37 protein-coding genes are annotated in these 44,850 nt (G+C 35.3%); 19 read left to right on the top strand and 18 right to left on the bottom strand.

Annotated features, from left to right (window positions below):
• Positions 1-99 precede the first annotated feature (99 nt).
• A complete protein-coding gene (locus NK356_RS17370; protein ID WP_253317570.1) occupies positions 100-2,067 on the bottom strand; it encodes a T9SS type A sorting domain-containing protein in 1,968 nt (655 codons plus the stop codon).
• Positions 2,068-2,265: 198 nt separating this feature from the next.
• On the opposite strand from NK356_RS17370, the gene dusB reads away from it, so the two are divergent.
• Positions 2,266-3,261 (top strand): tRNA dihydrouridine synthase DusB, encoded by a 996-nt coding sequence (dusB, locus tag NK356_RS17365; RefSeq protein ID WP_034694897.1) that lies wholly within the window; start codon positions 2,266-2,268, stop codon positions 3,259-3,261.
• A 51-nt stretch (positions 3,262-3,312) separates the two neighbouring features.
• Here dusB and deoC read toward each other — a convergent pair whose 3' ends face one another.
• The 5 genes from deoC to NK356_RS17340 all read right to left on the bottom strand — a co-directional run bounded on the left by deoC (position 3,313) and on the right by NK356_RS17340 (position 7,806).
• Positions 3,313-4,056 (bottom strand): deoxyribose-phosphate aldolase, encoded by a 744-nt coding sequence (gene deoC / locus NK356_RS17360; protein WP_034694896.1) that lies wholly within the window; start codon positions 4,054-4,056, stop codon positions 3,313-3,315.
• 4 nt (positions 4,057-4,060) lie between these two features.
• A complete protein-coding gene (locus NK356_RS17355) occupies positions 4,061-4,531 on the bottom strand; it encodes an Lrp/AsnC ligand binding domain-containing protein (protein WP_002976659.1) in 471 nt (156 codons plus the stop codon).
• Positions 4,532-4,558: 27 nt separating this feature from the next.
• Positions 4,559-5,494 carry an endonuclease/exonuclease/phosphatase family protein gene (locus NK356_RS17350; protein ID WP_034694894.1) on the bottom strand — a complete coding sequence of 312 codons (936 nt, stop codon included), beginning with the start codon at positions 5,492-5,494 and terminating at the stop codon, positions 4,559-4,561.
• 381 nt (positions 5,495-5,875) lie between these two features.
• Positions 5,876-6,547, bottom strand: a complete 672-nt coding sequence (trmD, locus tag NK356_RS17345) for a tRNA (guanosine(37)-N1)-methyltransferase TrmD (protein WP_034694892.1) — start codon at positions 6,545-6,547, stop codon at positions 5,876-5,878.
• Positions 6,544-7,806, bottom strand: coding sequence for an NAD(P)/FAD-dependent oxidoreductase (locus NK356_RS17340; protein ID WP_034694890.1), 1,263 nt, complete (start codon positions 7,804-7,806; stop codon positions 6,544-6,546). The genes trmD and NK356_RS17340 overlap by 4 nt, the downstream gene beginning before the upstream one ends.
• A gap of 66 nt (positions 7,807-7,872) precedes the next feature.
• Here NK356_RS17340 and NK356_RS17335 point away from each other — a divergent pair, with 66 nt between their 5' ends.
• Positions 7,873-8,736 (top strand): glycoside hydrolase family 25 protein, encoded by an 864-nt coding sequence (locus NK356_RS17335; protein ID WP_034694888.1) that lies wholly within the window; start codon positions 7,873-7,875, stop codon positions 8,734-8,736.
• A gap of 120 nt (positions 8,737-8,856) precedes the next feature.
• Here the strand turns inward: NK356_RS17335 and NK356_RS17330 are convergent, their stop codons facing one another.
• Positions 8,857-10,512 (bottom strand): alpha/beta fold hydrolase, encoded by a 1,656-nt coding sequence (locus NK356_RS17330; RefSeq protein WP_253317569.1) that lies wholly within the window; start codon positions 10,510-10,512, stop codon positions 8,857-8,859.
• 104 nt (positions 10,513-10,616) lie between these two features.
• Positions 10,617-11,129, bottom strand: coding sequence for a 5'-nucleotidase (locus tag NK356_RS17325; protein ID WP_034694886.1), 513 nt, complete (start codon positions 11,127-11,129; stop codon positions 10,617-10,619).
• A 218-nt stretch (positions 11,130-11,347) separates the two neighbouring features.
• Here NK356_RS17325 and NK356_RS17320 point away from each other — a divergent pair, with 218 nt between their 5' ends.
• Positions 11,348-13,240, top strand: coding sequence for an ABC-F family ATP-binding cassette domain-containing protein (locus NK356_RS17320; protein WP_034694884.1), 1,893 nt, complete (start codon positions 11,348-11,350; stop codon positions 13,238-13,240).
• A gap of 152 nt (positions 13,241-13,392) precedes the next feature.
• Here the strand turns inward: NK356_RS17320 and NK356_RS17315 are convergent, their stop codons facing one another.
• Positions 13,393-14,448 carry a Gfo/Idh/MocA family oxidoreductase gene (locus NK356_RS17315; RefSeq protein WP_253317571.1) on the bottom strand — a complete coding sequence of 352 codons (1,056 nt, stop codon included), beginning with the start codon at positions 14,446-14,448 and terminating at the stop codon, positions 13,393-13,395.
• A 181-nt stretch (positions 14,449-14,629) separates the two neighbouring features.
• On the opposite strand from NK356_RS17315, the gene NK356_RS17310 reads away from it, so the two are divergent.
• The 3 genes from NK356_RS17310 to NK356_RS17300 all read left to right on the top strand — a co-directional run bounded on the left by NK356_RS17310 (position 14,630) and on the right by NK356_RS17300 (position 18,338).
• The gene (locus NK356_RS17310) at positions 14,630-16,867 is read left to right on the top strand and encodes a TonB-dependent siderophore receptor (protein ID WP_253317568.1); all 2,238 of its coding nucleotides are present in this window, start codon (positions 14,630-14,632) and stop codon (positions 16,865-16,867) included.
• A 94-nt stretch (positions 16,868-16,961) separates the two neighbouring features.
• A complete protein-coding gene (locus tag NK356_RS17305) occupies positions 16,962-17,477 on the top strand; it encodes a hypothetical protein (RefSeq protein WP_253317567.1) in 516 nt (171 codons plus the stop codon).
• 270 nt (positions 17,478-17,747) lie between these two features.
• Entirely contained in the window at positions 17,748-18,338 is a 591-nt protein-coding gene (locus NK356_RS17300) for an outer membrane beta-barrel protein (RefSeq protein ID WP_047435061.1), read from the top strand.
• A 98-nt stretch (positions 18,339-18,436) separates the two neighbouring features.
• On the opposite strand, the gene NK356_RS17295 is transcribed toward NK356_RS17300, so the two are convergent.
• On the bottom strand, positions 18,437-19,072 hold the full coding sequence (locus NK356_RS17295; RefSeq protein WP_034694877.1) for a peroxiredoxin: 636 nt from the start codon (positions 19,070-19,072) through the stop codon (positions 18,437-18,439).
• A 94-nt stretch (positions 19,073-19,166) separates the two neighbouring features.
• Here NK356_RS17295 and NK356_RS17290 point away from each other — a divergent pair, with 94 nt between their 5' ends.
• Complete coding sequence (locus NK356_RS17290; protein WP_253317566.1) at positions 19,167-20,054, top strand: mechanosensitive ion channel family protein; 888 nt, start codon at positions 19,167-19,169, stop codon at positions 20,052-20,054.
• Positions 20,055-20,260: 206 nt separating this feature from the next.
• Here NK356_RS17290 and sucC read toward each other — a convergent pair whose 3' ends face one another.
• Positions 20,261-21,451: an ADP-forming succinate--CoA ligase subunit beta gene (gene sucC, locus NK356_RS17285; protein ID WP_034694875.1), complete on the bottom strand. Its 1,191-nt coding sequence runs from the start codon at positions 21,449-21,451 to the stop codon at positions 20,261-20,263.
• A gap of 457 nt (positions 21,452-21,908) precedes the next feature.
• On the opposite strand from sucC, the gene NK356_RS17280 reads away from it, so the two are divergent.
• Genes NK356_RS17280 through NK356_RS17270 form a run of 3 tightly spaced genes read left to right on the top strand, consistent with a single transcriptional unit; the run spans position 21,909 to position 26,284 of the window.
• Positions 21,909-23,582, top strand: coding sequence for a peptidase domain-containing ABC transporter (locus tag NK356_RS17280; protein ID WP_253317565.1), 1,674 nt, complete (start codon positions 21,909-21,911; stop codon positions 23,580-23,582).
• A 1-nt stretch (position 23,583) separates the two neighbouring features.
• Positions 23,584-24,897 carry an HlyD family secretion protein gene (locus tag NK356_RS17275; protein WP_253317564.1) on the top strand — a complete coding sequence of 438 codons (1,314 nt, stop codon included), beginning with the start codon at positions 23,584-23,586 and terminating at the stop codon, positions 24,895-24,897.
• Entirely contained in the window at positions 24,881-26,284 is a 1,404-nt protein-coding gene (locus NK356_RS17270) for a TolC family protein (protein WP_253317563.1), read from the top strand. The genes NK356_RS17275 and NK356_RS17270 overlap by 17 nt, the downstream gene beginning before the upstream one ends.
• An 89-nt stretch (positions 26,285-26,373) precedes the next feature.
• On the opposite strand, the gene NK356_RS17265 is transcribed toward NK356_RS17270, so the two are convergent.
• The 4 genes from NK356_RS17265 to NK356_RS17250 form a co-directional block, all read right to left on the bottom strand.
• Positions 26,374-27,651: a chloride channel protein gene (locus NK356_RS17265; protein ID WP_253317562.1), complete on the bottom strand. Its 1,278-nt coding sequence runs from the start codon at positions 27,649-27,651 to the stop codon at positions 26,374-26,376.
• A 2-nt stretch (positions 27,652-27,653) separates the two neighbouring features.
• Positions 27,654-28,040: a DUF423 domain-containing protein gene (locus NK356_RS17260; protein WP_034694871.1), complete on the bottom strand. Its 387-nt coding sequence runs from the start codon at positions 28,038-28,040 to the stop codon at positions 27,654-27,656.
• Position 28,041: 1 nt separating this feature from the next.
• Entirely contained in the window at positions 28,042-29,112 is a 1,071-nt protein-coding gene (locus tag NK356_RS17255; protein WP_253317561.1) for a hypothetical protein, read from the bottom strand.
• A gap of 166 nt (positions 29,113-29,278) precedes the next feature.
• Complete coding sequence (locus NK356_RS17250) at positions 29,279-30,607, bottom strand: hydroxymethylglutaryl-CoA reductase, degradative (RefSeq protein WP_034694869.1); 1,329 nt, start codon at positions 30,605-30,607, stop codon at positions 29,279-29,281.
• A gap of 156 nt (positions 30,608-30,763) precedes the next feature.
• On the opposite strand from NK356_RS17250, the gene NK356_RS17245 reads away from it, so the two are divergent.
• Together NK356_RS17245 and NK356_RS17240 are read left to right on the top strand one after the other, a co-directional pair.
• Positions 30,764-32,023 (top strand): putative DNA modification/repair radical SAM protein, encoded by a 1,260-nt coding sequence (locus NK356_RS17245; protein WP_034694868.1) that lies wholly within the window; start codon positions 30,764-30,766, stop codon positions 32,021-32,023.
• A gap of 428 nt (positions 32,024-32,451) precedes the next feature.
• Positions 32,452-33,210, top strand: coding sequence for a TIGR03915 family putative DNA repair protein (locus NK356_RS17240; RefSeq protein ID WP_253317560.1), 759 nt, complete (start codon positions 32,452-32,454; stop codon positions 33,208-33,210).
• Between the two features lie 423 nt (positions 33,211-33,633).
• Here NK356_RS17240 and NK356_RS17235 read toward each other — a convergent pair whose 3' ends face one another.
• Entirely contained in the window at positions 33,634-34,434 is an 801-nt protein-coding gene (locus NK356_RS17235) for a DNA alkylation repair protein (RefSeq protein WP_253317559.1), read from the bottom strand.
• 94 nt (positions 34,435-34,528) lie between these two features.
• Here NK356_RS17235 and NK356_RS17230 point away from each other — a divergent pair, with 94 nt between their 5' ends.
• The 5 genes from NK356_RS17230 to NK356_RS17210 all read left to right on the top strand — a co-directional run bounded on the left by NK356_RS17230 (position 34,529) and on the right by NK356_RS17210 (position 38,641).
• Positions 34,529-34,879 carry a helix-turn-helix domain-containing protein gene (locus tag NK356_RS17230; RefSeq protein WP_253317558.1) on the top strand — a complete coding sequence of 117 codons (351 nt, stop codon included), beginning with the start codon at positions 34,529-34,531 and terminating at the stop codon, positions 34,877-34,879.
• 62 nt (positions 34,880-34,941) lie between these two features.
• Positions 34,942-35,820 (top strand): DUF4846 domain-containing protein, encoded by an 879-nt coding sequence (locus NK356_RS17225; protein ID WP_034694862.1) that lies wholly within the window; start codon positions 34,942-34,944, stop codon positions 35,818-35,820.
• Between the two features lie 83 nt (positions 35,821-35,903).
• A complete protein-coding gene (gene pfkA / locus NK356_RS17220; protein WP_034694860.1) occupies positions 35,904-36,890 on the top strand; it encodes a 6-phosphofructokinase in 987 nt (328 codons plus the stop codon).
• 32 nt (positions 36,891-36,922) lie between these two features.
• The gene (gene gap / locus NK356_RS17215; RefSeq protein ID WP_034694859.1) at positions 36,923-37,927 is read left to right on the top strand and encodes a type I glyceraldehyde-3-phosphate dehydrogenase; all 1,005 of its coding nucleotides are present in this window, start codon (positions 36,923-36,925) and stop codon (positions 37,925-37,927) included.
• Between the two features lie 87 nt (positions 37,928-38,014).
• The gene (locus tag NK356_RS17210) at positions 38,015-38,641 is read left to right on the top strand and encodes a hypothetical protein (RefSeq protein ID WP_034694856.1); all 627 of its coding nucleotides are present in this window, start codon (positions 38,015-38,017) and stop codon (positions 38,639-38,641) included.
• 123 nt (positions 38,642-38,764) lie between these two features.
• Here NK356_RS17210 and NK356_RS17205 read toward each other — a convergent pair whose 3' ends face one another.
• Positions 38,765-39,589, bottom strand: a complete 825-nt coding sequence (locus tag NK356_RS17205; RefSeq protein WP_253317557.1) for a hypothetical protein — start codon at positions 39,587-39,589, stop codon at positions 38,765-38,767.
• Positions 39,590-39,820: 231 nt separating this feature from the next.
• On the opposite strand from NK356_RS17205, the gene NK356_RS17200 reads away from it, so the two are divergent.
• Both NK356_RS17200 and recA read left to right on the top strand, forming a co-directional pair.
• Positions 39,821-41,011: an oxygenase MpaB family protein gene (locus NK356_RS17200; RefSeq protein ID WP_253317556.1), complete on the top strand. Its 1,191-nt coding sequence runs from the start codon at positions 39,821-39,823 to the stop codon at positions 41,009-41,011.
• 478 nt (positions 41,012-41,489) lie between these two features.
• The gene (gene recA / locus NK356_RS17195; protein WP_034694853.1) at positions 41,490-42,491 is read left to right on the top strand and encodes a recombinase RecA; all 1,002 of its coding nucleotides are present in this window, start codon (positions 41,490-41,492) and stop codon (positions 42,489-42,491) included.
• A gap of 264 nt (positions 42,492-42,755) precedes the next feature.
• On the opposite strand, the gene NK356_RS17190 is transcribed toward recA, so the two are convergent.
• Positions 42,756-44,177: a hypothetical protein gene (locus tag NK356_RS17190; RefSeq protein WP_253317555.1), complete on the bottom strand. Its 1,422-nt coding sequence runs from the start codon at positions 44,175-44,177 to the stop codon at positions 42,756-42,758.
• Positions 44,178-44,850: the final 673 nt, after the last annotated feature.

The raw sequence follows: 44,850 nt of genomic DNA, 5'->3' as shown, positions 1-44,850 counted from the left end.
AAAAAAACAAATCAAAATATATAAAAATTATTTACTTTTTAACAAGAAAAACCGCCTCAGTTGTGAGACGGCTTCTTCTTTTGGTTATTAGTTTAACAGTTATTTTTTAATGATTTTCAAGGACTGTGATCCTTTTTCTGTATTTACTTTTACAATATAAACACCTGCTGCGGCACGTCTCATGTCTACAGAACCTTTTTCAGCGTTAATTGTTTCGCTAAGAATTCTCTGGCCTGAAACATTGTATACTTCCACATCTCTGATCTTTGTATCATTATTGATATAAAGGAAATCTGTAACAGGGTTTGGATAAGCACTCACTGTATTCTTTTTCGCAGCTTCATTCACCGCTAACACAGCGACTGTAAATTCAAAGCTTCCAAGATCCGGTGTTAAAGCATTTCTTATATTACCATCTGCATCCAGAGTTACTTCAACAACCGGAGTTCCTTTGTTGTCAAGAGCCGCATTTCCTGTGGTAGATAAATGGAAATCGGTTGCTGATACAAATACTGGTAAAACATTCAGAGAGTTTACATTTCCTCCGAATCCTGCCTGGATATCTGCAAGTGTAGCTTTTGCCAATCCTCCGATATAGCCAAGATTAGTTCCTGAAGAATAGAAATTATTAAAGTTAATGGAAGAGAAAACACCACTTGCTGCTCCTGCATAAATAGTATATCTGTCTCCTGCCTGAGTCTGGGTATTCACAAAAAGATTATTTCTTACATCAATCCCTCCTAAACCAGTTACTCCACTTGTGATATTTAAAGCTGACGGTCTTCCTGCAACAGTCTGGCTTACGTTCATTACAACGGTATTATAGTAAAGTTTATATCCACCTCCTGCTCCAATAACAATTCCGTTTCCATTATCATTTACACCTCCGGTGGTTGCATATCCATAACCGGCTACCCCACTCACTACATTATTGGCAACTAAGGTATTGGAGGTAAGACCTGTTGCTGCCAGATAAATCCCCTGTGCCCCATATCCTGAAACATTGGTGTTTTTTATCCCGTTAATTTTATTATTATCTATAGTTACTCCGGAGGTTGCTGCTGCTGCATAAATCCCTGCAAACACAGTTCCTGTTCCACTGGAGTTAAAATTGGAAATTGTATTCCCTCTTACAATAATATTGGCTGTTGCAGAGGCTCCCGTATTACCAGCGGTTACGGTTACACCGGCAGCTCCTCCGGTAGAAGTTCCGGTATATCCAAGATTGGTAATGGTATTGGAAATAATGGAAGAGTTAACTGTGGCAGTGGCAAACCAAACTCCTCTCTTGATCTCAGCTATAGTCGTTTCGAAATTACCAATCGTATTATTGCTTACCGTTACTCCATCTGCTCCCTGCACATAAATTCCACCAAGGCGGATAGCATCAGTTCCTGTAGCACTTAAATCATTTCCTGTTACCAGAGTATTCGCGCCATTACCTGCAGCTGTAGCGGCAAATAAATACATTCCCATATACGCTTTCTTCACTGCATTATTCTGGATGGTGACATTATTAAAGAAACCTCCCGTAGGTGTTGCGGCACCATCATACATGACAAAAGCAGAAGAGGTATTGATACCATTTACAATATTCAGGTTTTTAACCATAATATTAGTATTTGCAGCGGCAGCAGAAGCCGCTATAAAAGTAAGTACCTGCGGTGCTGTAGTAGAAGTGTTGGTAAGAGTAAGATCTCTTGTCGTTCCTGAAGCGGCATTGCTTCCATCCAGGGTAATGTTACTACCCAGTATTCTTACTAAGGGTGCACTGGCAATATCACCGGAAATAGCAGCTGTAACTCCTATTGCGGGTTTTATAGCAACAGAAGTATAGCTTGTCGCTCCGCCACTGGCATTCAGACTTGCGGTGGCTGTTTCTGTTGTGTTTGCTGTGATACTGATTGTAATTGCTCCCTGATGTGTTCCCGCATTAATAGCATCGAATGCTCCTTTTAATGTGGTATAAGTTCCTGTAGCTGTTCCTGCCGTGGCAGAAATATTCACTTGTGAATAAAAATTTGATGAAACCAAAATTGCCATCAAACAAAATAGAATTTTTCTCATGACATTAATTTTTATTGTATTAAATATAAAAAATAATTATTAATAAAATTCAATAAATATTGACAATCAATTAAATATATTAAACAAAAACTAAACATAATATCATAAAATCCCTTAAATAACACAATACAAACAAAACAAGATACCACATTTTAATTTAAAAAAATTTGTTTTTTCAGAATTTCGTAAATTTGCACCATGATAAAAATAGGCAACATAGAACTGCCGGAATTTCCACTTTTGCTGGCTCCGATGGAAGACGTAAGTGATCCTCCGTTCAGACGTTTGTGTAAAATGCATGGTGCAGATTTAATGTATTCGGAATTTATTTCTTCCGAAGGGTTGATTCGTGACGCTATCAAGAGTCGTAAAAAGCTGGATATTTTCGATTATGAAAGGCCCGTTGGGATACAGATTTTTGGTGGTGACGAAGAAGCTATGGCTATGTCTGCAAGAATTGTTGAAACGGTAAATCCGGATCTGGTAGATATTAATTTTGGATGTCCTGTAAAAAAAGTTGTCTGCAAAGGAGCAGGAGCTGGTGTTTTGAAAGATATTGACCTTATGGTACGTCTTACAAAAGCTGTTGTAAGTTCTACTCATCTTCCTGTTACGGTAAAAACCCGTCTGGGATGGGACAGCACCAGTATTAATATTGATGAAGTAGCAGAGCGTCTGCAGGAAACAGGAATTAAAGCTCTTACGATACATGCAAGAACCCGTGCTCAAATGTATAAGGGTGAAGCAGACTGGGAGCATATTTCAAGAATTAAACAAAATCCTAATATTGAAATTCCAATTTTTGGAAATGGTGATATAGATTCTGCTGAAAAAGCATTAGAGTATAAACAAAAGTATGCATGTGACGGTATTATGATCGGACGTGCTGCTATTGGATATCCATGGATCTTTAATGAAATCAAACATTTCTTTAAAACAGGAGAGCATTTACCTGAACCGACAATTTCAGACCGATTACTGGCTGTTCGTCAACATGCTGAGTGGAGTGCAGAATGGAAAGGAGAAAGATTAGGATTGGTTGAAATGAGACAACATTACAGCAACTATTTCCGAGGAATTCCTCATTTCAAGGAGTTCAGAAAAAAATTCCTGGAAGTGTTCACTATGGAAGAAATGAACAGCTTGATTAAAGAAACCCAACAGTTCTACGAAGAGTATCAGGCACAACTATAAAAATAAAAACCATCAGCAAGCTGATGGTTTTTTTATATTGAGAATTTAATATTAATATCCTTCTGATGAAGATTCGTTTTTAATTAATCCCAAAGCTGAAGAGGTTCCAATTCTTTTAACTCCCATTTTGATCATTTTTTCAGCATCTTCGGGAGTTCTTACTCCACCTGCTGCTTTTACAGGAAGTTTCCCAGCATTGCTGAGCATAATTGTTATTCCTTCAAAGGTTGCTCCGTTAGGTTTTCCTTCAGCAGTCTGATAAAATCCTGTAGATGACTTGACAAAAATTTTCGACAACTCATTTTCAGAAAAATTTTCTTCTGCCCAGGTAGAAATCTTTTTCGTAAGATCTGCAATTTGTTCATCAGTTAATGCTGCAATTTCAATAATCCATTTTGCAACTTTATGATGCTCAAGAGATAATTGGGTACATTTTACAAATTCTTCTCTTACCAGTTCTATATTCCCCTGTAGATAAGCAGTATAATTAATCACAAAATCTAATTCATCTGCACCGTCTTCTATTGCTTTTGAAGCTTCTGCAAGTTTTTCATCAATAGAGTACGTTCCTTCGTGGAAACCTATTACAGTTCCTACTACAACATTTGAATTTCTTTCCTGAATAAATTTTTTAATCTCAGATACATAATCCGGTCGAATCATCACGGCAAAAATACCATTGTCTATTGCTTCCTGAGCAAGTTCTTTATCTTTTTGAAGTGTTTCTTCGTGGGAAATACCTGACTGTTCTGGAGTTTTCAGGTAAGTTGAATCCAAATATTGGGCTATGTTCATATTGTTATACTTTCAATTGTCTGTAAATACCTTGTTCTAAAGATATAAAAGTTTCTGTTCTTGTTACTCCCTTCAGCTTTTGAAGCTTACTAAGGATTTGCATTAAATGATCATTGTCTTTACAAAGCACTTTCAGGAAAATAGTATAATTTCCTGTAGTATAGTGGGCTTCCACTACTTCGTTGATATCATGCAAAGACTTTACCACTTCCGGATAATGGCTTGGCTGATCCAGAAATACACCGATGTAGGAAATCACTTTGTATCCAATTTTCTTAGGGTTAAGAAATGATATTGAATTTTCAATAACTCCTGCATGTTCGAGTTTTTTGATTCTTTGATGCACTGCAGTGGTGGAAATTCCAACATTTTTTGAAATGTGGGCTAAAGAAGTTTTAGCATTATCCATCAACATGTAGATGATTTCTTTGTCAATAGAATCTAAATGGTAGCTTGTGTTGCTCGAATTTTTCATTTTCTACTTTTTTATTATTTATGTTTTTTAATGTAAATTTTTAAATTTTACAAAAACCGGAAAGTGATCGCTATATCCACCTAAATACCGGGTACCGGCATAAGTTCGGAAAGGCCGTCCTTCAAAATTTCTGGTTCTGCTGCGGATTTTTTCAGAATTAAATATATGGGCATCCTGAAAAGCCAGCGTCTTATTATCAAGCAAAGATCTTGACATAATGATCTGATCATACAGCAATCCAGATTTATAATGAAAAGTAGAATAATTTCTTGTAGAAAACAATTGTTGAAAAGGGTTCATTAAAACCTTCTCATGGTCATTGTCATAGAGAATCTGTACTAAATTTTCATCATCCGGGTTTTCGTTAAAATCACCACACAATATAACATGCTCTTTATCAGCATTTATAATTTTCATAATCCGTTCCCGTACTTCATTCAATATAAAGGCTCTTTTAGGTTTATTGATATCTTTTTCGCGCTTAGAGGGAAGATGGGCGATAAAGACATTAATAATTTCCCCTTTATATTTAATTTTTGAAAAAAGTACGTCTCGGGTTGTGTCGTAATTTTCTGTGTTTTTATTTACTATTTCAAAAAAGAAAGTAATGGTTTCCGAATCTATTACCTCTACTTTATTTTTATCATATAACATGGCTACATCCACTTTTCGTTCGTCCATAGAATTGTAATGTACAATTCCATATTCCGAATTAAAGGGCTCCATTTCTACAAGATCTTCCAAAACTTTCCTTCCGGAAACTTCAGATAATCCTATTACAAATGGTAATACTTCATTCTCCTCCTTCATCAACTGAAATACATGAGAGATTTTGAAAAGCTTATTTCTATATCTCTTTTCATCCCAATTCCTTAATCCTGACCGAGTAGGATCTAATTTGTGGACAGGTTTCGGATCAGGTAAAAATAAATTTTCAACATTATAAAAAGAGAACAGCTCCATCTACACTAATTTCTATACTTTTAATTTATTATGTCCTTTTTACTTTAAGATGTAAATTTATTATTTTTTTTCAAATTTTTGTGATTTACGTCTAAAACAGTAAATCAATTTCCAATAAAAAACAATTCAAATATAGTAAAAAATACTAATGAAATAAGTCATTATGAATTAATTTTTCAACCATCCCGCAGTTTCGATATATTAATCAAAATTGAGACAATAAACAAAATATGGAATAATAGAAATAAATTTTCAATTTAAAATCAGAAACATTAATATTTTTCACACTTATTAAAATTACAACAAATATTATTCCATTTATCTATAATAAATGGAATTAAATATTGAAGCAAAAATTAGATCATTTCTGAAAATTTTCGTCTACAGTAAATCGGGGCGTTTTTCCTTTGTAATTCTTACGGCTTCATCATGACGCCATTCTTCAATTTTTCCGAAATTCCCACTCAACAGGATTTTAGGAACATCCAGCCCTTTATAACTTTCAGGTCTGGTATAGATAGGTGGTGAAAGAAGATCATCCTGAAAACTGTCTGTTAAGGCGCTTTGTTCATCATTCAAAACTCCGGGAAGCAATCTGATAATTGAGTCTGCCAAAACACAGGCAGCCAGTTCTCCTCCTGTAAGAACGTAATCTCCAATTGAAATTTCTTTGGTGATATGAAGATCTCTTACCCTTTGATCTATTCCTTTGTAATGTCCGCAAAGAAAAATTAAATTCTCTTTGATAGACAATGAATTGGCTATTTTTTGGTTTAAAGTTACCCCATCCGGAGTCAGATAGATCACTTCATCATAATTTCTTTGAGATTTAAGCTCCGATATACATTTATCCAATGGCTCAACCATCATTACCATTCCTGCTCCGCCTCCGTAAGGCTCATCATCAATTTGTCTGTGCTTATTGATTGCCCAGTCTCTCAAATGGTGAAAATGTACTTCTACCAGTCCTTTATCCATTGCTCTTTTCAAAATAGAAGTTTGGAACGGACTCTCCATCAATTCCGGAAGTACGCTTATTATGTCAATTCTCATTGTAATGTTCCGTTTTTCTTAGTAGGTATAATAATTAATCTTAAAGAAGAATCTTTGTTGATATAACTCCACATCCAGTTGAAGAATATGGCCAGTTTATTTCGAACGCTCAAAATTAGCATTAAATGGAGAAACATCCAGAAATACCACGCCAGAAATCCCTGAAATTTTATAAACGGCAGATCTACAACCGCTCTGTGCTTCCCAATAGTCGCTAATGAGCCTTTGTCATCATACTCGTATTCCTTCCACTCTTCCTGAGTTTTCTTTAATAGATTTTTACCTAAATTTTTTGCCTGATTAATGGCTACGTTGGCTACCTGAGGATGTCCCTGTGGATATTTAGGAGTTTCCATATAGGCAATATCCCCGATAGCATAAATATTATCGTACCCTTGTATTTTATTATATCGGTCTACAATATATCTGTTTCTTACTAATTTTTCTTCCGGAAAACCTCCTACAACATTTCCTGTAACTCCAGCTGCCCAGATCACATTATTGGATGGAATTTCTTTTCCGCTTTTCAAATGAACTTTATCTCCGTCATAATCCGTTACCACTTCCCCACTCATAAAAGAGACTCCTAAGTCTTTAAGATATTTCTCAGATTTATCCTGTGCTTCGCTACTCATTACAGCCAATGGCTTCTCGGTAGAACTTACCAGAATAATCTTCAGATGATCAAAATTCATATAAGGATAATCTCTTGGAAGGATGTCTTTTTTCATTTCAGCAAAAGCTCCTGCCAGTTCTACTCCGGTAGGACCGCTTCCAACGATAACAATATTCCAGTTTCCGTCATCGCTTCGGCTTTTTTCAATAATCAGTTTTTCAAAGGTCATCAAAACATGATTTCTGATACTGATGGCTTCCTGGGTATTTTTCATTCCGAAAGCTTTTCCTTCCAATTCTTTGTTTCCGAAAAAATTAGTTTTACAGCCCGTTGCAATGATGAGTTTATCATAGGTAAATTCTGCTTCGTCTGTAATGACTTTATTGTTGGCAGGATCTATTTCTTTGACTTCCGTCATACGGAACTGTGTGTTTCTGGACTGCTGAAAAATCTTTCTGAAGGGAAAGGAAATGTTGGAAGGTTCTATCCTCCCTGAGGCTACCTGATAAAAAAGCGGCTGAAACATATGGTGGTTCATCCGATCCAGAACAATGACCTTTTTGTTCTTGTTATTCAATGTTTTTGCAAGCTGCAGCCCCGCAAATCCTCCTCCAATAATGATGATTTTTTCGCGTGTTTCCATAATACACAAATTTACTGATTTTATTTTAGCATTTAGCAGTGAAAAAAGTTAGTTTTGCAAAACTTTATGACACCAAAAAAGTACACCAAAAAAACTGCCAAACAAGTCCATAAATCAAGACGGAAGAAGTATTTTTTCCGAAGATGGGTGATATTGGCTATTTTAATGATAGCATTAGTAGGAACAGGACTTTATTTAAGACAGTCTATCAGTTATTACTATGCATTGTACTTTAATAAATTTAAACATAAAAAGCTTCATAACAGTGAAAAGGAAGCCTCAAGAATCCAAAGAATATTAGCCAGCAACCTTGATAAAACCTATGGTTTTGATGTTTCTCATTATCAGAACCGGGAAGATATCAAATGGGATAGTCTCAGCATCGGAAATAAAACAATTCCTTTAGAATTTGTTGTCATGCGTGCAACGATGGGAAACCGAAGTGCCGATAAACATTTTGACGAATTCTGGGAAAGTGCTAAAAAGCATGATCTTATCCGTGGCGCCTACCATTTTTACAGAGCCGATGAAGATCCTGTAATCCAGGCCAATAATTTTTTAGAGAATGTAAAACTTGAAAGCGGAGATCTTCCCCCTATTCTTGATATTGAAAAAATCCCAAAGCGTAAAACCAATAAAAAACTGATTGAAGATCTGAAAGTATGGTGTAAAATTGTAGAAGAGGCGTATGGTGAAAAGCCGATTATCTATACCTACTATCATTATTATAAAGATTTTCTGAAAGGCGAGTTTGAAGGTTACCCTTTATGGCTGGCCAATTACAATGATGTTCCGTCTCCTTCACCAGATGATGAGTGGGATTTCTGGCAGTTTACAGAAAACGGAATTGTTCATGGTATCAACGCTAAAGTGGATCTTGATATTTACAATGGTAATTCGTGGTCGTTAAAAAGATTGACACTGGATTAGAAGAAAGAAAATGAAAGCAGAAAAATAGGAGTTGATAAAATTTCAATGAGCCAATTTTTAAAATAAGCTACTGATATCACTTCCATCTTCCATCCTCCATCTCCCCGCTTCCAGCCTTTATTAATTACTTTTCCCTAAAAAATTCAGAATATCTGTATTGAGTTGATCTGCGTTTTCAAAAGGAATCATATGGGTGGCATTGCTGTAGATTTTAAGTTCGGCATTGGGTATTTCTTTAGCAATAAGTTCGGTATGCTCCTGTTTAATAACATCTTTATCACCGGCAATAACCAATACTTTACTTCCAATTTTATTTAAATCTTTCTTCTCAATGCGCGGCTGTGTCAGCATAATTTTCAAAAGCCTTTGTTCATTAAACTTTTCCGGATCCTTCAGTTCTTTCATCACCAGCATTTTATTTTCAAAATGATCAGTAAGCCTGTCATCCACTCCATCAGGAAATGCGTTGGCTCCAATTGCAATCAGCTTATTCAGTTTTTCAGGATATTTCAGGGCAAATTCCAGTCCGGTATTTCCGCCATCACTCCAGCCTGCGATATTTACTTTATTAAGCTTTAACTGATCTGTAACTGCTTTTACATCATCAGCAAACATTTTATAAGTAAAATCCTTTTTAGAAGAATCTATACTTTTTCCTTGTCCTCTTGTATCTATAGCAATTACTTTATACTGCTTTGATAAAACAGGAATCTGCTGATAAAAATCTTTAATACTTCCGGAATTGCCATGAAGCAGAATCAATGGTTCTCCTTCACCATACACTTCATAATAAAGGTTGGTATCCTGAAGTTTCAGATAATTTCCCACCGTTTTATTTTGACCATACGCTGTTTGTTCCGATTCCTGAATATATTTTGATACATCAGGCATCAGTGCTTCTGCGCTATCATCTGCAAAACCGTTTTCATCATCCATATTTTTGTCTCCGTTTTTATCCATTTTTACATCGATATTAATGGCAGGTGCTGCAAGAGTCACTTTTGTCCAGTCTCCATAAAATTTCCTTATAAATCCTGTTTTGAACAATGCTGCACTTATATTGACTCTCCCTTCAAATTCTTTTAAAAACTGAATTCCTATAAAAAATTTTCCATGAACCCAGATATTACGGTCATTAACATCCAATGTATAAGTTCCGTCTTTAATCATATCGCTGGTAAGTTCAACAGTAATTTCCTCATCAAGAATATTTTTATCCGGAAAACCCTCTTTTTCACTATAAATAGTATACCGCATAACGACAGGCTTATCTGAGGTATAGCTGGCAATATTCAGGTTAATATTCTTAATCTTTGATTTCTTTTTAGCATTAAAAGCCAATGCGGTTTCACCAAGAAAATCTTCTTTTCTGAGGTGTGGATTTACAGAGTACATAACACTTTTTGTCTTGGTATTGACTCCCCAGTTTTTATCAATAAGTTTTTTAGGCTTAATGGTAATCTCTTTAATATTTTTAGTTTTCTCTGTTAAAAATATTTTTTGCTGATCATTTTTTTTAAAATTCTGTATTGTTTCCTGGTAAGGGTCAAATCCTGGTACTTCTATTATTATTTTCTGCTGAGGATCTGTATTGGAAAGATCAATTGAAAAATTTCCTTTTTCATCCGAGATTGTTCCGATGGTTTTTTTTTCAATTCCAATTTTCACATAAGGAATTGGATGGTTTTCATTTTTAGAAATAATGGTTCCGGAAATAACCTGGCCATGAAAGGCTGAAGCTGTCAAAAGGAAGAATAAAGTATGAGATATTTTCATGATAAAAGTTTGACGCAAACTTATTTATTTTAAACAGTCCGCTATCCCAATACTTTATTAAAATTATTCTCCCTTTAGTTAAAGTTGTTTAAAATATTTCCTACTTAAAGGATACTCATAATTTCTTCCCAGGAATGAACTCTTTCGTAAGTTTCATTTTCTATCAGTTCATTATGAGGTTGGGTAAATATCAGTCTCTGCCCTGAAAAATGATCTAAATTTTTAGGATAATCATCAATCATGATATCTCCGGACACTACTTTTTTACTTCCACAAAGAACAATCTGTTCCCAGGTAATGAATGGAAAATGCTCTGCCAGCCAGTCATATTTTTCTCTTAAGCTGTTCGGAAACTCCATTCCGGCAGATACAATATAGAGTTCGTATTTATTATTCAGATATTCCATTGCCTCACGGCTTCCTTTCATGACAGGTAAGGTTCTGAAAAAACCTATTTCATTCACGTGCTTTTTTCCATTGGGAAAAGACTCTATTTCAGGCTTACCAGCCAAATCACTGATTTCAATTTCTCTTCCTGTATCTCTTTTTTCAAATTGTACCAGCTGATGATATACATCCGCCATTACCCCGTCCATGTCGACAATAACTTTTTTCATTGTTTCAATCAGATTTTTGTATTATTTATTACTATTTTAAAATGTGTATTTCATTGGAGTTGATCAAATTTACTGATTAGTTTTTTCAGGCAAGGGACACAGTCTATTAAAAAATCATAAATATTCATTTTTATAAGAGACGTTCCGGAAAGTTTTATGGCTACATTTTCGTATTTTTGCCACTTAGTTAAAAATTAAAATCAAACTATTAATTCCCAATGAATTACGTTTCTGCAGAAAATCTTACCAAATCTTATGGCATCAAGGTTTTGTTTAAAAACATTTCGTTTCACATCAATGAAGGAGATAAAATAGCTATTGTTGCCAAAAACGGAAGTGGAAAATCTACCCTTCTGAAAATATTAATGGGTAAAGAAATTGCAGACAGCGGAACTGCGATCATCAATAAAGATATCCAGGTGGTGCTATTTGACCAGGAAATTGATTATGATCCTAAGCTGAGCATTGAGGAATTTATGATGACCCTTGATTCTGAGCCTATCCTGGCCCTTAAAAACTATCATAAATCACTTCATTCTACAGACAATGATTTTATTGAGAAAGCATTGGCTGATATGGAAGTTCATAAAGCCTGGGATCTGGAAAATGAAATGAAACAGATTCTTTCCCAGCTTAAAATCACTGATCTGGATGCTAAAATGGGCACTCTTTCCGGAGGGCAGATCAAGCGTGTAGCGTTGGCGAAACTTTTAACAGAGACAAGAGCCGAGCACAGACATACACTTCTTATCATGGACGAACCTACCAACCACCTGGATGTGGATATGGTAGAATGGCTTGAAAATTATCTGAACAAAGCAAAAATCACTTTATTACTGGTTACCCACGACCGATATTTCCTTGACAGTGTTTGTGACATTATCTGGGAAATGGAGGATCAGAATCTTTATGTTCATAATGGTTCTTATGCTACTTACCTTGAAAATAAAATGATTCGTGAGGAAAATCTTAATGCTACAATTGACAAGGCCAATAACCTTTACAGAAAGGAACTGGAATGGATGCGAAGACAGCCGAAAGCCAGAACCACAAAATCAAAAAGCAGAATTGATGCTTTCTACGAAACGGAAAAAGTAGCCAAAACCGATACCCGAAAAGATGGATTGGAACTTGATTTTGAAATGAAACGTTTGGGAAATAAAATTCTTGAACTTAAACATATTGATAAGAGCTTTGGACCTAAAGTTTTATTAAAAGATTTCAGCTACCAGTTTCAACGTGGAGAAAAAGTGGGAATCATTGGAAAAAATGGAGCAGGAAAATCTACCTTGCTCAATATTATTCAAGGTTTTGAAAAAGCGGATAAGGGAGAAATTGAAACTGGAGAAACTATTTCTTTCGGTTATTTCTCACAAAAAGGCCTTACTTATAAAGAAGATGAACGTGTCATCGATTTTATCAAGGAAATTGCAGAATTTTATCCTTTGGCAAATGGAAAAAGTTTATCTGCATCACAGTTCTTAAGATTGTTCTTATTTGACGATCAGACGCAGTATTCTCCTATCTCTAAACTTTCGGGTGGGGAGAAAAGAAGACTTCACCTGATGTATATTTTGTATCAAAATCCTAATTTCCTGATTTTTGACGAACCTACAAATGACCTGGATCTTCCTACATTAACAGTTCTTGAAAACTTCCTTCAGCAATTTCAGGGATCTTTGATTATCGTTTCTCACGACAGGTATTTCATGGACAGAATTGTAGACCATGTGCTGGCTTTTGAAGGAAACGGAAAAATCAGAGATTTTGTAGGAAACTTCTCAGAATACAGAGAAGCAAGAAGCCGTGAGGAAGCTTTAGAAAAAAATGCAATGGTAAAACCTGAGCCTGTAAAAGAAATTGTTTCTTCAACAGAAAGTACTCAGTCTTCTAATTCTAAAAGAAAACTCACTTTTAAAGAACAAAGAGAACTGGAAACCATTGAAAAAGAAATGCCTGAACTGGAAGAACAGCGCACTAAAATTCTGGATAAGCTCAATAACGAAGCTGATTACGAAAAGATAGCCACACTTTCTTCAGAACTGGAAAGCGTTTCAGAGAAACTGGAGAACCATGAAATGAGATGGTTGGAACTTCAGGAACTTCTTTAATAATGATGAATTAAAAATTATGAATTATGAATGAATTCAAAGAGTTTGAGGGTTTGAGAGTAAACGAGTTGAAGACTTCTAATCACAACCGTTATCAACCTTGAACTTTAAACCTTAAACTTTGAATTTTGAATTCATTCATCACTTATCATTTATAATTCTATTATCTTCTCTTCTTTTGCACTTTCAAGAGAAGCATCTATGATTTTCATATTCTGGATGACTTCTTTTCCTGGAGATGGCAAAGCATATCCAAAAACAATGTGTTCATAGATCTGCTGATAATAATTCATATAATTTCCGGCTTCACTGGAGGTAAGAATTCTTTCTGTTTCAGAATCATCATTCAGGAAGTTTAAAATTCCGTCCGGTTCTTTTAAAGGAAGTGTCCATTCTTTACCATATTCAGGAATAGCACCTGCTACCAGTTCATTTTCCTGATTATCAGTTCTTTCCTGCAAGAAAGTTCCTCTATCTCCATGAATTGTGTAAGCATAGTGACCTTCTTTACTGAAAACAGACGATTTCAGTCTTACTCTAAGATTATCTTTATAGAATAAGAGAATTTCAAAATAATCGTTAGCAAACTCAGTTCCTTTCATAGAAAACACATCTGCAAACAATTTTTCAGGGTATCCGAAATACTGCACTGCCTGATCTACAAGATGTGCTCCCAGATCATGAAGAGATCCTGCCCCCACCTGATCAGGACTTTCTTTATGCTGCTTTCCACTAGCTGTGGTACGGAATCTGTCAAAGCGGATTTCTGCTTCTTTAATATTCCCTAATTTCCCTTCAGTTAAAACTTTTTGAACTTGCAAAAAATCACGGTCGAATCTTCTGTTTTGATATACGCTTAGAAACAATCCTTTTTCTTCTGCCAACTGTACCAGCTCTTCAGCTTCAGAAACATTTACTGTAAAGGGTTTTTCTACAACAATATTTTTTCCTGCTTCCAGTGCTTTTTTGGCATATTCATAATGGGTCTGAACCGGAGTATTGATAATCACCAATTCTACATCAGCATGCTGAAGCATTTCTTCCACGGAGCGGTAGATTGTTGCTTCCGGATACTTTTCCTTCGATTCTTCCTTGCTTCTTTCCACCACAGCAGACATAAAAAATCCCGGATGTTCTTTTAAGAAGGGAGCATGGAATACTTTTCCACTCATTCCAAAGGCACAAAGCCCTGCTTTTACCAATTGCATATTATAATTTTCAACAAATATATTCATAAAAATTTCTCTATCCCTTAGTCTAAAGGAGCTATAGAAATAATCCATCTCATCAACTCTAAGAATATGATTTAAATCATAAAATTATTTTTATCTATTCTAAACAAATACTTACATTTGCGCCTTATTTAAAACTGTTCTACATAAAAATAAAATGAAAAAACAATTACTTTCTTTAGGTCTTCTATTTATCGCTGTTTCAGCGAGTTCACAGATGAAAAATGCGGAAGCAGACACCATCAGAACTCAGACCATTGAGGATATTAATCTTCACAAAACGGGAAATCCTAACCAGGCAAGACCATTATCGACAAAATCAAATCTGACGGTAATGGAAAACCCTCAGCCCATTGCTATTGTTACTCACGAAATCATTGAGCAGCAACAGGCAAAACAATTGAGTGATGTTCTTCAGAATGTAAACGGAATGTATGTTACTTCATCAAGAGGAAATTCTCAGGATAGCTTTGGTGGACGTGGTTTCATTTTAGGAAATGATAATATCTTCAAAAATGGAACAAGAGTAAACAGTGGGGTTTTTCCTGAAGTAAGCGGTCTGGAAAGAGTTGAAGTTTTAAAAGGGGCAAATGCCATGTTATTTGGTAATGCAGCAGCAGGTGGTATCATCAACATGATTACAAAGAAGCCTAAATTCAATTTTGGCGGAAGTATTGGATTAAATGGCGGAAGCTGGAATTCTTACAAACCAACTGTTGATATTTATGGCCCTTTATCAAAGAATATTGCTTTCAGAGTAAATGGAGCTTACGAATATGCAGAAAGTTTCAGAGATGTTGTAGAATCAGAAAAATATTACTTCAATCCTTCATTCCTTTTCAATTTAAGCCCAAAATCGCAATTGATCGTTGAAGCAGATTATCTTAAGAATAATTTTACTCCTGATTTCGGTCTTGGATCCATCACAAATCCTGATGGAAGTTATAAAATCAATGATCTTCTACCTAAAAATGCTTTCTTAGGAGCGGACTGGCAATATCAAAATGTAGAACAAGTTTCTACCAATGTAACTTTTAATCACCAGTTTACTGATAAGTGGTCATTAAATGCTGTAGCTTCTTATCAGAACTATACTAAAGACTACTACTCTACTGAAAGAGTACAGTGGGGATATGAAAAGAATACAAACCGCCTTTTCTGGCAAAGACCTTTAAATAAAACATTTAACGAACAAAATTACACTTCATTACAAGTTAATATTAATGGAGAGTTCAATACAGGAAAAATCAATCATAAGGTTTTAATTGGTACTGATGGAGACTATGGTGTTCAAAATAACTATACTTACACCAATCCAACAGTTTATGGGACTAATGGTAATACAGCTACCATTAATAATAACCTTTATTTAGATGATTCATCAACTTGGGCAAGTGGAAAAATGCCTAACGCATCTTTAAAAGATAGAACAAGAATCCCTACACAAAGATTTGGTATATATATTCAGGATTTCATAAGCCTTACAAAACAACTTAAAGTAATTGCTGGTTTAAGATGGTCTTATTTGGAAACAATGACTAATACTAAAAATACATTTTCAAATGATCTTGGAGATGTTGATCAAAAAAATACAGCAATATCTGACAGAGCATTTTCACCAAAAGCTGGTTTAGTATATATGCCAAACGATAACCTTTCCGTATTTGCAACCTATACCAACTCTTTTGCTCAGAATACAGGAAAAGATATTTATGAACAAGCGTTAAAACCTACTACTATTGATCAATATGAAGCAGGAGTGAAAAAGAATTTCTGGAATAATGCTTTAGCTGTAAACCTGACTGCATATCAAATTGTTTACAATAACTATTATCAAACCGCACCTCAATTAGCAAATGGGCAGGCAAATTCAGATTCATTCTATAAAGAATTCGCAGGAAAAATGAGAAGCCGTGGTGTTGAGTTGGATATTACTGGAAACCCAACAGAAAATTTATCAATTATCGGTGGATTCTCTTATAACAACTCTGTATATCTTGATACACCAGACGGTTTTGGATATGTTGAGAAACAAAGATTAGTAAGAACTCCAGCTACAACAGCAAACGCTTCTGTATTTTATAAATTCACGCGTTATGCAAAAGGACTTAAAGTAGGTGCAGGTGCATATTTCATCGGTGACAGATTAGCCGGATGGAATGATACCAAAAATGGTTCTACAGGTCTGGGTGCAAGAAACGGAATCAGTAGATCATTTGCTTTAAAAGATTACACTACCGTAATGGTATCTGTAGGATATGAGTGGAAAAAATTCTCTATCCAAGGAAAAGTGGGTAACCTGTTTAATGTCGAAAACTACAATGTTCACGAGAATTATTCAGTGAATCCTATTACTCCAAGAAATTACTATTTCACATTGACATACAGACTCTAGAATTCTTTATATAATAATTCTTTCATTAAAAGTGGAAATTGCATTTTTGCAGTTTCCACTTTTGAAATTTTAAACAAAAACAAAACAATAAGATATGGATAAGATTAAAGACACAAGAAGTTTCATGAGAATTACTCACCGTTATCTGGGATATTTCCTTGCCGGAATTATGGCGGTATATTCGTTAAGTGGAATTCTTCTGGTGTACAGAGACACGGATTTTCTGAAAAGCGAAAAGAAATATGAAAAAAACATTGCAGCTAATCTTTCAGAGAAAGAACTGAAAAAAGAACTGAAAATGAAAGGCCTGGAAGTGGAAAAAACTGAAGGTAGCGTTCTTTATTTTAAACAAGGAACTTATGACAGCGCAACCGGAAAAGCCAAGTACGCTAAAAAAGAACTTCCTTTCGTATTGGATAAAATGGTTTCCCTTCACAAATCACAATCTAAAGATGCTATATCTCCTCTAAGCGTATTCTTTGGAGTTTCCCTGTTCTTTTTTGTAATATCAAGTTTCTGGATGTTTAATCCTAAGACAAAAGCGTTCAAACGTGGAATCAAGTTTACGATTGCCGGATTGATCATTTCCGTAATTCTTTTGTTTATTTAATATAATACGAAATCTGATCAAAAGAAAAAAACAGCAATTTGGAACATTAATAACATGACCTCTGTTTTTATCATTTTAATTCCAAAACGCCTGTTTTATTTTCTTTATCATTATGATATCCTCAGTTAATCTGTTAAAAAAGTAAATTATATCTTACTGGCAATCTTAACGTTTATTTAGATAAATTACGTAAAATTAAGAGTCTGGCACATTTATTGTTTTTTCTATAATTCGTGAATAATAAACATTTAATTATTAAAATAATAAATTATGAAAAAACTTATTTTAACAGGAATATTAGCCGTAGCAGGCTTAACAGCAACTGCCAACGCTCAGATTCAGAAAGGTAATTGGATGGTAGGTGGTAACCTTGTAGGGGCAAATTTTGGTTTAAATGAAGGAGCAGGATACAACTTTGCAATTCAGCCTAAAGGAGCCTATTTCATTGAAGATAATATCGCAGTTGGGGGATATGTAGATTTAGGTTTCAAAGGAGCCAAAGATGCACCCACTACTTTTACATATAATGTAGGAGCATTAGGACGTTACTATCTTAATCCGGGAGAGCAGGGAGTAAACAACTTACTACACCACGGAAGATGGTTCTTCGAAGGTAACGTAGGTGTTGGAGGGATGTCAATCTCTAAAGGAGGTTCTTCTTCTAACGGTCTTAACTTTGGATTCGGACCTGGATATTCTTACTTCATCACTCCAAACATCGGATTGGAAGGTTTAGTGAAATATGATGCAAACGCTGGATTCGGAAGCGGTGGATACACTAACAAAATTACTTTTGGTTTAGGTTTCCAGATTTATCTTCCAACGTCTAAAGCAAAACAAATCATCAACGACGTTAAGTAATCACTGAAATACTTATAAAAAAATGAAAGCGCCCCGAGAATTTATTTCCGGGGCGCTTTTCGTACAAATTAAAACTAAACTATAAAAAATCAAATAAATCATGTATTAGGTTGTGGGGTGTATCTTAAATACGGTTTTATTTCCGTTACACCTTTTGGGAATATTTTTCGTGCATCTTCTGTAGAAATTGTTGGAGGTACAATAACATCATCTCCGGTTTCCCAATTTACAGGAGTAGCTACACGATAATTATCCACCAACTGTAAAGAATCCAGCACTCTAAGAATCTCATCAAAATTCCTTCCCGTAGAGGCCGGATAGGTAATAATCAGTCTTACTTTTTTGGAAGGATCAATAATCAGAAGAGAACGTACTGTAGCTGTAGCCGAAGCATTAGGATGAATAAAATCATACAGCTCAGAAACTTTTCTGTCTTTATCAGCAATAATAGGAAACTTCACAGTGGTATTTTGAGTCTCGTTGATATCTTTCACCCAGTTTTGATGATCCTCTACTCCATCTACGCTCAGAGCAATCACTTTTGTATCTCTGGCATCAAACTCAGATTGTAGTTTTGCAGTATATCCCAGCTCTGTAGTGCATACCGGCGTATAATCTGCAGGATGCGAAAACAGAATTCCCCAGGAATTTCCCAGATAATTATAAAAATTAATATCCCCTACAGATGACTCTGCCTGAAAATTGGGTGCTGTATCTCCTAGCTTAATTGACATAATGTTCCTTCTTTATAGTCCACAAATTTAGTAGACTTTTTGGAACTGGCAAATTTTTTGATGAAAATTTATATATTTAACTAAAATTTTATCCATGGAGAAAACCGGATTAAGGTATCTAGATGTTGTTTATAAGGTATTGGAAAGTTGGTATGTAACCTTTGCCGCGCTTACCCCAAAGCTGATTGTCGGAATTTTAGTATTTACATTCTTTCTTATCAGCAGTAAATATTTAAGCAAAGGAGCTGTAAAATTATTTCACAAATTTTTCCCGAAAAGTCAAAAAGAGAGTTCATTAGTAACTTTAATTAGCATATTCAGATTTCTGATCATGCTGATGGGTACATTTATTTCTCTTGAAATAATGGGATTCAGTAACTTTCTTTGGAAATTTATCGGAAGTTTAGGAGTTGCAGGGGTTATTGCAGGGGTTGCCCTGAAAGACCTTGTTTCAAGTATTTTTTCAGGAATGCTGATTGGAATCGATAAAGCATTTAAGGTAGGTGATTATATTACCATCGGTGCCCACTCCGGAACAGTACAGGAAATTGGTTTCTTAACCACAAAAATTCTTACGGATGACGGGAAGAAAGCATATATTCCTAATCAAGTAGTATTTAATGCTCCATTTTACAATATTACCGCTTCGCCACAGCGCAGGATTATTTTAAATTTTGAAATTCCGGCTGATGAAGATATTACCAAAGCACAGAAAGGGATTCTGGATGTGATTAAAAATCTTGATAATGTAGATAAACTGGACACTATAGAAGTAATCTTTACAGATCTTAAACAGGGCGCATTCAATCTTCAGGTGAAGTTCTGGATAAAAATAGGTGCCAATCTTGCTCAGGTAAGAAGTAAAGCTTATTTAGGTATTAAAGAACGCTTTGATACAGATAAAGTTCAGTTGGTAACCCCAACGAGTATCAGCATTACAAGTGGAGAGAATATTTTACCTGAAACCCATCAGGATAAGTAACAAAACCTTTATAATTAAAAAGCACATTAAAACTGAAGTATTTTTTAAGGTGATTACAAAGAAAAACCTAGCAGGTTTTAGAAACCTGTTAGGTTTAGAATAGTACATTTCCGCTGAAGTTATTACAAAACTGTCCCTTCACGTGCCAACAAAAAAAACCGTTCCAAAAAATGAAACGGTTTTCTTATTTATCTGAAAATTTTAGATTATGCTAAAACTTCTTTTACTTTGTTTGCAGCTTCTTCTAAAGTAATTGCAGAGTGTACCGGAAGACCAGACTCGTCAATTAATTTTTTAGCTTCTACAGCGTTAGTTCCCTGTAATCTTACGATCAATGGAACCGGAAGGCTACCCATAGCTTTGTAAGCATCTACAACACCCTGAGCAACTCTGTCACATCTTACGATACCTCCGAAGATGTTGATCAAAATAGCTTTTACGTTTGGATCTCTTAAGATGATTCCGAAAGCAGTCTGTACTCTCTGAGCATCTGCAGTACCTCCTACGTCAAGGAAGTTAGCAGGGTTACCACCTGATAATTTGATGATATCCATAGTTGCCATTGCAAGACCAGCTCCGTTTACCATACAAGCAACGTTACCATCTAATTTCACGAAGTTAAGACCAGCTTCACCCGCTTCAACATCCATTGGATCTTCTTCTCTTGTATCTCTAAGCTCAGCTAAGTCTTTGTGACGGAACAATGAGTTGTCATCTAAAGTTACTTTAGCATCTACAGCGATAATCTTGTTATCAGAAGTTTTTAATACAGGGTTGATTTCGAAAAGAGAAGCATCAATTCCTGTGTAAGCATTGTAAAGAGATGAAATAAATTTCACAAATTCTTTGAATGCATTTCCTTCAAGACCTAAGTTGAAAGCAATTTTTCTAGCCTGGAATCCTTGAAGACCAATAGCTGGATCAATTAATTCGTTGTGGATCAAATGAGGAGTTACTTCAGCAACGTGCTCAATATCCATACCACCTTCAGTAGAATACACAATAGTATTTTTACCTTCAGCTCTATCTAAAAGAATAGAAACATAAAATTCTTTAGTTTCAGATTCTCCAGGATAATAAACATCTTCTGCAACCAAAACAGAGTGTACTTTTTTACCTTCAGCAGAAGTTTGTGGAGTTACCAACTGCATTCCGATGATATTCTGAGCGTTCTCTTTAAGTTTATCCATGTTTGGAGAAAACTTAACACCCCCACCTTTACCACGACCACCTGCGTGAATCTGTGCTTTTACAACCCAAGCCTGTGCTCCGGTTTCAGCAGTCAATTTTTCAGCAGCTGCTACAGCTTCATCTACGTTGTTTGCAACGAAACCACGTTGGATAGCTACTCCATACTTTGATAAAATCTCTTTTGATTGATACTCGTGAAGATTCATATTATTTTTATTATTTTATTTTAATATTTAAAGGTTGACAAATTTACTAAAAATGAATAAGGTTAAAAAGAAAATTATAGAACTTTTAACTCATTCTGTAAGTTTATCTGCGATCTTATCAGATTCAAGGCGGTGAATCTATGAATAATATGATAATGATCATAAAAAAACTAAATCTCACGATCATATTCTAATGACATTTTAATGTCATTCTAATGTAGATAAGAATATTAACAAATCCCATCTATTATCTTTGAAGCCCGGAAATAAAAGATACCTATTTCATGAATTTTCAGATGAAATTCAACCTTGGTAAAAAAGCTTTATTTCAGAAAATTTTTTCACCATATCATTATCAATTTCCTGGAAAACCCAGTGATATTTACTGAGGCAACAGGCGATATTCAAATGAAAATTCACAACTCAAAAAACAGTTAACCTTTTACTAAAGAAGAAAATGGAAATACCAGCTAATGAACAGGGAAAAAGGCTCATACGCTACATTACAAAAGAAAAAAAAGATGTTACCAATATTTATTTCTATGCCATTCTGAATGGTTTAGTACTGCTGAGTGTACCTTTAGGAATACAGTCTATTGTAAGCTTTGTGATGGGAGCCACCATGACAACTTCCATTTATATCCTCATATTTTTTGTTGTAATTGGAACCTGGCTTGCCGGATATTTCAGATTAAAAGTAATCCAGATTATTGAAAAGATACAGCAGAAAATATTTGTAGAATTTTCCATTGCCATAGCAGACAAAATTCCCAAAGCAGATCTTTCCTACACAAGAAAATACTACCTTCCGGAGCTTGTCAACCGATTTTTTGATATTCAGAATCTTCAGAAAGGAATTTCAAAAATATTACTGGAAATTCCTACTGCTTTAATACAGATTGTTTTTGGAATTCTTTTGCTCTCTTTTTATCATCTTTGGTTTTTAGCGTTCGGAGCTCTGGTCATTCTCTCTGTGGTAATTATTTTCAGATACACGATGGAAAGCGGAATCAAATCCAGCATTGAAGAGAGCAACAAAAAATACGATACAGCGGCATGGATAGAAGATATTGCCGGTTCTGTAAAAACGTTTAAAATGCATTCTGAAGATGATTCTCATTTAAAAGGAACCGATGAAAGAGTGATAGAATATCTAAAACACAGAACATCTCATTTTAAAGTATTGGTGTTTCAGTATAAAACAATTATTGCTTTTAAAGTCATCATTACTTTAGCTATGCTGGCCATTGGAACTTATCTTCTGATCAATCAAAAACTGAATATCGGAGCTTTCATTGCTACAGAAATCGTGGTTCTAAGCATCATGTCTGCAGTAGAAAAACTTATTGTAAGCCTTGAAAGTTATTATGATCTGATTGCATCTTTTGCCAAACTCTCTAAAATCACTGAACTTAAAGAGGAGCCCAACGGAGAAATCACGTTATCTCAGAAAGAAAAAGGGACAGAAATTGAATTTAAAAATGTAAGCTTTTCATTTAATGACAATGCGCCCATCCTTTCTGACCTTAATTTCAAAATCAAAGAAAACAGTCTGAACATTCTTACAGGAAAACTGGGAGCAGGGAAAACGCTTCTGCTCAATATGATCACAGGATTCTTCGAGCCCAGCTCAGGAACAATTCTGATTGATAAAATTCCATTAAAAAATATAGAAAAAAAACACTGGAGAAATAATGTTGGACTTTACCTTGAAAATATGAAGATCATTCAGGGAACAGTTAAAGAAAATATCCTATTGGGAAGCAGCCAGAGCCACACAGAAGATATCCTTGAGCTTTCTGAAAATATGGGTATAGAAAATATTTCAAGTATGTTCAGCAGCGGTTTCTTTACAGAGGTAAGTGAAACTGATCCTGAAATCACATTCAGTTCAAAGAAAAAAATACTGATGCTTCGTGCTCTTCTCGGTGACAAAAAACTTATCATTCTGGAAAATCCTTTTGCAGGAATCCGTGAAGAATATCAGGACAAAATGATAAAATATCTTCAGAAAATCAAGGAAAACACAACCATTATTATTGTTTCTCAGGATACAGAACTGCTACAATATGCCGATCAGCATTTTCATCTGGAAGGAGGAACATTAAAAACACTTCAAAACAATCAGTAAAATGAAACTACAGTCGTTTGACAATATCTATCATATTCACAAAAAATCACGGGTAAAAAGATGGTTCCTGTTTATCTTCATAGGCGGTATCATTACCTTATTTCTTCCCTGGACACAGAATATTAAGGTGAAAGGAAATGTAACGTCTCTTTATCAGGAACAGCGTCCGCAGCAGCTCCACTCTCCTATTCCTGGAAAAATCATCAAATGGTACGTTAAAAACGGAGATTATGTAAAAAAAGGAGATACTTTACTGCAGCTTTCCGAAATAAAAGATGATTATTTAGATCCGCTTTTGGTACAGAGAACACAGGAGCAGGTAAATGCTAAAAAAGGAGTAAGAAATTTCTATGAAGCAAAAGTAGGAACAGTGAAAACCCAGCTTGAAGCCTTACATTCAGCGAGAGATTTAAAGCTTAATCAGCTCAAAATAAAAATAGGCCAGCTTAATAATAAGCTTACCGGTGAAGAAGCAGAACTCACTGCTGCCACTAATGAGCTTAAGCTTTCTGAAGACCAGTTTGCGCGACAGAAAAAAATGTATGAGGAAGGTTTGGTTTCTCTTACCCAGTTTCAGCAGAGAAGTATTTCTTATCAAAATGCTGTTGCCAAAAAAACAGCGTCAGAAAATAAAGTGGCTCAAACCCGTCAGGAAATTATCAATACAGGTATTGAACAGAATTCTGTGATTCAGGATTACACAGAGAAACTCAGTAAAATAGAAGGAGACCGTTTTCAAAACATGGGGCAGATTGAAGGCAGTGAAGGTGAAATTGCAAAACTGGAAAATCAGGTAGCCAATTACAAAGCAAGACAGGGTTTATATTTCATTATTGCATCACAGGACGGTCAGATTGTGCAGCTTAACAAAACAGGAATTGGTGAAGTTTTAAAAGACGGTGAAAATATTGGAACAATTGTTCCTACAGCAGTAGATTATGCAGTTGAAATTTATATAAAACCTGTAGATCTCCCGCTTGTCAAAGAAGGACAGCGTGTGATGTGCATCTTTGATGGATTTCCTGCCATTGTATTCTCTGGATGGCCCAACTCCAGCTACGGAACATTTGCAGGAAAAGTGGTTGCAGTAGAAAGCAATATCAGCACAAACGGACTTTTTAAAGCGCTCGTCATTGAGGATAAAAATGAAAAAAAATGGCCACCTAAAATTAAAATGGGAGGAGGTGTACAGGGAATTGCCATTCTCAATGATGTTCCTATCTGGTATGAACTGTGGAGAAATATCAATGGTTTTCCACCGGATTATTATGAAGTAAAAAATGATCAAACGGTTAAGTATGAGAAAACAAAGTAAACTTCTTTTTATATTGATCTTTCTTTTTTTCCAGTATAGCAAAGCACAGGACTCTCTCATGATTTCAGCAAAAGAATTTCTGGAAGTGGTAAAAAATTATCATCCGATGGCATTGAAATATCAGCTGCAAAACAAAATTGCCCAATCTGAGATTACTAAAGCAAGAGGAAATTTTGATCCGGTTTTGGGAGGAAAACTGGGCGAAAAAAACATTGACGGCGTACAATATTACAGACAGAAAAATATTGAACTGGGTATTCCTACCTGGTACGGGATTGATCTTACGGCAGGATATCAGTATCTGGATGGTGAAAAACTCAACTCCAGTGAAACAAAAGGCGGTATTTACAGCATGGGGATTACCGTTCCTTTAGCTAAAAATCTGTTGTATGATAAACGAAGAGCAGCACTGGATCAGGCGAAATTTGCTTTAAAAATGACGGAAGCTGAACAGACTGTACTCACCAATGAACTTCTTCTTGAAGCAGAAAACATCTATTGGGAATGGGTACAAAGTTTCGAAATTTACAAGTTGCAAAACAAAGCGGTTGAGATCAGTAAAAAACGTTTGCAACTCACCCGGAAAACTTTTGAATATGGAGAAAGAGCAGCAATCGATACTGTGGAAGCAGCTTCACAGCTACAAAGTTTTGAACTTCAGCAGAAAGAAGCTTATTTAAATTTTATCAAAAACACCCAGCAGCTGCAGTTATTTTTATGGAAGGAGAATCGTGAAATTTATGAAATCTCACAACTTATTTATCCGGCAGATCATCTTTCAGATCATACTGCTTACTCAGATTTTGAATTTCTTTTGCAGGAAGTCAAAACAAAGGAAACCGACAATCATTGGTCTGTACAGTATTATACTCAGAAACATTATATCTTAGAAAGTGAACGGAAGTTGAAATGGCAGAGCTTTCTTCCTAAGTTTGATTTCACTTATAATTTCTTCAACAAAGAAAATTATCAGACAGATTACCTTCCTCTTTTTGACAATAATTTTCAATATGGTTTAAAGCTCGAAATACCAATATTTCAAAGGGAAGCCAAAGCCAGTTATCAAATGGCCAAAATTAAAATAGAACAGAATAAACTTGATACCGAATTCAAAAAAAGAGAACTTACTACGAAAATTGAAACCTATAAAAACGAACTTTTAAATTACCATACCCAGATAGATCTTTCACAAAACAATCTTTTGAATTATCAACAGCTTCTTACTGCAGAAGAAACAAAATATGCGAATGGTGAGAGTTCCCTTTTCCTGATCAATTCAAGGGAAAATAAAATGATTGAGGCACAGGAAAAATTCATTTCCATCAAAACGAAATTTCTTAAAAGCTTTAATAAACTTAAATGGATGAATGAAAATTTCTCTTTATAAAACTAAAAAAGTTCAGGAAACTCCCTGAACTTTTTTTATTGATATTCTGATCTAAAATACACCAGAAATTATTTTATAAGTCAATATTTCTATTCTTCCGCCAATTTCTCAGACTGAGATCCGATAAACGGAATTTTTGGAGCCAGAAAATATCCGGTAAGGCTGGCAAATAAAATCGGGACAAAATAAGTAAATCCTGTAAGTGTTCCCAAAATAATTGTTGTGCTCATCGGTGTCCTTGTCACACAGGCATTGATTGCAGCCATACAGCTTACAATTGCTAACGTGGTATCAACCGTTGGAAACAAATTATGGATAATCAAACCTAATGTTGTTCCTACAAAAAACAAGGGAATGATAAATCCTCCTCTCCATCCGGAAGTCACCGTAATGGCAATAGCCAATATTTTAAAAATAAGAATCAGAATTAAAAAATTCAGTCCGAAGTTTCCTCCAATCAGCTGATTAATCTCGTTGTGCCCGAAGTATCTTGTAATAGGAAAATTATAGGCGATAATTCCTAAAATAATCCCACCTACTAATGTCTTAATATAAATTGGAAATTTTCTGTACTCAAAAATCTTTTTGAAAAATTTGACTACAAAAATGAAGATCCATCCGAATAAAGTTCCTACAATTCCAAATGCAGTTGCATAAGCAAAATCATAAACTCCTGTATAATGGTAAGCTTTCAAATCCCATGTTGCCCCAATTCCCAAGTGGATAATCAAAGCAAACATCAGATAACTGAAACAACTTGCTACCAATGCAGGAATAATAGCTTTGTAATATTCTACCGCATGTTTATGATGTAAAATTTCCAGAGAAAAAAGACTTCCTCCAAGTGGAGCACCGAATAATGCTGTAAACCCGGAAGCCATACCCGCAATGCTCAGAGACCTCAGCTCTTCACCTTTCAGTCTGAAAATCTTCCCCAGCCAGGTTCCTGTAGATCCTGTAACCTGTACTAAAGGAGCTTCAGGACCTAAACTTCCTCCTGATGCAACACAGAAAAGAGAAGAAAGGATCATCGAAGGATTATTCTTCGGTTCCAGTTTTCCTTTATTGAATCTGATATTATTAACAATCAGATGAATTTCTCCCGGATCACCAATAAAGTGGATCACCAGTCCGGCCAGCAATCCGCAAACTGCCATGGTTGGAATCACCTGCCAGCCCTGAAATTTGGCTAAAAACTCTGTGAAATGTTCCAGTACAATCCAATATCCTCCGGCAATGATACCGCCCACCAGACCTGTAACGGCCCACATAAAAAAAGTACGGCTGAACACAAACGGATTGAACCTCATAGGTTGATCTAAGAGATTAAATGTTCGTATTAACCGTCTTCTTCTGTTAATCTTCATTCTTATATTCTGTTTTTAGCAAAATATAAGATCAGCATTCCCCAGCTTAAGATCATCATCAGACCTCCAAGCGGAGTGATAGGGCCTAAGAATTTAAGATTCATTCCCAGATAATCCTGCATGCTCAGGAAGTAGATGCTTACTGAGAATAATAGTGTTCCTGCAATCATTAAAATGGAAGTCCATTTCTCAGCAGATGTTTCGAATTTTAAAATATACCCGATGATCAGCAGGAAAAAAGCTGCATACATCTGATATCTCACTCCTGTTTCAAAACTTTCCAGTCTTTCCACAGCTAATATTTTCTTTAAAGCGTGTGCTCCGAATGCTCCTAAGATTACAGACACCATTCCGTAAACTGCTCCAAAAACTAAAGTAATTGTTTTCATTTTATAACTCTTCTAATTCTAGGGTTAAATATTTTTTTGTTTTCTCATCCTGCCAGGTTCCCATAATTTTCCTGCCTTGCAGATCCGCTTCCACCAAGGCTTTGAAAATCCACTGGTTGGTTTCTTCGCTATAATAATCGTTTTCTATAATGGAGATATGGTTACCTTTTATCTTTCCGTTCCACTCAATCAGCTTTTTATTTTTATCATACCAGTATTTTGCAGAAAAAGAACCATCGTCATATACTTCACCGATCAAAACAGTAATGGAATACTTTCCATCGATCTTTCCTTTATACAATTTATTAGTAAGACTGGTTATCTCTGTTTTTTCAGAACCGGAAATTAAATTTCTCGCGTAAGGACTCCAGTATTTTTCCAGCTCTTTGTAGGAAAATTCTATTTCATGACTGCCAAGCTCATCCAAAGCTCTCATGGCATGATTAGAACATCTTCCGGCAACAAAAGTCAGTTTATCTTTCCCAAAGAAATACCTGATACCGTCTAAAGTATGTTCCGTAAAACAGTCTTCATACATAGCGATCTGATCCTGAGTTTCCTCTTCAGGATTTTTCTCAGATTTCAGTTTAACAAGAAAATCAGAAATCCTTTTCTTTACTCTTTTCTGAATAATTCCCTCAACAGTCTTCACTGAACCGGGTTCAAATAAATCTTTGGCATTGATAAAGTTTCCTGTTCTCAGATCAAAATTCTTCCAGATCAAAAAACCTTCCGGATAAGCACCTGAAGCTTCACCATCTATAGCAATACTCAGAATATTCTTAGGCGTTTCAATCTTATCCCAACGATAAAAATAAAGATAGTTGGAATAGGAATTGGTTGCTGTAGAAGCCAGTTGAAAAGGATTGCCGCCAGATCCCGGAACATATTCCAGCTGATCTACCTGCAAAAATGTATTGATTTTATTTTCTACCCGAGGATTTTCAGAATAAGAAACAACCGGAAAAACGGTATCTTCAGTTTTCGGCTGCAGATTACTTATTTTCACTTTTTGCTGTTGTGAAAAACTTAATCCTGAAATCAGTAAGAAAAATACAATACTCCTTTTCACTATTTTGATTTTAAGTACATTAAAATGAACTTGGCCACCAATGTAGAAATACCCAGTATGATAAACATATTGGCGAATCTCTTGGAACTTTTGAAACCTTCATTGTTGGTTTTCTTCAGAAAAAATCCGAAAAGAAGGAATACAATGGGCAAAATGATCTGCAACATTAGTTTCCTCTCATTCTGTTAAACTCGTTGATCACCTCATGGTGGCTCACCGTCTTATCTTTAAAATACGTCACAAAGTGCTGTTTTTCTTCTTCGGTAGCTCCTAATTGGTTCAGAATATTCAACAAGTGCATTTTCATATGTCCTTTCTGAATTCCTGTAGTTACCAAGGAACGTAGTGCTCCAAAATTCTGAGCAAGACCAGAAACGGCAAGAATACTCATCAACTCCTGTGCAGAAGGTTTTCCAAGAAGAGCCAGAGAGAATTTTACCAGAGGGTGAAGGTTCGTAAGCCCTCCTACTACTCCTACAGAAATAGGAAGATCAATCCAGAATCTGAAAACTCCGTTATCTGTTGTACAGTGAGTCAAAGATCTGTATTGTCCGTCTCTTGCAGCATACGCATGTGCGCAGGCTTCTGTAGCTCGGAAATCATTTCCGGTAGCAATGACAACAGCATCTACTCCGTTCATTACTCCTTTATTGTGAGTGGTTGCGCGGTAAGGTTCAATTTCTGCAATGGTAACGGCCTGTTTGAATTTAGCAGCAAATTCTTCAGGAGAAATTCCGCTGTCATCTTTTAAATCTTCCATTTTACATGAAACCTCAGCTCTTACGATACAGTCAGGGGTAAAATTGGAAAGAATATTCATTACAATTTGTAGTGAATTCTTTTCCTCCTGAGTAAAATCTTCGCTGGTAGCAACTTCCTGTCTCATTGTTTTTCCAAACTGCTCAAGACAAGAATTAATAAAGTTTGCTCCCATTGAATCTACGGTATCGAAGCTTGCTTTCAACTGGTAATAATTCGGCATTTCTGCTGTTTTATCCACCAGACTGATATTTAAAATACCTCCACCACGTTTTCTCATGTTGGATGTAATATCTTCCGTTGTTTCAAATAATTTTTTCTTTAAACTGAAATTAAAGAAATGTAATAATTTATGCGGTTCTACATTAAAAATAAAGTGGGTGTGTCCCAGCTTTTCTGTATTGATAATGGTTGTTTTAAAACCTCCTTTGTCGATCCAGAATTTTGCAGCTTTGGAAGCAGCAGCTACTACTGAACTTTCTTCAACAGCCATTGGAAGAGCCAACAGTTTTCCGTCGATCAAAAAGTTCGGAGCAATTCCGTAAGGCATATAGAAATTGGAGATGGTATTTTCAGAAAATTCTTCGTGGAGTTTCTGAAGATCTGCATCATCATTCCAGTATTGTTTTAATATATTTTGATATTCCTGGTTTCCTTCAAGATATTCGTTTACGAGCCATTCGATTTTCCCCTGCTTTGGTAGCTTGGAAAAACCTTCGATTGGTTTATGATTCATGATATAAACTTTAATGAGCCGTAAATATAATGATTTTGAGACTCTTTTTTGTTGATAACTTCTATGAAAAAAGATTGACTTTTATCAATTTTGGAACTAAATTTGAACAAAATTAAAATATATTTTTGATACAAAACAGATCAATCCTTTTAAAATATGAATTTTGACCGCCTTAAAGAAAAGCTTGAAATCCTTGCTGATGCAGCGAAATATGATGTTTCCTGTTCATCAAGCGGAGGCACGAGAAAGAATAAAAAAGGAGCTTTAGGAGACAGTTCCGCAAGTGGAATTTGTCATACCTATACAGAAGACGGCAGATGTGTTTCTTTGCTTAAAATTCTCTTGACCAATCATTGTATTTATGATTGTGCTTACTGTGTTTCCAGAAGTTCCAATGATATCAAAAGAGCAGCATTTACGGTAGAAGAAGTGGTAGATCTTACCATCAATTTTTATCGAAGAAATTATATTGAAGGCTTATTTCTGAGCTCGGGAATATTCAAAAATGCCGACACTACAATGGAAAGATTGGTAAGAGTTGCCAAAAAGTTACGTCTGGAAGAAAACTTTAATGGGTATATTCATTTAAAATCCATTCCCGGGGCAAGTGATGATCTGATGCAGGAAGCGGCTTTGTATGCAGACCGTTTATCCGTAAATATTGAAATTCCTACCGAAAGCGGATTAAAATTACTGGCACCTGAAAAAAACAGACAGGATATGATCAGCCCAATGCGGTATATCCAAAAAGGAATTATTCAATATAAGGATGAAAAGAAAATTCTGAAGAAAGTTCCCAAGTTTGCTCCGGCCGGACAATCTACCCAGATGATTGTAGGGGCAACCAATGAAAACGACTTACAAATTATCAAAGTTGCCGATCATTTTTATAAAAACTTTAATCTGAAAAGGGTGTATTATTCCGGATATGTTCCGGTTTTGGAAGATCAGAGACTGCCTTCTTTAACGACGGAAGTTCCTATGCTTCGGGAAAACCGATTGTATCAGTCGGATTGGCTGATGAGATTTTATGGTTTTAAAGCAGAAGAAATTTTAGATCCACGTGTTCCTTTCCTTGATCTGGAAGTAGATCCGAAATTAAGTTGGGCATTGCGAAATCTTGACCAGTTTCCCATTAACCTGCAGACTGCAGAATACCAGTTGATTCTAAGAATTCCCGGAATTGGAGTAAAAACGGCTCAAAAGATTGTCAGTGCAAGACGTTTTCAGATCTTAACAATGGATCATTTGAAGAAACTGGGTGCGGCTGTCAACCGGGCAAAATATTTTATTGATTTTAATGCTGGTAATGCTTATCTGAAATATTTAACGGATAAAAACTTCAGAAAGCTGCTGATAGGGGGAAGTTCATCCAAATTCCATAACCAGTTTTCGCAACAGCTGACTTTATTTTAATGATCTGTTAAATGTTTATTTTTTTGAAACATTAAGATTCTATTAAGGTGTTAAGAGTATTAAGATGAGCTTCGCTTTAAGCTTAAAAATCAGAATGATTCATCTTAACTATACTTTATTTCTTAAATCCTTCTTAATGGTTGTAATATTTTTTGAACAGTTTCAATAAACACAAATGACATCAATATTTTCACAAATGGCCACTAATGTATTACTTCGATCTAACAGCACATTTGTCATTCTGACGAAGGAAGAATCTCTTCAATCAATCAGATTTTTCACTTCATCTTATTTTGCTCAGAATGACATCCCAACTGAACTGTCATTCTGACGAAGGAAGAATCTCTTCAATTAACCAGATTTTTCACTTCATCTTATTTTGCTCAGAATGACATCCCAACTGAACTTTAAATTATTAAACTCAACACATGACAACCCTACTCTACGATGGCAGTTTCGACGGTATTTTCACTGCGGTATTTGAAGTTTTCGAATACCGATATAAAGAGGTGGAGATTAAAAGCAGAGAAAGGTTTCATCAGGAAAATATTTTTGCGGAGATTCATGAAGTTATTACCCAAACTGACAAATCTGAAAGAGTTCTGAATAAACTGGAACAGAATATCGGTAAACAAGGTGTTTACAAACTTTTAAAAGTTTTTTTATCTGAAGAACCGGAGCTTGAAAACCTCATCTTATCTGTGGTAAGGCAGTCTGTGAAAAATCCTGAAAATAATATTCTTGAAAACTTTGCCGATAATGACGTTTTGAAAATTTCAAAAATCTGCAAATCCGTGGACAGAGAAAGGCATAGGATGACTGCTTTTGTCCGCTTTGAAAAAATGCAGGATGGTGTTTTTTTCTCCAAAATAGATCCCGATTTCAATGTTCTTCCTTTAATCAGAAAACATTTTAAAGACCGATATCAGGACCAGAAATGGATGATCTATGACATTCGAAGAAACTATGGACTTCTCTATGACCTTGATAGCTGCGAATTCTTTTATCCTGATGAAAAGATTGATCTCCATAATTATCAGCAAAAATTTCATGATGAGGAAAAAAGTTATCAGGTACTTTGGCAGCGCTATTTCACGAAAACCAATATTGTAGAAAGAAAAAATATGAAACTCCATATTCAGCATGTTCCGAAAAGATACTGGAAATATCTGACTGAAAAATGGTAGCTGCGCTCTCAATATTATTTCCCGCTGATTGAGCAGATAATGCAGATTTTTATAATAGAACGATCCTGATATTCTATGATACATCAGTCCAACATTGAATCAATAATTCCATATTGTGGATAACTTTTTATTTTGATCAAAAAACATGTGATTTCAAGTCCTTTTTTCAAGCGCATCATTTAATCAGCTCATTTTATGAAAGATATAATCCACATTCATCGAAAATTCATATTGTGGATAACTTTTTACAGTTAACATTCCGTTAATATTGGAATTTTTTCAATGTCATTTTTTTAAGAAAATTGAGTAGAAAATAACCTACCCAATGAGAATAAAGGGTTTCAAAATATCATTTAAAAACATGAAAATCTGCGGTATACGGAGTTAATAATTACATCAACATTTTAGTTTTGTGGATAACTTTTACTTTTTAAGGGTTCGCAGAGCTTTCTTTACAATATACTGTGTTTCTCTTGTCGGACTTTCCCGAAGCCATTCATCGCAGATTTCTACTACAAATTCGGGTTGTGATTTACTCGCATCATTCAGCCAGTTGCCTACACTATCCTGCACATATCTGGAGGAATCAGATCGTAATGGTTCCAGAATTTCCAGTCCAAGTCCCGGATTTTGTTTTAAAATATCAATATGTTCGCACCAAACACCTCTCGGTCTTGTGGATTCACTGGCAAAACGTCTCACGTTCTCATTGTCATGTGTTGTCCACTTTGATAAAATAGATAAACTTTCTTCCAGGTTTTTGGAGATATCCGGACGCACCGTCATCCAGCAGATTTCCCTCACTCCAAAATGAGAGTCAGAAGCGAATGACTGGATTCTGTCTAATTTTTCTTTAAGTTGTAAATCGTTATTTCTTCCAATGGTATAAGCTGCCCAGCAACGTACAAGATCTGCCGGATGAACTGACAATTTCAAAAGAAATTCATCATCCTTATTTTTCACAGCCAGATTAAGAAGCCCAACCCCAATTGTTTCATTAATAGAATTGACAGTTTGTTTCTTCAGTTGATTCACATTATCTAAAACAGGTTTCAAATATTCTATACGATCATTCTGCAGAAGCAGATTTTCCAATAACAGCCTTTGATCTACTGCCAGCCATTCTGTAAGATTAGCGGTTTCAATTTCACCTCTGTTCAGCTGTTCCAGAATATCTGGTGGAATATCTTTGATGGAGCGGGCTCCTTTTCGTTTTTCTGTCATACTATTTAATGATTACCTTTACAAAAGTCTGAAAGTGGGCGGAGAAAAACAATACCGCATATTTTTCACCCATAGGGATAAAAAAGTCAATTTTATGGAAACAAAAGAAAGAGCTGAAGAAAATAAAATTTGTCCGTTGGAAGTCGCAGTCAATACCATCAGTGGAAAATGGAAAATTCCTATCGTTTGGCAGATGAATGAAGGAAAAAAACGTCCCAGTGAATTTCTGCGTGGTATTGCTAAAGTGGACCGAAGAGTTCTTAATCAGCAGTTGAGTGAAATGGTGGAAGACGGTATTTTAACGAAACAGTCTTTCAATGAACTTCCTCCAAGGGTTGAATACACTTTGACGGAACTTGGTGAAAAGCTGGTAAAAATCCTCTGGCAATTGAATGATTGGGGAAAATTACTGATTCCTGAAAAAGATGAGGTATTGAACCCATAAGTTTTCATATAATATATTGGCAGATAGGTGAAAAAAAATGATATTTGTGTTCACTAAAACACATGAAAAGAGTTATCACCGGAATCACAGCATTATTCATTCTCACAGGCTGTACAAAAGAAAAAATATCTGACCGTCTATTGGCCGAGCCAGATAAGAACGAACATTTAATTGCAGAAAATGCTTTAAAAATCAATAAAGATAAAAATACAATCAGGGAAAGGTTTTCACCTCCGGAAGGCTATGAGTGGATGGAAGAAAAACCAGGTTCTTTCGGATATTTTATTGAAAACTTCAAACTTAAACCTTATGGCAGTCAGATTGTAAAATATGACGGAACTCCTATTTCTACCCAGCATCTTCATGAAGCTGTTTTTGATATTGATACCGGCAATAAAGACCTGCAGCAATGTGCTGATGCTGTAATCCGTATGAGAGCTGAATATCTTTATAAGGCGAAAAAATTTGACGAAATAAAATTTCATTTTACAAGCGGTGATCTTCTCAGCTGGAACGATTATAAAAACGGAACGAGAGCCTTTGTGAATGGAAACTCAGTCAGTTTCAGAAAAACAGCTGCTTTTGATGATTCTTACCAGAGTTTCAGGAATTATCTGGATCTGATTTTTAATTATGCCGGAACAATTTCATTAAACAAAGAAACCAAGCCGGTCACAAAAAACTCTGATCTGAAAACGGGAGATATTCTCATCACGCCAGGCAGCCCGGGGCATATTGTTTTTATTTCCGGAGTCTGCAAAAATCCTGAAGGCAAAAGACTGTTCTTATTAAGTGAAGGTTTCACGCCCGCTCAGTCTGTGCATGTACTCTCCAACCCATTTAATCCCTATTTTACGCCGTGGTACGACCTTGATATCCAGACCGAGGAAACGAAAACTGCACGATATTTTTTTAAACCTACAAACTTCAGAAGCTTTTAATAATTTATATTCAAAACTATTGGAAACTTACTACGATAATCTGAACTTGTTTTTGTAAATTTGTGTTCGAAATTTTTTACTTGATGAAAGAGAGTGCTGTAAAAAAGATTGCAGTTCTTACTTCAGGGGGTGACTCTCCGGGTATGAATGCGGCATTAAGAGCGGTAGTAAGAACCGCCAATTACTATGATATCGAATGCTACGGAGTGAGAGAAGGCTACAACGGCCTTATCAACGATGATTTCCTGAAAATGGGAGCCCGTTCCGTAAAAAATATAATCAACCAGGGTGGAACCATTCTAAAATCTGCCAGATCCGCTGAGTTCAGAACAAAAGAAGGCCGTCAGAAAGCGTACGACAACTGCGTAAAACTTGGAATAGACGGATTGGTATGTATTGGAGGAGACGGAACTTTTACCGGTGCAAAAATCTTTAATGAAGAATTCGGAATCAGAGTAATCGGTATCCCGGGAACGATCGATAACGATATTTTTGGAACTGATAATACCATCGGGTATGACACTGCGTTGAATACTGCCATGGATGCTATTGATAAAATCCGTGACACGGCCACTTCCCACAACAGAGTTTTCTTTGTGGAAGTAATGGGGCGTGATGCTGGTTTTATTGCATTAAACAGTGGGTTGGCTGCAGGAGCTCTGGATATTTTAATTCCTGAAAAGAAAGACAGTATTGATGAGCTTTTTACAAAATTCAGAAATGCTGAAAAAACAGGAAAATCATCCAGTATCGTTGTAGTAGCAGAAGGTGAAAAACTGGCCAACGTTTACGAGCTTGCAGAGAAGACAAAACAGACATTCCCGGATTACGATATTCGTGTCGCCATTTTGGGACATATGCAGAGAGGAGGTTCTCCAAGCTGTGCAGACAGAGTTTTGGCAAGCAGACTGGGCTATGGTGCCGTAACGGGACTTATGGAAGGACAAACCAATGTAATGGCAGGAATGCGTTCCAACGATCTTACGTATACACCAATAGAAGAAGCCATTAAAAAACATAACGAAATTAATAAAGATCTTTTACTGATTTCAGAAATTTTAGCAATCTAATTATTTTTATAATCTAATAAAAACAAACTATTATGTCAACAATTAAAGTAGGTATCAACGGTTTTGGTAGAATTGGACGTCTTGTTTTCAGAGCAATGACTGAAAGAGACAACATTGAAGTTGTAGGAATCAATGACCTAATCAATGCAGAATACATGGCTTACATGTTAAAATATGACTCTGTACACGGTATTTTCCCAGGTGAAGTTTCTGTAGAAGGAAATGATCTTGTAGTAAACGGGAAAAGAATCAGAGTAACTGCTGAAAAAGATCCAAGCAACCTAAAGTGGAATGAAATCGGTGCAGATTACGTAGTAGAATCTACTGGTTTATTCTTAGATAAAGAAAGCGCTGCAAAACACATTACTGCAGGTGCAAAGAAAGTAATCCTTTCTGCTCCTTCTAAAGATGATACTCCAATGTTCGTAATGGGTGTAAACCACAAGGAACTTACTGATGATATCAAAATCTTATCAAACGCTTCTTGTACTACAAACTGTTTAGCTCCTTTAGCTAAAGTAATCCACGATAACTTCGGAATCGTAGAAGGTTTAATGACCACTGTACACGCTACAACAGCTACTCAGAAAACTGTTGACGGTCCTTCAATGAAAGACTGGAGAGGTGGTAGAGCTGCTCTGAACAACATCATCCCTTCTTCTACAGGTGCTGCTAAAGCAGTAGGAAAAGTAATCCCTTCACTAAACGGAAAATTAACAGGTATGTCTTTCAGAGTACCAACTGTTGACGTTTCTGTAGTAGATTTAACTGTGAGAATTGAAAAGGCTGCTTCTTATGAAGAAATCTGTTCAGTAATCAAAGCTGCTTCTGAAGGTGAATTGAAAGGTATCCTAGGATATACTGAAGAGGCTGTAGTATCTCAGGACTTCGTAGGAGATAAGAGAACTTCTATCTTCGATAAAGATGCTGGTATCATGCTTTCTCCTAACTTCGTGAAACTTGTTTCCTGGTATGACAACGAGATGGGTTACTCTAACAAGTTAGTAGATATGCTTGTACACGCTGCTTCTTTATAATCAATAATGAGCGATAAGCAATAAGTAATATAAAACCTTCCCGATGGGAAGGTTTTTTTGTTTAAATTAACTCCCAAAATTTACACCATGCTCAATGAACTTATTGAAAGATATTCTCAATATTCTGATGTAGAATTAATGGAAGTATATTCAAATAAAAACAGATATACAAATGATGCCAAACAAGCTTTAGATATTGTTATAGAAAAGAAAGGTGGAATACAATCTTTAACCGTCCGGTATGATAAAACTGTAGCGAAGGAATTGGAAAAATCAAGAATAAAGAATGATGCTACAGAATTGTATTTAAACGGACTGACAAAAAATGATATCAATTACGCTTTGACCTCAGAAGTATTAACCTCAGATGAAATACAACAGATCATAGAAACTACTTCTACAGAAATAGAAGCAACAAAAAGGGATTTAGAAATTAAACCCAGCACAATCATTGGGAGTATTTTAGGAGGAATTATCGGTGGAACTATTGGTGGAATATTATGGGGGTTACAAATCATATATTCCGGTCGCATCTTTTATATTTTTGCTATAGGTCTGGGAATAATCTCTTACGGTTTTATAAAATTTTTCACTAAACAAAGTAGAAATAATATTGCGGTATCAATCATCACCATATTATCTGTAATCTATGCTTTGATTTTAGGTTTTTATATATATGAATTATTTGGCTATCATGGACCTGATAAATATTGATAGAATACAGAAATGAACTCAAAATATTTTATGTACTTTCAGTAGAAGAAAGTTAGTGGATATGCTTGTACACACTGCTTCTTTATAATAAGAAAACCTTCCCGATGGGAAGGTTTTAAGTTTTTATTTTTTAAATGGATTTTTATCTAATCGAAAAGAAATTCCAATAAAAGGGTTAATACGATATTGCGATTCATTTAAATTATCATTGGTTACAGAACTATCAATTGTTTGCCCTACAAAGTAATTGGTATTAGGCAGAGTCTGTTTATGAACACCAACACCTCCTGTCAAAATAATATTCTGTCCTATTCCTAAAGACAAACCTGCAAAAACAGCAATTTCTTCAAAATTAATTCCCAAACCTCCTGTAAATCCATAAGAAATAGTATCCTGATAATCCATAAAATTAAACATAACTGTAGGCATAAGTTCCATCGTTTTATTACTATGGATCTCAGTTACTTTTTGTAGTCCATTGTCAGTCTGTGAAATAAATTGATTACGATTGGTATAAAAAATGGCATTGGCACCAAATGTAGTAGTCCACCTCCAATCAGTCTGAGTTTTTACCTTGTATACTCTTTCTGTTGGATCTTTATCAGTAGTAGTAATTGTAATTGTCAATTCTGTATTACGTTTAAAAGTAATTTCTCCAATTTTGTGTTCTTTATCAAGTATATTTTCACTATTCGGCTGAGTCTTATCAATTTGTAATACAGGTTGCATAGTAGCATCTTTTTTAATTGAAATACTATAACCTTTAGGATTTATTGCAAAAATATCATACTTATTTTTATCAGGTTCCTCCTTAAGATATTCAATAACTGTTTCAAATGATTTTGCATCCGAATCAGTATTTATTAAAATTTTTTTTTCTGTAATTATAACTTGACTAAAAGCCAATCCTGAACAAAACAGTGACAATAATAAAATTTTTGTTTTCATGATCATATATTTTTTAGGTTAATCCTTTAGTTAAAATTTTGAAAGCCATTTTAAAATCTGAGCTTCCATGGTTATTAGTTCTGTTTTACACAAAGTTTCAAATTATATAAACACAAGTAAATTACCCGTTTGTGGTATTTTTAAAACTCTTACCCCGGAACGTCTTATGGATAGCTGACAAATCTCACCAGAATATTTCAACATAAAACTTGTACTTTTATAGGTAAAGGAATGAACATGATACAACCCCGTTTTAAAGACGCTCCCCATTTCAGAGACTTTTGGGAACATGGCAACGGAAAGCAGCTTATTGAATTTTCCGGAGCAGAGGTGAACTTTGAAAAATTTGAAAAGTTTGCGCCCTATTTTCATCATGTGGATGAAACGGGTGATGAGGTGGTAAAAGATGTTTATTTCACTAAAAAATTTCATGAGGCTTCAAGGGAAATTGAACACTACATCAGAAATGGGGTTTCGGAAACTGATGATGTTCCTGAAAGCGTAAAAAAACTGTTCAGTCAGACTCAAAAAGTTCCTGACTGGCTGGATTATAATCTGCTTAAAAACGGTGCAGAACTCTGTATGAGAAGTAATCTGGATTCTTTGATCTCGCTGAGAGATTATTGTCTGATTGGCGGTTATGATTATGCTTACCTCAACAAACCGCTTATTGTTACAGAAGCTTTGAAGAAAGGAGCTGTAAAAAGACTTTCGGAAACATTGGATTTCTGGGTAAATGCTACACGCTACAATGCATTGGAAATTCATGCAAAAGGATATGAGTTTGCGATAAAAACCCGTTTGATCCACTCCTATGCAAGACTTTCCATTAAAAAACATTATAAAGACTGGGACACTAAAAACTGGGGCGAGCCCATCAATTCATGGGATATGATGGCAACGTATATCGGGTTCAGTCTGGTATTCCTTCATAGTCTTCAGAAATTGGGAAATCGTTTTTCTGTTGAAGAGGAACAAGGGATTTTCCACCTTTGGAAATACGTAGGTTATCTTTTGGGAATTCCGGAGCAGCTTCTTCCTGATGATAAAAAACAGGCAACGGAATATTTTTATTTATGGACTTCGGTTCAGCCACCTTCGGATAAAGATTCTGTTCTTCTGGCTCACTCTCTCCTGGATGAATCACTGGAAAATCCTATTTTAAAATATGAATTTCAAAGAAAAAACTTGAAATATCTACACGTCTGCTGTACCTGGTTTCTTTTGGATGACGAAGTGTGCAAAAGATTACAAATTCCGGAAGTTCCTTTCAGAAATCTGTTTCCAAAATCGAAAATACTTTTCAATAAAATTTATGATCAACTGGTCAGTCGTGAAAAGAGAATACAAAGAGGAAATAAGGATCAGATGAAAGTGTTGGAAGATTATCTAAACATCACTAAAAATTCAAATTTCCATTAAAATACCTCTGTTAAAAATCGCAAAGACGCAAAAAAATTTCATGCATTACAAAAACTTTTAAGGCGCAAGAAAATCAAAGATTCTCAGCTAGAGAAATTATAAACCTTCAGTAAATTTTTCTCGAAGATCAAGCTAATTACGCAGATTTTTATTAGCATCTGCCTAATCAGCAAAATTAGCGAGAGATAAAATAATTTTACAGTATTCAATTTTATCTCCGATAAAATCTTTGCGCCTTACAGCATAATCTATACTAAAAGAATTGCGCCTTTGCGATTTCAAACAAAAACAACTCATCTTACTTAAGTAAAAAATATTTAAAAATACTTTAGATACTACATTCCACATCTGCTTCGTTATGAATAAGATCAGCCCTAAAATTTTATCATTTTTTAACTCTAAAAACAGCTTTAGGAAATAAAATATATTAGCTTTTAATATTTAAATTATGTATTTTTGAGAAATTATATTAATAGAGATGAGTAACATTGATGATAAGAAAAAAGCACTCGCTTTAGTGCTTGACAAGCTAGATAAAACATATGGAAAGGGAACGGTAATGACTTTAGGTGACGAATCTATAGACAATACCATAGAAGTAATTCCTTCCGGTTCTTTAGGTTTAGATATTGCTTTAGGAATAGGCGGATATCCAAAAGGAAGAATCATTGAAATATATGGTCCTGAATCTTCAGGTAAAACAACATTGACCCTTCACGCTATTGCTGAAGCTCAAAAAGCAGGTGGTATTGCAGCATTCATTGATGCAGAGCACGCTTTCGACAGAACTTATGCTGCGAAATTAGGAATTGATCTTGAAAACCTGATCATTTCTCAGCCAGACAACGGTGAGCAGGCTTTAGAGATTGCAGATAACTTAATCCGTTCAGGAGCTATTGATATCGTTGTAATTGACTCTGTTGCTGCTCTTACACCAAAAGCAGAGATTGAAGGTGAAATGGGAGATTCCAAAATGGGTCTTCATGCAAGATTAATGTCTCAGGCATTAAGAAAGCTTACAGCTACTATTTCAAGAACAAAATGTACCGTAATTTTCATCAACCAGTTGAGAGAAAAAATTGGTGTAATGTTCGGAAACCCTGAAACTACTACCGGAGGTAACGCTCTTAAGTTCTACGCTTCTGTAAGAATTGATATCAGAAAAGCAAGCGCACCTATCAAGCAAGGTGACGAAGCTATTGGTAGCCGTGTGAAAGTGAAGATTGTGAAAAACAAAGTAGCACCTCCTTTCAAGCAGGCAGAATTCGATATCATGTACGGTGAAGGAGTTTCTAAAGTAGGAGAAATTCTTGATACTGCTGTAGATATGGGAATCGTGAAGAAAAGTGGATCTTGGTTCAGCTACGAAGAGACTAAATTAGGTCAGGGACGTGATGCTGTAAAAGATGTTTTAAGAGATAACCCGGATCTTGCTGAAGAATTGGAAGGTAAGATCAAGGAAGAAATGAAAAACAAATAATTTTTCAGAACAATATAGAAAAGGCAGTCTTAGGATTGCCTTTTTTTGTTTTTAAAATACAGATATTTTTTAACGCAAAGGTTTCATCTATATGCTGTAATATTTTTACGGGGACAAAGGGCGAAATAAATTTCATTGATTCTTCTAAGCAAACGCATCATTTACCACAAAACTCCATCAACGATGCGTTTAAATAAAGGATCAGAAAATAAAAAAGAGGTCATTCCGTAGAACAACCTCTTTGAGATTTTATATTTTAAAAAATTATTCAGCAATTTTACCTTGCAACTGAAGTGCTCCAGTCACTTTCATTCCTTTTGTTGGAGTTTCAAATCTCATATTCTCTTTATTCACAAAAGCATCAATGGTGAAGAAATCTTCATTCTCTTCATTCGTGATTAGCTTCAGCTTCAGAATATATCCTTTAACACTTCTATCTTCAAGCAGTTCTGTTTCCTTAAAATCTACCACCTGCCCGATAAAGTCAAAACAAGCATAGTTAGGAAGATCCAGGCTTGGTGCATACGTTGTGAAATCTTCACTCATTTTAGTACCATCTGGTAAATCAGTATTGGTGTGAACATCAAGAATTAACACAATTCCGCTGACATTTACTTTCAGATGAGGTTGTGTCATGTATGTATTTTTATTTTCAGCATAATCTGTCGCAAAGAACCAAATTCCAAAAGTTTCTCTGGCAGGCCCTGCTACAATCGCCTGTAGATTCAATGCATTTTCCCATTCTCTGATTGATCTTGTTTCAAAATCCAAAGTATAATCCGTTTTTACTTCCGGAATTATTGTACTCAGTTCATCTGTAACAATGGTTTTAAATCTTACATCTTCAAATTCGATTTTATTTTTATTTTCTCCAGCCGGATCAGAAACCGTAGACTGCAATAAAACATTGGTCAGATACTGACCGTAATCTTTAGTCTGGAAATTCTGATGACCAAAAATCCCACTCCATGTATTCATCATGTTATGAACATTCGATTTTCTGATGATGATTCCTGCTTCATTCGTCATTTCAGGAGCTGCAATTCCTTCTGTATTCTGGAAATAATTTTGTCCCTCAATCAACTGATGATTCATGATTGCATTATTTTCTTCATGAGAAAACTCTGCAAAACCTTTATAAGTAATATTTTGGTTTTCGAAAATATAAGGCAACCCTGTTTTCTTCTTTTCATCACCAGCAAAGTGATAAGCAAGTGAAATTCCCTTGAATTCTCCTTCCTGAATGGCCGGATTATGATTATCATTATCATCAAACTGAGAGTGATACAAAATCATATAAGACTTGATTTTACCTTCCTGAAGTTCTTTTTCAAATTTTTCTTCCATTTGTGCAATCGCCTGCTGCGGAGGAAGTGCATAAGCATCTTCTGTTACCATATAAGCAAAACCTTCTACCACACCATTTTCTTTTTCAAAGGCTGAAATAGGTGTATACTCCCCTCTTAGCTGAAGGGCTATAGAATACACGATGTAATCATTATAAACCCTGATTTTTTCGTACTCCTCGTTTACCTTCGGTTCTTCTATCGTTTGTGAAGGAATTTCCGGCATTGTTTCCACAACTTCCTCTGCTACTTTTTCCTCCGGCATTTCCATTTCCTGAACCGGAGTACTTACATTTTCCTGACTGTTATTTTTCTTCTTAAAAAAATCAAAGATTCCCATACTGTTATTTATAATTGGCGGTAAATATAATAAAAGTGCTCAACAGACCCAACATAAAAAAAATGCCATTGTGTCAGTTTCTTCTTCATTGTTTTTATAATGAAGTCATCTTGACTTTCTTTTGTGAAATTTCTTAAAATGCCAAATAATTGAATCCGATCCAGCTACTCAAAGTGGTATCAAACCTGTTTAATAATGATCGGAAACTTACCCCAAAGTAGCTCTTCTTCTCTCGTTAATTTTTTCATGATATAAAGGAAGTACAAATGGACTATTTATTGGAAATAGAGCACGCCCAGCTAATTCTTATTTCATTACTTCAAGTAGCTGTACGTATATGATGGCTGTTGTAAAAGTACTAATACAACAAAATATAGTATCGGTTGGGTATGGAATGTATGGCTATGAAAAAATTTTAGATTAACCTTATAATTAATAGTTTAATTCTAATTATGTATTTCATATAAAATCCACTTCAGTCGAAATATCTTTTTTTTGGATCGAACAAAAAAACATTTTTTCCTGAAATGTATTTAATAATGTATTTCCACTTAAAAAAAATCAGTATGCACGAATACCCGTACATACTGATTGTGAATCACTTATATTCCAGTCCTTATAATAATGTATTATAGAACTTTGCAGAACTTATCTCTTACATTCTAATCGTGAG

The organism is Chryseobacterium sp. S0630, from assembly GCF_024158915.1.
Lineage (GTDB): Bacteria > Bacteroidota > Bacteroidia > Flavobacteriales > Weeksellaceae > Chryseobacterium.
Note: the sequence above shows the minus strand (reverse complement) of the source record. Positions and strands in the feature narration are given on the sequence as shown.

What these genes read in the sequence shown, in the direction of transcription:
- NK356_RS17370 (WP_253317570.1), bottom strand. Translation starts at nt 2,067, where the DNA reads ATGAGAAAAATTCTATTTTGTTTGATGGCAATTTTGGTTTCATCAAAT.
- dusB (WP_034694897.1), top strand. Translation starts at nt 2,266, where the DNA reads ATGATAAAAATAGGCAACATAGAACTGCCGGAATTTCCACTTTTGCTG.
- deoC (WP_034694896.1), bottom strand. Translation starts at nt 4,056, where the DNA reads ATGAACATAGCCCAATATTTGGATTCAACTTACCTGAAAACTCCAGAA.
- NK356_RS17355 (WP_002976659.1), bottom strand. Translation starts at nt 4,531, where the DNA reads ATGAAAAATTCGAGCAACACAAGCTACCATTTAGATTCTATTGACAAA.
- NK356_RS17350 (WP_034694894.1), bottom strand. Translation starts at nt 5,494, where the DNA reads ATGGAGCTGTTCTCTTTTTATAATGTTGAAAATTTATTTTTACCTGAT.
- trmD (WP_034694892.1), bottom strand. Translation starts at nt 6,547, where the DNA reads ATGAGAATTGACATAATAAGCGTACTTCCGGAATTGATGGAGAGTCCG.
- NK356_RS17340 (WP_034694890.1), bottom strand. Translation starts at nt 7,806, where the DNA reads ATGGAAACACGCGAAAAAATCATCATTATTGGAGGAGGATTTGCGGGG.
- NK356_RS17335 (WP_034694888.1), top strand. Translation starts at nt 7,873, where the DNA reads ATGACACCAAAAAAGTACACCAAAAAAACTGCCAAACAAGTCCATAAA.
- NK356_RS17330 (WP_253317569.1), bottom strand. Translation starts at nt 10,512, where the DNA reads ATGAAAATATCTCATACTTTATTCTTCCTTTTGACAGCTTCAGCCTTT.
- NK356_RS17325 (WP_034694886.1), bottom strand. Translation starts at nt 11,129, where the DNA reads ATGAAAAAAGTTATTGTCGACATGGACGGGGTAATGGCGGATGTATAT.
- NK356_RS17320 (WP_034694884.1), top strand. Translation starts at nt 11,348, where the DNA reads ATGAATTACGTTTCTGCAGAAAATCTTACCAAATCTTATGGCATCAAG.
- NK356_RS17315 (WP_253317571.1), bottom strand. Translation starts at nt 14,448, where the DNA reads ATGCAATTGGTAAAAGCAGGGCTTTGTGCCTTTGGAATGAGTGGAAAA.
- NK356_RS17310 (WP_253317568.1), top strand. Translation starts at nt 14,630, where the DNA reads ATGAAAAAACAATTACTTTCTTTAGGTCTTCTATTTATCGCTGTTTCA.
- NK356_RS17305 (WP_253317567.1), top strand. Translation starts at nt 16,962, where the DNA reads ATGGATAAGATTAAAGACACAAGAAGTTTCATGAGAATTACTCACCGT.
- NK356_RS17300 (WP_047435061.1), top strand. Translation starts at nt 17,748, where the DNA reads ATGAAAAAACTTATTTTAACAGGAATATTAGCCGTAGCAGGCTTAACA.
- NK356_RS17295 (WP_034694877.1), bottom strand. Translation starts at nt 19,072, where the DNA reads ATGTCAATTAAGCTAGGAGATACAGCACCCAATTTTCAGGCAGAGTCA.
- NK356_RS17290 (WP_253317566.1), top strand. Translation starts at nt 19,167, where the DNA reads ATGGAGAAAACCGGATTAAGGTATCTAGATGTTGTTTATAAGGTATTG.
- sucC (WP_034694875.1), bottom strand. Translation starts at nt 21,451, where the DNA reads ATGAATCTTCACGAGTATCAATCAAAAGAGATTTTATCAAAGTATGGA.
- NK356_RS17280 (WP_253317565.1), top strand. Translation starts at nt 21,909, where the DNA reads ATGGAAATACCAGCTAATGAACAGGGAAAAAGGCTCATACGCTACATT.
- NK356_RS17275 (WP_253317564.1), top strand. Translation starts at nt 23,584, where the DNA reads ATGAAACTACAGTCGTTTGACAATATCTATCATATTCACAAAAAATCA.
- NK356_RS17270 (WP_253317563.1), top strand. Translation starts at nt 24,881, where the DNA reads ATGAGAAAACAAAGTAAACTTCTTTTTATATTGATCTTTCTTTTTTTC.
- NK356_RS17265 (WP_253317562.1), bottom strand. Translation starts at nt 27,651, where the DNA reads ATGAAGATTAACAGAAGAAGACGGTTAATACGAACATTTAATCTCTTA.
- NK356_RS17260 (WP_034694871.1), bottom strand. Translation starts at nt 28,040, where the DNA reads ATGAAAACAATTACTTTAGTTTTTGGAGCAGTTTACGGAATGGTGTCT.
- NK356_RS17250 (WP_034694869.1), bottom strand. Translation starts at nt 30,607, where the DNA reads ATGAATCATAAACCAATCGAAGGTTTTTCCAAGCTACCAAAGCAGGGG.
- NK356_RS17245 (WP_034694868.1), top strand. Translation starts at nt 30,764, where the DNA reads ATGAATTTTGACCGCCTTAAAGAAAAGCTTGAAATCCTTGCTGATGCA.
- NK356_RS17240 (WP_253317560.1), top strand. Translation starts at nt 32,452, where the DNA reads ATGACAACCCTACTCTACGATGGCAGTTTCGACGGTATTTTCACTGCG.
- NK356_RS17235 (WP_253317559.1), bottom strand. Translation starts at nt 34,434, where the DNA reads ATGACAGAAAAACGAAAAGGAGCCCGCTCCATCAAAGATATTCCACCA.
- NK356_RS17230 (WP_253317558.1), top strand. Translation starts at nt 34,529, where the DNA reads ATGGAAACAAAAGAAAGAGCTGAAGAAAATAAAATTTGTCCGTTGGAA.
- NK356_RS17225 (WP_034694862.1), top strand. Translation starts at nt 34,942, where the DNA reads ATGAAAAGAGTTATCACCGGAATCACAGCATTATTCATTCTCACAGGC.
- pfkA (WP_034694860.1), top strand. Translation starts at nt 35,904, where the DNA reads ATGAAAGAGAGTGCTGTAAAAAAGATTGCAGTTCTTACTTCAGGGGGT.
- gap (WP_034694859.1), top strand. Translation starts at nt 36,923, where the DNA reads ATGTCAACAATTAAAGTAGGTATCAACGGTTTTGGTAGAATTGGACGT.
- NK356_RS17210 (WP_034694856.1), top strand. Translation starts at nt 38,015, where the DNA reads ATGCTCAATGAACTTATTGAAAGATATTCTCAATATTCTGATGTAGAA.
- NK356_RS17205 (WP_253317557.1), bottom strand. Translation starts at nt 39,589, where the DNA reads ATGAAAACAAAAATTTTATTATTGTCACTGTTTTGTTCAGGATTGGCT.
- NK356_RS17200 (WP_253317556.1), top strand. Translation starts at nt 39,821, where the DNA reads ATGAACATGATACAACCCCGTTTTAAAGACGCTCCCCATTTCAGAGAC.
- recA (WP_034694853.1), top strand. Translation starts at nt 41,490, where the DNA reads ATGAGTAACATTGATGATAAGAAAAAAGCACTCGCTTTAGTGCTTGAC.
- NK356_RS17190 (WP_253317555.1), bottom strand. Translation starts at nt 44,177, where the DNA reads ATGGGAATCTTTGATTTTTTTAAGAAGAAAAATAACAGTCAGGAAAAT.